Below are 56,853 nucleotides of genomic sequence, written 5' to 3'. Positions count from 1 at the left end.
GGGACGAGAGTTATCGTGGTACCACCCTAATTCGCAGCCATTTCGCAATGGACTGCCTTCAGCGGTCATAAAATGACCGAAAGGATAACGGTTTTCTGCCGATTGCATCTAATGCCGGGAAGTATTCCACAGACCTCGGTGCAATAACTCAGGAGCGCTGAAAGTAGTTACTTCGTCACCGGCTTCCACCCAAGCACCGGTTCTCTGAGGACGAAATCAATACCTTTTCTCCATCATTGTTGTTGTCGCTAATAATTTTTTCATAATGTATCATGGCTTACATGGGCATGTCAATAGGACATGCGACATGTGTGGATAGCCGGCTAGATATATAGCTACAGAATGCAGAAAATTAAGATTTAAGTCTTCTTGAATCCGCCCGACTTTTTGGCTATGATGCTAAAGAAGACTATGCAGAGGACTAACTAACTATGAAAAAGCTTAAAATGAAATGGAAAAGAGCGCAAATTCATGAATTGAACGACCGCTTGCTGCTTTACAATTTGTATCTAACTCAGGGGCTGACCCTGCTGATTGGCGCAATCTGGATATTTTTTCAGAAAAGAAATGTGTTAGAACTATTTGCATTGCCGAACACTCTGCACGTCTTATGGTGGGGATTGGGATTGGCCGCCGCTATGTTACTTGTGGATCTGTTGCTATCCCGGATTATGCCTGAGGATGCTATGGATGACGGTGGTATTAACCAAATGCTGTTTCAAAATCGTCCGGTGTGGCATATTATTTGTATAGCAGCTATCGTCTCTATCTGTGAGGAACTCTTGTTCAGAGGTGCAATTCAGTACAGCTTTGGTCCTTATTGGACAAGCATTTTGTTTGCGGTGATTCATATCCGGTATTTACGGCATTGGATTCCCACTGGCTGGGTTTTTCTTAGCAGTTATGGATTGGGCTACATATATGTGCAGACCGGTAGTCTGTGGGCACCGATCATTTGTCATTTTGTGATTGACCTTATATCTGGCTTAGCGTTACGTTTTCGGAGGTATGAAGAATGAATCAGGAACTTAGCAGAGTGCAGACCTATGGTAGCCGTCGAAATGGTCGCAAAGGCAAGGAGGAGGACAGGTCAAAATCTAAACCAGTTCGCTCCCGTGCTTCACGGCCCGTGCCAGAATTGGCTCACGTTGCCGCTGTACCAGAAGTTGCTGTGACGATGGAGGATGATACTCCTGCCAGTGAGTACCGAACGCGGGCAGAAATGTTTCCGTCCCGCCGTATTCGGGTAAGCAAGTGGTTTTTAAATTTTTTGAGTACTCTTTTTGTGCTGATTACTGCAGCGTTACTGTGGTGGGGCATCAAGGGTGCACCACCCATCAGTGAAATGCTTTGGTAAAGGCGCAAAATGATACGGTAAAAAGGCCTCCGTCTCCGCATGAATAGCGGAGAGTGGAGGCCTTTATTGCATCATCTACAGTTAAGACTGAGTATACGCAAGTCTCTATTTGCTGGCAGGAACTTCAATACTTTGAGGATCAACAAATTGGTACCCCTTTTGCTCAAGGCGTGTCAATAGACTGTCCAGAGCCTCAGCTGTCCATGGCAGTTCATGCATCAAAATATTGCTGCCTGGATGAAGTTGTTCCGTTACGTTTTTGAGAAGTGCCTCCGTTTTATTAGGCTGATTCTTTTTCATTGTCCAGTCCAGAGAACCGACGGACCATGTCATGTATAGGAGACCGTTTTCCTTAGCGACCATGCGACCTACGTCTCCGCCGGCACCATGAGGGGGACGGAAGAATACGGGGGCTTGTCCTGTAATGTCCTTAACAACTTTTTGTACCGATTCAATCTGTTTTTTGACCTCAGGCTCAGATTTATTCTTCAGCACGATGTGATCCCAGCTATGGTTGCCGATGGGCTGTCCACGGTCATGGATAAGCTTAAGCAACTCAGGATGCTCTTTTACACGGTAACCGTTTACGAAGAAAATCGCTTTCGCTTTGTGTTTATCGAGTACATCTATGATTTTGTTAATCATGGCTGCTTCCTTAGGACCATCATCAAAGGTCAGTAACACGACTTTTTTTTCGGTGCCTTGTTGGTTAGGAATTACATTGTAGGCTTTGTTCAAGTGATACATTTTGTTATTGGTAGTTGCAGATGTCGCAGCTCCTGTTTCGTTGCTTTCGCTGGTTTTGTCATTTTGTGCATTGATTTTATCTGCTGAGTTATGATCATCACTGCCTGCTTGCTTACTGCTGCTTTTTGGGGAAGAGACGCTGCTCTGATCTTTGGCGCTGTTACTTGAGTCAGACGCTACCGAATCCTGCTGTTTGCTTGTTGCCGCAGATTCCGGCTTGGTTGCAGTGCAAGCACTAAGCAGCAGACATGCGGTGAACAAAATGGCTGCTGTTTTTGTACCCATTATTTCATCTCACCTTCCTGTATTTTATACCGTATGAGTTTGTCACTACTGACGAACACTATGCTTGATTCTACCACAAAGGGAGGTTCTAATTGTGAAAACATCTTCATTTTTCCTGGGAATCGTCTTGGGCGCTGTCGCAAGCTCCTTGATCTCCCGCAACCGCAACATGTTGGGCTTATCCATGGACATGGGTGGAAAAAAAAGCGGCAATTTAGTGCAGAAAGCCCGTACTAAAATGATGGACGCGGCATTCCCCGGAATGGGCGAGATAACGCTCAATAAAGAAGACACCCATAAGGATCAAGACCATCATTCACAAACAGATAAAAGCGCTCATAACGCCCATACCGCCAAGAACAAAGAAGAGAATATGAAGTTGATTAAAGACTTCATCAGCACAAGTCCCGATGTTAAACGTGAGGTCGAGCAAATTTTGAAAGAAACTCATACAGCCGTACCGGGATTGTAACCCAGAAACCTTTATTCCGAATCATTTTGCGGCTTTTTTGTAAAAGCCGTTCAAATGATTCTTTTTTTTATCTTTTTATTGCGTGCATTTACGATTATAAAATGATAACATGATTACATAGAACCATTTTCATCACAGGCATCATAATTGCATCATAATCTGTTAATAACACTCGGCTGCCAGGAGGAGGGTCCAGTATGAAAATAGAAAGATTAAGTCAGGACAAGATACGGATTTTCCTTACCTTTGACGATTTGAGCGAACGCGGTATTCAAAAAGACGATATGTGGCAAGAAATTCCAAGAGTTCATGAGCTGTTTACCGAAATGATGGATCAGGCATACAGCGAACTGGGCTTCGACGCCACGGGACCGTTAGCTGTCGAAGTCTTTGCGCTTCCTGCTCAAGGAATGGTTGTTATCGTCACCCGGGGAAAATACGACCATCAACAGTATGGTTCGGGTCCCGATGAGGAGCTTCCAGAGGAAGTCTACGAAATGGAAGTCACGCTGGAGCATAGCGATTCCATCGTTTACGCGTTTAGCGATTTCGAAGTACTCATAGAAGCGGCTCATATGCTTCGTAGTAACACTACGGAAGCAGGTAAGCTGTATCATTATAGAGGAAAATGGATTCTGCACTTGGAACCAGAAGAAGTAGAGGAGTCCAAGCTTGCGGCTTTAATTGCGGTTCTTGCTGAATTTGGAGAAGGCTCATCCGTTACACCAGCTATGTTGGAAGAGTACGGCAAGCTGGTCATTCCTGAGCAGGCAGTTGCTGTCATCTGCACTCATTTTGACAGCCGTTCTTGATTCGTTTTATCGAAAGTGATATCGAAGTGAATTTGTCGGCTCTGCGCTAAAAGCAGGGCCGACTCATTTTTATGGAGGGATGATCGGTGCTTCTGTTTTCGGTTTTAGCGGCAGCCACAGCGCCGGGTCTCGCCTTATTGATGTATTTTTACTTGAAGGACAGGTATGATTCGGAGCCACTGCACATGGTTATTAAAGTGTTTTTGCTCGGCTTTTTGGTGGTTCTTCCTGTCATGATTTTTCAACGCGGGCTGCTGCTTTGGCTAGGGGATCACACGTTAATCCAGGTGTTCGGCATTTCAGCGGGAGTGGAAGAGTTTTTTAAATGGTTTCTGTTGTATCACATCATCTATAATCATACCGAGTTCGACGAGCCTTATGACGGTATTTTGTATGCGGCCGCAGTCTCACTCGGATTTGCAACAGTTGAAAATCTGTTATATGCCTGGGCGGGCCATGCTTCGATTAGCATGATGCTGATGAGATCATTGCTACCGGTATCCGGTCATGCGATGTTTGGTGTAATGATGGGCTACTACATGGGGAAGGCTAAGTTTTCAGAGGGCTTGAGGAGCAAATACATGTTGCTGCTGTCATTGGTGCTTCCATGGTTCTGGCACGGAGTATACGATTTGATTTTAACGAAATTTTCGCATGACTGGATCTGGTTTATCATTCCACTTATGGCATTTCTATGGTATGGAGGAATGGCGAAGATCAGTCGAGCTAATAATCGTTCTCCTTTTCGTTTGTTGAAACGGGAAGAAAAGGTTAACATGTAACAAAATGGGGCACACTGATCTGACAAACCTGTTAGAGAAAGAGGTGTCTTTTTTTGCGTATAAAAGTAAGAATTCATTGTAAAAGATGTGGGGAACGTTTTGTGCTGAGAGGACGTATAGAGCAAGGACAGATTCAGACCGGCTTTAAACGCTGCATTTGCGATAATTGTGAGTTTATTGTTGAAGTCATGGAAAACCATGCATAAGAGAGCATTCTTCTTGTCACACTATCGGTAGTGTACTTGAAGAAAGGAGACTCCCAATATGTATAAGCGACTTAGTGCCGTATTGTTCCCGGTGGTTACCCTGATGATGATAGGAGCATTTGTTTGGGGTTATCAGCAAAGCCAGATGAGAAAAGAGGTGTCTCTTCAGGCAAATAGCATGTCGATAAAAGCGGAAAATCAATACCAGCGTGCGTTTCACGATTTGTCGTTTCATATGGATCAGCTGCATTCTCAACTCGGGAACGCGGTTGCTGTCCATAATACTTCACACGCGATGCACCGCAAATGTTTGATGAACGTGTGGAGGATTGCAAGTGAGGCCCAAAATGAGGTTAATCAGTTGCCTCTGAATGTAATGCCTTTTAATCATGCCAAGGATTTACTGTCACATCTATCCGCGTTTTCGTATCAGACCGCTGTCCGTGATCTGGATCACGAGCCTTTAAACGAGAAAGAAATTTCGAACCTGAAAACGTTATATAACAATTCCAAAGAAATTTCGAAAAACATGCAGGAAGTGCAGCAAAAGGTCCTTAGCAAAAATTTGCGATGGATGGATGTAGATATGGCGGCAGGTTCGCAAACTGGTCCGAAGGACAACACCATTATTGATGGCTTTAAAACCGTGGACAAAAAGGTGGAAAACTACAAGGAGCTGGATTGGGGACCGTCTGTAGCCAGCATCTATGATAAACGCTCTGTGAAAAAATTGAGTCTCCCGGCAGTGAATGCAGAACAAATTAAACGAAATGCCGCTGAATTTACAGGAAAACCGGAAAGTCAGATCCGTGTGAACGAAAACGGTAAAGGAACGGAATGGGCATCTTATACAGCTACCCTGCTAAATAAGAAGCAACCCGTGGCCAGTATGGATTTTACGAAAAAAGGCGGCAAGCTTATTTCTTATCATGACATGAGAGCTGTAGGTCCTAAAAAAGCAACACGTAATGAAGCGATTCGCTATGCTAGTGAATACCTTGAACAAAAAGGTTACAAAGGAATGAAGCCAGTTGCGTATGATGAGAGCGGGAATTTAGCTAATATTACATTTGCGAGCCAACAAGGGGACGTGATTATCTATCCAGAAAAAATCACAGTCAGATCAGGCCTTGATAACGGACAAGTGATCGGTTTTCAATCCAGTGATTATGTGTATGAGCATAGTCATCTCCGCCGCATTCCGCAAGCGAAATTGAATTTGAATGCAGCACGAGCAAAATTGAATCCTGAGTTTCGTGAAACTTACCACCGTAAAGCTTTAATTGAAAATGAACTTTCGAATGAAGTTCTGTGTTATGAATTTGGTGGTAAAATCAATGGTTCCGTTTACCGGATATATATTAACGCCAATACGGGGATGGAAGAAACGATTGAAGAGGTTAAAGATTCAGATGAACCTCAGGTTACTGCAAGTAATGCGTAGTTGATTACATGAAAATGAATCAATAGTCACTCTAAACCTCCTTCATGAAGGAGGTTTTTTGTGCTTTAGTCATAGATCGAACAAATATAATGCTTAATATAGGCACAAAGTCGTGGTATTATATACCTTAATTAGAACTTTTAATGGACAAGGATGGTGGATCATTTGTTTCCCAAAATTAATGATGTGTTATACATACAAGTGGCTGGTAGTGACCATAAGGACGAGATTTTTGAATTTAAGTCTCGTATTGCAGAAGAGGAGTCACAGAACTTCCTAATTGAAATTCCTATGTCACAAACAAGTGGGCATTTGAAAAAATTGTTTCTAGGGGAAGAACTGTCTATATTTTTTATGAGCGAGGGTGGGATTAAAAATTATTTTAATACCCACGTTACGGGTTTTAAAGAGGATATCCTCCGGATGGTTCGTATCCACAAACCTGCTCCAGACAGCATCAGCAAAATTCAGCGCCGCAACTTTCTTCGGGTTAAGGCCAACTTGGAAATTGCAGTAAAGCATGGTGCGAACGAGTCCAGATTTGTAGCAGAGACACATGATGTAGGAGGCGGGGGTGTTTCTTTTCACACCCAGGGAACTCATCATCTTGAAGAAGGAGAATCATTGTCTTGCTGGATTTTAGTTCCATATAAAAACGGTACTCAGGAGCATGTTCCGTTCCAATCTGAAATTGTGCGCATTCAGCAGATGGAAAACGGTCGCAAACTCATTATGCTGAAATATGAGGAAATCGCTGATCAGGAGCGCCAAAAACTGATTAAATATTGCTTTGAAAGACAGCTGGAATTCCGGGGGAAATCTTAATCATCCGAAATTTTTCTTTTTTAGTAAACCTGTCGCTTATTTTGCATCGCCTATAAATGTGTGGTATAATTTTCACGTCGCAGGCAATGCCTGCTTTTTTCTTGAGGTTAGGTTAGGAGGAATTCCCTGTTGGCAAGGCAACATGTATCTTCAAGTAACAAAATAAATGTAGCCATTGATGGACCTGCTGGTGCAGGGAAAAGTACAGTGGCCCGCCTGGTGGCGAAAGCACTTTCTTATGTATATGTAGATACCGGAGCCATGTACCGAGCAGCAACGTGGTACATGATGCGTAAGGAAATACCTGCAGAAAATGTACAAAAAGTGCTTCAACATGTACCTGAGCTGGTGATTGAATTAGTACCGGACCCCACAGGCCAAAAGGTTTATTGTAACGGGGAAGATGTAACCACTGTGATCCGTTCGATGGAAGTGACTAGCAACGTGTCACAGTATTCAAGTATTGCTGGTTTACGTACACGTTTGACTGAAAACCAGCGTGAGATGGCTGCACGCAAGGGTGTCGTTATGGATGGTCGTGATATTGGAACAACTGTACTTCCCGATGCGGAAGTCAAGGTGTTCATGACCGCAAGTGTTCAGGAACGTGCCTCTCGCCGTTTTAAAGAACTGAGCGAAACTGATGATATCACTCTGGAACAGCTAGAACGTGACATTGCGGCACGTGACAAGCTTGACGAGGAAAGGGAGGTATCCCCGCTTCGTTGCAGTGAGGACGCCATCGTGCTTGATACGACCCATATGGGCATTCAGGATGTCGTTGATACGATCGTATCTTATTGCTTAACGGAGAAGGATGGAGAGATCAGCCAATGATATATACTGTATGCGCCAGTATTTTGCGTCTCATTTACCGCGTTCTGTTTAGACTTGAGGCGGTAGGCAGGGAAAATGTTCCTGCCGAGGGCGGAGTGCTGTTGTGTTCTAATCATATTAGTAATCTTGACCCTCCTACAGTCGGTATTTTGCTGAAGCGAAAGGTTCACTTTATGGCAAAAGCCGAGCTGTTTAATGTTCCTGTACTGGGTCCACTAATTGGGAAACTGGGAGCTTTTCCAGTCAAACGCGGTGGTGTAAGTAAGGAATCCATTAAGCTGGCATTGAACATTTTGCGTGATGGTAAGGTTATGGGGATCTTTCCCGAAGGCTCCAGAGGAGCTGGGGGAATCGGTAAAAAGGGTGCTGCAAGCTTTGCGCTACGCAGTGGAGCGGCTGCCGTTCCGGTCGCCATTATTGGTGATTACAAGCTTTTCCGTAAAACGAAAGTGTTATACGGTAAACCTGTCAATTTGGACGCTTACCAAAAGGGTGCCGATATCGAAGGAGATCCGCTTGAACTTGCAACAGAAGCAATTATGTCTCGTATTCGCACGATGAAGGAAACGGGTAAGCCTACGAATAACTGAAAGGCTTGCATGAATTGTGTCTAAGCTCGGAAAACTAGAACAAAAGTTTATTTATGTTTTGAACTCTGCCATGCGCAGGTTTAAATAAATGGTTTTTTTTGAATTGAGGAGGGTATTGACATGTCGGAAGAAATTAAAAATCAAGAAGCTGCTGAAGCGGCAAATCAAGACGAGCTCGATCAAATCGTCTCCCTGAAAAAAGGTGACACCGTTAAGGGTACAATCGTGAAATTGGAAGATAACCAAGCGGTAGTAAGCATTGGATATAAATACGATGGAGTTATTCCAATTCGCGAGTTGTCTTCTGGTTTGGATAACGCAGAAGAAGCAGTACAAGTAGGCCAAGAGGTTGAAGCTAGAATTATCAGCATTGACGATGGCAAGGAAAAGCTTGTTCTGTCCAAACGTGCAATCGACAGTGAAAATGCTTGGGAAAAGTTGGAGCAACTGTTCGAAAGCAAAGAAGTATTTGAAGTTGTTGTGAATGATGTCGTTAAAGGCGGCATCGTGGTAGACGTGGGTCTGCGCGGATTCATCCCTGCATCCATGGTAGAACGCCACTTCGTTGAAGATTTCAGTGATTACAAAGGCCGCACATTGCGTGTTGTTGTAAAAGAACTGGATCGTGAAAATAACAAAGTGATCCTTTCTCAAAAAGACGTTCTGGAAGCAGAATTCGAAGCCAACAAGCTTAAAGTAATGGCTGAGCTGAAAGAAGGCCAAGAAATCGTAGGTACGGTTCAACGTCTTACTCAGTTCGGTGCTTTCGTAGATGTTGGCGGCGTGGACGGTCTGGTTCACGTATCTGAAATTGCTTGGACTCATGTCGATAAGCCTTCTGATGCAGTTTCTGAAGGAGATCAAGTGAAAGTGAAAGTCTTGAAAGTAGATCCTGAAAAAGGAAAAATCAGCCTGAGCATGAAAGCTGCACAGCCTGGTCCTTGGGAATCGGCTGCTGGACAATTCAACAACAATGACATCGTAACAGGTGTTGTAAAACGTCTGGTTAACTTCGGTGCATTCGTTGAAATCGCTCCTGGCGTGGAAGGTTTGGTTCATATTTCCCAAATTTCCCACAAACACATTGGAACTCCACAAGAAGTTCTGGAAGAAGGACAAGAAGTGAAAGTTAAAATTCTTGAAATGAATCCTTCTGAAAAACGTGTTAGCCTGAGCATTAAAGAAACTGAGGAAGCTCCTGAAGCTGCTCCTAAAGCAGAAAGAGCACCACGTGCATCTCGTGCACCTCGTGAGGAACTGAATAATCCTAACGTTTCCCTCAATAATTCCGGTCTGAGCATTACGCTCGGCGAGCGTTTTGGCGATAAGCTGAACAAATTTAAATGAGTTTAAATCAATACATTTTATAATAAGCATAACGTACACCATCGGCGGACCCAGAGGGTTCGCCGATTGTTGTTACGTGACCATATCGCTAATAGGTATGTTTTTTGCTATGATATAGCGGAAGAATTGACAGGAGGAGTGAATTTATGGCAAGACCCGTTGTGGCTATCGTTGGTCGTCCGAATGTGGGTAAGTCCACTATTTTTAATCGGATTATCGGGGATCGTTTGTCCATCGTGGAAGATAAACCCGGAATCACTCGTGACCGTATATACGGTATATCGGAGTGGAATGGTAAATCCTTCAGTATTATTGACACCGGCGGCATTGAGATTGATGGTGAGGATGTCATTTTAAAATCCATCCGTATGCAGGCCGAACTTGCAATAGAAGAAGCAGATGTAATTGTATTCATGAGTGATGCGAAAGCAGGAATTACACAGTCAGATGAAGAGGTAGCTCAAATGTTATATCGTTCGGGTAAACCGATCATCGTAGCTGTCAATAAGGTGGACAACCTCAGTCGCGCCGATCTGATTTATGAGTTTTATTCTTATGGATTTGGTGATCCAATTGCTGTTTCTGGTAGTCATGGAACAGGGATAGGCGACCTGCTAGATGCCATTACGTCCAATTTGCCTGAGCTGGAAGAAGATCACTATGATGAAGACGTTATTCGTGTTGCCTTGATCGGCCGCCCGAATGTAGGTAAATCTTCACTGGTTAACGCCATTCTGGGAGAAGAACGGGTTATCGTTAGTGACATTGCGGGCACGACGCGTGATGCAATTGATACACCTTTTGAAAAAGACGGTCAAAAGTATGTGCTGATTGATACGGCAGGTATGCGTAAACGTGGCAAAGTATATGAAACGACCGAAAAATATAGTGTAATGCGTGCCATGCGTGCCATTGAGCGTGCAGATGTTGTACTGGTCGTTATTAACGGCGAGGAAGGCATTATTGAGCAGGATAAGCACATTGCTGGCTATGCTTATGAAGCGGGGAAAGCGTCGCTGTTTGTCGTTAACAAATGGGATGTCGTGGACAAGGACGATAAAACGATGCACCAGTTTGAAACGAAAATTCGCGATCACTTTCTGTTTATGACATATGCTCCGATTGTGTTCTTGTCTGCAAAAACGAAGCAACGTCTGCAAAAGCTGCTTCCTGTTGTACAGCATGTGGCACAGCAGCATGTATTGCGTATTCAGACACATTTGCTGAATGATGTAATTTCCGACGCGGTTGCCATCAATCCTCCACCAACAGACAAGGGACGTCGTCTGCGTATTAACTATGTGACCCAGGTTGCTGTTAAGCCGCCTACGATGGTTGTATTCGTAAACGATCCAGAAATAATGCACTTCTCGTATGAGCGTTATCTGGAGAACAAAATTCGCGCCGCCTTCAATTTTGAAGGAACTCCAATTCGTATCTTTACACGGCGCAAGTCTGACGAAAGTTAGGAGCGAATAGGTTGATTTTACAAATCGTTGCCATCGTACTCAGTTACTTGCTTGGCTCTGTCAGCTTTAGTTTGCTGTATGGAAAATTAAAAGGAATCGACATTCGCCAGCATGGAAGCGGCAATGCCGGTGCGACGAATACGCTGCGTGTGCTTGGAAAAGGCCCAGCTATTCTGGTACTGCTGCTGGACGTACTTAAAGGGGTTATTGCAGTGCTAATAGGGCACTGGTTAGGTGGAGAATCATCCTGGGTATCGGGTTTGTGCGGCATTGCAGCGATTGCGGGCCATAACTGGCCGATATATTTTCACTTCCGTGGAGGAAAAGGTATTGCGACTGCTATTGGTGTATTGGCATCGCTTGCCTTACTGCCCGCACTATATGCCGGAATCATTGCGATACTTGCAATCGTAATGACGCGTTACGTATCCTTGGGATCGCTCATATTTGTCATTTTGACTCCCTGGATATTACTCGTGCTTGGTTATGCATGGCCGTTATTCTGGACGGCTCTAATCATTTGTCTGTTCGCTGTGTGGAGACACCGTACCAACATAGTCAAGCTGGTACGTGGGAATGAGAACAAGCTTGGCTCCAAAGGAGGAGATCGTCTTGTCTGAGAAAATAGCTGTGCTGGTCGCGGGGAGTTGGGGAACAGCCCTGGCTTCCGTTCTTGCGGCCAATAACAACGATGTCTCTGTCTGGACGAGAAACGAGCAGCAAGCAGCTGAAATCAATGAGAAGCATACGAATGAGCATTATTTACCAGGCTCCATTTTGTCTGACCGCATTTCAGCTACAACTGATATGCAGACTGCGGTATCTGGTGCTAAAGCAGTGATTATCGTATCTCCTTCGGCTGCTGCTCGTCAGGTAGCACGTAGTCTGAAAGCTCATTTTAGCAAGGATATGCTGGTAGTGCATGCCATTAAAGGTTTTGAAACTGAAACGCTTAAACGTATGTCCACGGTGATCTCGGAAGAACTGGAAGTCGCTGAGGGTGATATTGCTGTGCTGTCTGGTCCGAGTCATGCGGAAGAAGTGGTGAGGAAATGTCCTACAACGGTCGTTGTAGCTTCCTCCAATGAGAAGGCTGCACAAGCCGCACAGGGGCTGTTCATGAACTCCTATTTCCGCGTCTATACAAACCGTGATTTGCTCGGCGTGGAACTGTCCGGGGCGCTAAAAAACATTATCGCATTGGGTGCGGGAATGTCAGATGGACTTGGTTTCGGTGATAATGCCAAAGCGGCTTTATTGACCCGTGGATTGGCTGAAATTACCCGTGCCGGAGTTGAGATGGGCGCTAACCCACTAACCTTTGCCGGCCTGGCTGGTATTGGTGATCTAGTGGTCACTGCAACGAGTCGTCACAGTCGCAACTGGCGTGCAGGGTCACTGTTGGGACAGGGCCAACAGCTTGATGCTGTGCTAGAATCTATGGGCATGGTCGTAGAAGGTATTCGAACGACAAAAGCGGCATACGCCATCTCTCAAAAATTAGGTGTTCAGATGCCTATTACAGAGGTGCTGTATGGAGTACTGTTTGAAGGACGTGACGTCCGTAAGGCCGTTGAGGCGCTGATGGGTCGCGATCCTAAGACGGAGATGGAAGTCATGCCACTTCAAACTTGGGAGCAATGGCATTCTTAAGGGCTCGGATGAGCTTTAATAATATAAAGGCTGTCTCATGGTAGATTTTTTCTATAATGAGATAGCCTTTTTTAGTTAGGCGTTTGGCATGTCTTATGTACGCTTAATCACCTTTTGTCTCCGCCACTCATAGACTGAGTTGAGCAATGGCGGAGGAGGGGAGATTGTGAATAAAAACTTTCCGAAAGATGCATTGAAGGCCATTAACAAAAAAGGCGGCAAAAACATATCCGAAAATGCAGTGAAAAAGCTGGCAGGCACGGTAAAGGCGGACACGCTTCAAAGCGAAGCGCAACTGCGTCAGCTTATCAAGCAGGTGTCTGCGATGGCCAACATTCCGGTGTCGGAAGATACAGTAAGGGATATTGTTGGTGCCGTCAAAAAGAGCGGAATGAATCCTTCCAATATGGAAGCGTTGATGAAAATGATGATGAAAAAATAGACCGCTGGCCGCACGCCAGTTAGCATTATTCACCGTGAACCGGGAAGGTTCGCGGTTTTTTTTGTATTTTGGAGTAGGTAACCTCTTTTTCAGTACACAAAATATCGAACTGCCCTGTCGAACATGTTATAATGATGCCCATCAGGAAACGGAAGGAAAGACGGAAAAGGAGGCAATAATGTTGAAGGAGGCAATATCATCAGTGTTAGTAGACAGGCTTCCTCACAATCTGGCAGTTGCGCTGAGTAGCTTGGCAGAGAGCTGGTCAACAGTGTCGGTTCCGTGGATGCTGGGCGGGAGCTGTTCACTACTTGTGCAAGAAGTTGAACTGGATCGCCTGCCTCGGGACATTGATATTTATGCGGATATTCATGCCGCGAAGCAGCTTCATTCACACCCCCTGGGTATGAGTATAGATCGACAGCAGGTTGACCGTAGCGGCTCTTACGTTTCATTGCTGAGCCACTATGATCTGGAGGGATTTCCAGTCGAGTTGGTGGGAGGATTTGAGGTATTATGTGGCGGAGCGTTATACCGCTTAGAGATCGAGCGACTACTTTGGTCGACTGGTATTCAGCTTGAGCTGGGGAGTGCTTCACTGCGTCTGATGCCGCTCAGTCATGAACTTTTATTCAATATATTGCGAAATCGACCCGACCGGTACAAAGCGATTGCTGATGTCATGAAGCGCGACCCGCGACGTCATATAATTGTACTGAAGCAGTTACTAGTCAGTAATATTTGGAATGAGGAGCAATTGGACAAGCTTGCAGAACTTCTGCCTTGGCCAGAGTTGCACTCTGTCATCCAGAAGGGCAATGAAGTATAAGCTGTGTTATTAGGAGAAAGACGACTGGAGGACCATTCATGAATGTGCAGATTACGTTCAAGCCGTCAGGCAGGCGCGTACAGGTCGGTCAGGGTACGTCATTGCTTCAGGCTGCTCGTAAAGCGGGTGTATATATTCCCACTCGTTGTGACGGAAAAGCAGCCTGTCTGATGTGTAAGGTACAAATATCACCGGGATGGGCTGAATTCGCAGGTCAACCCAGCGATGCAGAGCAGCGGAAGCTGGGACCTTTACTGGATGAAGGAATACGCTTATCCTGCCAGGCCCATGTCCAAGGCGATATGGAGGTAACCATACCGGAGGATAAGCTCAAGGCGGCTATCAGGCGGCAACTGGAGCGTCAGGCGATGGATGATGAACTGTGGTAATGCCGATTATATCAGGAGAATAAAAAAGGATGGTTTCCGACGACTCTAAACAGTCAGGAGAAACATCCTTTTTTATTTAGTCTAGCGACAAAGTCATGGGAGAGCCTTGCCCCGCATATATTAGGTGAGTGGACCCAAACGTAAAATATCGTTTCTGCAATGATCGCTCTGTCGCAATCTATTTTTCAAAAAACTAAACATATTTTACGGAGGGGATACATATGATGGTATCAGTCCAAATGCATGTACGAGTTTACGCCGTTTCGCCGATTCCATCAGTCTCCTGAATCTCGGCGGCGGACGACTTCCGGGCATTTTAAAGGCTGTTCTGCCGCATCTGGGATCAAGCAGTTGGTTGAACACGAAGCGGATGCTCTTTAAGCATTTTTCCTTCGGAGACTTTTGAGGAGGGGATTTCATTGGAGAAAGTGGACATTTTTAAAGACATTGCCGAACGCACCGGAGGAGACATTTATCTTGGGGTCGTCGGCGCAGTCCGAACAGGAAAATCAACGTTTATCAAGCGGTTTATGGAGACGATTGTTCTGCCAAACATTACAAGTGAGGCGGACCGTGCCCGCGCCGTAGACGAGTTGCCGCAAAGTGCGGCAGGCAAGACGATCATGACGACGGAGCCTAAATTCGTACCGAATAATGCCGTCCAGATCAAAGTAACGGAAGGACTGGATGTGAATGTACGTCTGGTTGACTGTGTAGGATATGCAGTAGAAGGAGCAAAAGGTTACGAGGATGAAAATGGTCCGAGGATGATCTCCACACCATGGTTCGAAGAACCTATTCCTTTTCAGGAAGCGGCAGAAATTGGTACACGCAAGGTTATTCAGGAGCATTCGACGCTCGGTGTGGTAGTCACTACAGACGGCACGATTGCGGAAATCCCGCGCAGCTCTTATGTAGAGTCGGAGGAACGCGTCATTGAGGAGTTGAAGGAAGTTGGCAAACCATTTGTTTTGGTTATCAACTCCACGCATCCGCGCAGTGATGAAACACTACAGCTTCGCAGTGAGCTGGCTGCCAAGTACGATATACCCGTCATGACACTCAGCGCGGCGACTATGACGGAAGATGATGTTACAGGCGTACTTCGTGAAGTATTGTATGAATTTCCGGTGCATGAGGTGAATGTAAACCTGCCGAGCTGGGTCATGGTACTGAACGAAGAGCACTGGCTGCGTAGCAATTATGAAAATTCCGTTCGCGATACGGTTAAAGATATTCGACGCCTGCGTGATGTAGATCGAGTGGTCGGCCAGTTTATGGAATATGAATTCATCGACAGGGCCGGGTTGAGCGGGATGAATATGGGGCAGGGCGTAGCTGAAATTGATCTGTATGCTCCTGATGAGCTGTACGACCAGATTTTGGTCGAAGTCGTCGGGGTAGAGATTCGCGGCAAGGATCATTTGTTACAAATGATGCAGGATTTTGCCCATGCCAAACGGGAGTACGACCGCTTCGCTGAAGCGCTGGAAATGGTCAAGACAACGGGATATGGCATTGCCGCGCCGTCGTTGTCCGAGATGGCACTAGACGATCCGCAGTTGATTCGTCAGGGTACAAGGTTTGGTGTGCGGCTCAAGGCAACAGCACCTTCCATACACATGATTCGTGTCGATGTGGAATCGGAATTTGCTCCGATTATCGGAACAGAGAAGCAAAGTGAGGAGCTTATGCGCTATCTGATGCAGGATTTTGAGAATGACCCAATCAAAATTTGGGAGTCAGACATTTTCGGACGTTCGCTGCATTCTATTGTACGGGAAGGCATTCAGGGTAAAATCGCCATGATGCCGGACAATGCACGCTATAAGCTGCAGGAAACGCTGGGTCGTATCATTAATGAAGGCTCCGGCGGTCTCATTGCTATTATTCTTTAAGGCTAAGCCACACCAAAAAATCTTTAAGAGAACTACCGTGGAGAGCAATTTGCTCTCTACGGTTCGCAGAAAACAAAATATTAGACTGACCTCCAAAACCAGACAGGGGTAGCCATGGACGAGAAAATAAAGTCCTAGACTACCTCTATTTTTATTGAGCCTTCGTTTCTCATTGACTGGCTATTCATTAAACGCGAAGTTCTGACATTCTGCAGGACACCCCAAATATTCAAATACTCTGCGTGCAGGTTCGTCTATTGGTAAGTACACTTCAATTCCAGGATACATGTGGCTGCTTACAGAAAGATGAATTTGCTTGTAACGAATAGGGACAAAATCGGCCATGGTTCCCATTCTGGCCAAAATGATTTTGGATTGCTCAACTTCATTTGCTGAGTCCTTTGGCTGCATATTCCAATATTTATTGAGGTCGTCGTATTTTCGAAATCTGTCAATTAACTTTTTATACCCATGGTCGTATCGGGAAAACATGTTATTCCTTCTAAAAGCTTGTATCCCATAAATAGCATGAGACTCCCATTGTTCGAACGACTCAGTATCGAAGGTGGAACGGGGCCGAATGGAAAAATCGGAGTTAAAATGAAAATCAACTTTATTCAGCTTGCCATTCATAAAAGAATCATAGGGGATATCAAATAACTGGCGAAACGGCTCATTTAACCCCTTAATATCTAAGGTATGAGTGACGATCATTGCCGGAAAAGGCAGATTACTCATGATCTGCTGCGCTTGCTCCAGCGCCAGCTCCAGAGACCGTCCTTCCAATTCGTAATGGATCGGAAGATAATCGGCGGCGAGGAGAAGATCGTTGCGCTCATCTGAAGTGCACTCCAGATACTCAGCAATATGGATCATCGTTTGCCGATCCGGTATTCGACGAGACCGTCCAACCAATAGATTTTTATATGTAGGACAGGCCTCATCATTAAGCTCCTGCTGAGTAAATCGTTTCAATAACGGGTGAGATTGCTCGGTATATTCCCGCTGGCGTTTCATACGAACAGCTTCAATCTCTCCCAATACAATTTTTAATGTTTTGTGCTGGAAGTCCTCATCCTTGGGCATGGTCATCTCTTTTCAATCCTTTTCATAATGAGGTGTAGTTCTACACTTGGTACACATGATTCCCTACAGTATACTACATTGTGAAAAAGGGGAGCGATTTACAAAGGGTTCTCAATGACAAACATGGAGGAGATCATATGGTTCGTGCAATTGTAACAGATCCGTTTGCTTCAGGATATTTTGCGATAAAGGAAGTTGCCGCCCCACAGGCCCAGCCTTGGGAAGCGATCGTTCAAGTACAAGCCTTCTCTCTTAATCGGGGTGAAGTTGTAGATGCAAGAAATAATGGAGGACAAATCAGACCAGGCTGGGATTTTTCTGGGATCGTCGTTGAGCAGGCTAAAGATGGCACGGGTCCGAAACAGGGAAGCCGTGTCGTAGGCCTTCTCTTGATGGGAGCATGGGCCGAACAGGTTGCTGCTCCTACTTCATTACTGGCTGAATTTCCTGATGATATTACCTTTGCCCAGGCGGCTACTTTACCAGTAGCTGGTCTGTCAGCGCTCTATACGCTTAGAAAAGGAGGAATGCTGCTCGGTAAGCGAATGTTGATTACTGGCTCGACTGGCGGAGTTGGAATTTTTGCACATCAGCTAGCCGCGCAATCTGGAGCTTTTACAGTAGGTGTTGCCAGAACAACGGAAAAAGCCTTACTTGTTCAAGAGGCTGGTGCTAATGAGGTTATTGTTGGAGATACCGCGATTCCATCGGTTGATGCATTTGGACCTTATCATCTAATTATAGATTCAGTAGGTGGTGATACGCTAGCTGCCTTACTGCCTCAGCTTGTGCCAGACGGAATATGTGTATCCATGGGACATTCGTCCTCACCTTACGCAACGATTAATATCAGGGGCTTAGGTGGTAGAACCTTGTATAGCTTCTTTTTAGGAGAGGAGATAAATCGCTATTCGCCGGCGGAAGATCTGAAATTATTAGGTGAATTTGTTTCCAAAGGCCAGTTAGTACCAAGGATCGAAGTGGAGACATCCTGGAAGGAAATTGGAACTATTGCCCAACAACTGATAGATCGGAGGTTCTCCGGTAAAGCAGTGCTCCAAATAAATTAGATGTGAGCTTTCTCATATTTAAAATAACAAAACAGGATTGTATCTTCGGACTAGGCTCCGTCCTGATTTCATATTTAAGCAGCAACCGTTTTCCGGTATTCAATCGGGGGGCGGTTGTTTGTTGTGTTTTGGCTTTAAAACCGGAAATTTTTCTATATTTCATAAAACCTATTTACATACTTGGTTTAAAGCGATATATTAAGTATCAAATTTGAATCATTTTGTGGATTGAACGAGGGGGAAATGAAATCATGAATATCCAAAAAGAGCTCCAAAGAAACAAAAAGCTAGGGCTAGGGGCTATCATGCTACTGGTGCTGGTTTTGCTGGTCACTGCATGCGGCGTGCCGAAAACAGAGAGCGGCACTCAAGGGACAAGCACTGCGGGATCGAATACAACAAACGGAAAAACGGACAATTTAAATCTAAAGGGTAAACGGGTTGCGTTGATCATGGAGTTTAACACGGGCACATTTTCGCAACAGTATGTTCAAGGCGTAGAAGAGGAAGTTAAGAAATTTGGCGGTACGCTGACTAAGTTTGTGGCAGATAACGATAAGGCTAAAATGGCTTCTCTGCTTGATAGTGCGATTAACCAGCAGTTTGATGTCATTTTGACTGATCACGGTGATGCATTGCTGGAGACAGGACTGAAAAAAGCAATTTCCCGCAATATTCCGGTTATCGTGTTCGATGCTGCCGTCAATGTTCCGGGTGCGGTAGTGCTCTCACAGGATGACCAAAGCATGGCTGAGTTGACGCTGGAGCAAATGAAAAAGGATATCGGCGGCAAAGGTAACATTGTGAAAGTATGGGTTGCTGGATTTGCACCGATGGAACGTCGTCAGGTTGCTTATGATGCATTTTTGAAATCCAATCCGGATATTAAAGAAATCGCGACTTTTGGTTCGGCTCAGAATCCTGCTTTAGATACGCAAGCCAAAATGGAAGCTGTATTAAAGCAATATCCTAAGGGCGAAATTACAGCCGTCTGGGCGGCTTGGGATGAATTTGCCAAAGGCGCAGCCCGTGCGATCCAACAAGCGGGACGTACGGAAATTAAGGTCTACGGCATTGACATGAGCGACGAGGACTTGCAAATGATCCAGGACCCGAAAAATCCTTGGGTGGCCTCGGCAGCCGTTGATCCAACAGATATCGGGCGCGTACAAGTGCGCTATGCATATCAGAAGCTGCATGGGGATAATCCGGAGGAGAAAGTCGTATTGAAGGCTGTATATGTGCAACGCGAAGCGCTGCCAGATAAGCAAATTTCCACATCCGAGCTGTCCCAATATGTGGAGGGATGGGGCCAAAGTGAGCAGGGCTATAAGGATTGGATGAAGGAATATGAAACGTCCAAATAAAATGTTTGCATCATGCAAAAGGCGCGCTTCGGCGCGCTTTTATCATAAGCAGGCGTGAGGGGGCACCATGAGTTCACAAGTATATACATTGGAGATGAAGAAAATCAGCAAACAGTTTGCTGGTGTAGATGCGTTGCGAGCCGTGGATTTTACGGTGCAGGGTGGCGAAATTCACGCTCTGCTGGGCGCCAACGGAGCAGGGAAAAGCACATTGATGAAGATTTTGTCCGGTGCGTATCGTTCCGATCAGGGAGTTATCGTAGTTGGTGGCAAGGAACTAAACATTAGTTCACCGTGGGAGGCCAAAAGGGCGGGAATCCACTGTGTGTATCAGGAGGTTGATTCAGCGCTTGTGCCTCAGTTAACCGTAGCTGAAAACATTGTAATGGACGATTTGTCTGCACCTGATGGTCGATGGTGGGCTGCGCCGGGGGCTATGCGCAGACGCGCGCATGAGGCATTAGCACGTCTAGAGGTAGATATTGACGTACGACGATATGTGTCTGAACTGACGTTGGCAGAAAAACAACTTGTACTTATCGCACGTATTCTGACACAGCAAGCAAATACGATCATTTTTGATGAGCCTACGGCGCCGCTCAGCGAGGAAGAAACGCGACGTTTGTTCCGTACAATCCATACACTCAAGGATGAGGGGGTTGCATGTATTCTCATCACACACCGATTGCCGGAGGTTATCGAACACAGTGACCGTGTTACGGTGATGCGTGATGGTGAGCGCGTGTTCACGGGGCCTGCTTCTGATTTAAGTGTAGGCGACATCGTTACGCATATGCTTGGGAATACATTTGAAGAGGAATTCCCAAAAACAGAGGTACCGATTGGTGAAACGATATTGGAAGCAAAAGGGCTTCACAAAGGATTACGAGTGCACGGCGTTGATTTACAGGCCCGACGTGGTGAAATTCTCTCTATTGTGGGTTTGGTTGGTGCAGGCAAGACAGAGCTGTCACGACTTCTTACAGGAGCAGACAAGCCGGATAAGGGAGAGCTGACCTTTAAAGGTCGCTCCATTCGATTGAGAGAGCCAGCGGACGCGGTAGCTCAAGGAATTGTGTCCATACCCGAGGAGCGGCGTAAGCAGGGGGTGCTAATTGAGGAGAGTGTAGAAAGAAACCTCAGCCTTCCGCTATTGGGGAAGCTGAGTGTCCTTGGTTTCATCAGTCGGCGTAAAGAACGAAATAACGGTAATGGGATTGTCGCCTCTCTCGGTATTAAGACGCCTTCACTCCGCCAGAATGTTAAATATTTGAGTGGCGGGAATCAGCAAAAAGTTGCGATTGGGAAATGGCTGCATTCCGGAGCGGATGTATTTGTTTTTGACGAGCCAACCAAGGGTGTGGATATAGGGGCAAAAAGTGATATTTTCCGTATCATTGGCCAGTTGGCGGAGCAAGGAAAAGCAATCATCTATCTAACCTGTGAATTTGCTGAAGGGATTGGCATTGGTGATCGGATTGCAGTGATGTATGATGGCAAAATTATAAAGGAATTTGCGCGGGGCGAAGTGGAACAGGAACAGCTTCTGTTGTATGCCAGCGGCGGTGAAGAGGTGCATTCATGAAGGAAAAATGGTTAAACGTCTCATTTCGTTACGGTGCCGTAGTTGTCATTATAGGTGTATTGGCGTTTTTTTCATCTACATTACCTTATTTCTGGACTTATGATAATTTAATGGATATTCTAGGATCGATTGCCATTGTGGCTTTCGTTGCCATTGGTGTGACGTTGTCACTTATCGTGGATGGTTTTGACCTGTCGGTGGGAGCTACAGTATCTTTGACAACGGTCGTTTCAGCTTCTTTGATGGTCTGGTATGAGCAGCCTGTTGCGGTGGTCATTATTGTGTCTCTAATTGTCGGCGCTTTGGTAGGACTGTTAAATTCATTATTGATCATTAAATTGCGTATTCCTGATTTGCTCGCAACCCTTGCAATCATGTATATTGTAAGCGGGATTCACAAAACGTACGCTCAAGGCTATACCATATACAATCATATGCAGTTTCCCGATGGCAGCAAGGCGCCGGGGGAGATATCTCCTGAATTTCTTTTGCTGGGGCAAGGTAAATGGTTGGGTATCCCGATTTCGGTTATTTTACTGTTACTGGCTGTGGCGGCGGTGCATGTTTTCTTGACCTATACAAAGCATGGGCGTCAAATGTATGTAACGGGTGGAAATGAGGAAGCTGCTCGTCTGTCGGGCATACGGGTAAAAAAAGTCCGTACTCTGGCCTATGTTGCTTCAGGCGTATTTGCGGCGATTGCCGGTATTTTGTATGCCTCGCGAGTAGGCTCAGGCCAAATTGACGCAGGTTCCCCTTTGCTCATGGAGGCGGTAGCTGCAGTATTCGTCGGTTTTTCGGTCTTTGGTGCTGGTAAACCCAATGTCATTGGTACATTTATTGGTGCGGTATTGATCGGTGTGTTGGTTAATGGACTAACGATGATGAATGTGCAATATTTTGCCCATGATATTGTCAAAGGAGTAGTGCTGGTACTTGCGCTGGCCGTTACTTTTTACGTGTTAAACCGTCGTCGTACTTGAAATTGTCTGTGGACTGTATTACTATAAACCTTGTTCCACGCAAGAAGGGTGCCATAAAACGCCAGTTTCGGCCTATATTGCGGAGGTTAGGTATATTCTATGTATATTTAACGACGAAACGGAAACAGATGATAACATTATGGAAGGCAGTACGCCGCCCGGGTTATTTTATACAGGCGACCTCATATCGGTCATTAACACCGATAACCTTAATGCTGGACTACACTTGAATTGGGAGGTGAATATTATGAATAAAACGGATTTGATCAATCAGGTTTCTGAAAGCACTGAATTGTCCAAAAAGGACGTAACCAAAGCAATCGATGCAGTATTTGAGGCGATCTCTGGAGCGCTGCAAAGCGGAGATAAGGTGCAACTGGTAGGTTTTGGGAACTTTGAGGTTCGTGAACGTTCCGCACGTAAAGGACGTAACCCGCAAACAGGAGAAGAAATCGAAATCCCTGCGAGCAAAATTCCGGCATTTAAACCGGGTAAAGCGCTCAAAGACGGAATTAAATAAGATTTCTTACATATTCCCAATGCGCTGAAAAGACCGTGAATTTGATTCACGGCCTTTTCTTTTTGCCCTGTTTACTTCGTGGTAGAGGTGCTATGGTCTGAAGAAGAGGAAGCTGTTCTGGCGTTTCGCGAGGCATAAGCGATCAGCACCAGGGGTTCACCCGTTAGCTCAGCAAATTCATGCTCTAGCTGTTGAAGCCGTTCGATTTGGGCAGGGCTGAGATTGGCGGGAAGATAGTTTTTCATCAGATCCGTTCCTTTCTTTAATGGATGGGACTGCACGGATAGTATGGCTCGGGACACGCTAATTGTTGCAGGTAGCTCGGGAAGCATGTAGTTGACAAAACTAGCTTGAATCTCCATCATAAAAAGTATAGCTTCGGCTCTCAGGGAGGAAAAGAACATGGAAGATAACGTGACGGGTAGCAGTGAGTACGTCGTAATTAAAGCGAAAAGTAACGGATGTCAGGTTTTTGGTCTGACCAGAGGTCAGGATACACGCTTGCATCATTCAGAAAAATTGGACAAGGGCGAGGTACTGATCGTCCAATTTACGGATCATACTTCTGCTATTAAAATTCGCGGCAAAGCCGTTGTGATGACCAAGCACGGGGTAGTAGATACGGAGGATTAAAATGCAGGCATAGCCTGCTTTTTTTTGTTGTAGAATGAGAGTGAGGACCTTTACTGTAGCAAGCCCACATTATGAGGTAGAGGTCAGGGGAGGCTCTGATGAAACCTTGGATTGTATTCGGTGGCTCCATTCTCATAACCATCGCAGCAGCTGTGTTGCTACCGTCCTTACAGGTGCTGGACTCAGGAACCGCAGCAGTTCGTGAGACACAGGCGACGATTTCGCCTCAGCAACGGGTGCTGCTGTCGGATGACAATCTGGTGGATACGCTGAACGAGCTGCCGTTGACCACACCGATTGCAAGCGCAAGCTGGGAACATTCAGTCCTGACCCTGGATGTCAAGCTGTCCAAGGAAGAAACTGCCCCACTAGAGATTTATCAAAACATGGCGGAGCTTGCCGCTTTTAGCTTTTACGGAACGACGAATGTACGGCAATTGCTGCTTCGGGTGGTGACGCAGGACGAATGGTCAGGAGAACGTCATTTGCTGCTTGCATCAGATATACGCCGGAACGAGTGGACGAACGAGGCATTGGAACAGCTGAGAAGCCGGGAAGGCGCGGAATTGCCAGAGGATTTGAAATCCCGTTTCCGCATTACAGTAACGCCCATGTGGCAAAACAGGTTTAACGGTGTATATACAGATTAGATGTTTCTGCCGGTGGACCTACAGTACTTTAGTCGCGAATCATTTTAAATTGTGATATAATATAAGGCATTGCAATTATTTGAGTATAGCAGAAAGTCATGTCTCGGAGGCTTAGGATGAAACCGTATCGCGTACCCCAATTAGCAAGGAAATATGTGGAATACGACATGATTCAACAACATACGGAAATGCCGGCTTTTCCTGACAGCCGTACCCGTTTGATGTTTGTGTTTTTGAACCGGAATGCGCAGGAGCTGCATGCCAGTGAGGACGAACTGTACGCATTGGTAACCTCACTTGTGCAGATGGGGCTGGATACGCATGATATGATTGATACTCTATCCGGTATACGGAGCCCGGAGGAGATGCGTTCCAGACAGCTGAAAGTGTTAGCTGGGGACTATTTTAGCAGTCGTTTTTATCAACTGCTTGCACTGGCAGGCCGCATCACGGCCATTTCGAAGCTGAGTGATGCTGTATGTGAAGTGAACGCAGGGAAAATGAGTTTGTACTGGGGAATGAAGCAATTCCGATTGGATGCAACTCAGTATTTAACTCAGATGGTTCGTTTCAAAAAGGAACTTTTTTTATCATTCACTTCACTTGTAGCAGAACAGGATCAGGAAATTTGGAAGCAGCTTCTCAACAAATTTGCCCTCTGTGATACCTTAGTGGAGGAATGGGGCAAGCGGACAGAACCGGACAAGTCCCGTTTCGGATATATGTTCTGGCATATTTATGGTAACGGGGACCGGAACGAGCAGGTATTGCTTTCAGAGAGTGGTACTGACACTGAAGCATGGCGTAAGCTGGTTCTGAAATACAAAGCCGAGGATGCGATACTGGACAAGCTTCGCACGGCAGTTACACACATCCGGCAGATCCTGTCAGATGATCAAAATACGGGGATCGAGGAATTTGAACGCATGCTTGAGCCTTTCCTGAAGCTGCTAAATAGTCCGCACCCAGTTGTGAGGGAAGGTTAGGTGAACGTGATGGGATCAAGCGACACCAAGCCGAAAGAACAATTCGTTCATGGCGTGTTCGAAAGCATAGCAGGTAAATACGATTTGATGAACGATATACTGAGCTTTCGCAGACATAAGGCTTGGCGGAAATTTACGATGAAAAAAATGAACATGCATCGCGGCGATACGGCAATCGATCTTTGCTGTGGCACATGTGACTGGACGCTTGCGATGGCGCGTGCAAGTGAAAGTGGTCACATCGTAGGACTGGATTTTAGTCAGAACATGCTCAATGTTGGCGAGCGTAAGATTACATCAGAATCCCGCGAAAAGCAAATTAAGCTTGTTCAGGGCAACGCGATGGAACTACCTTTTGAAGATAATTCATTTGATTATGCGACGATTGGTTTCGGTCTGCGCAACGTGCCTGACCTGCGCCATGTGTTACAGGAGATGCAACGAGTCGTCAAACCTGGCGGGCAGGTCGTATGTCTGGAATTGTCCAAACCTACTTGGCAGCCGTTCAAGGGGATTTACTACACATATTTTCAACACATCTTGCCCATGCTCGGCAAATTGTTCGCCAAACGTTATGAGCAGTATAAATGGCTCCCTGATTCGTTGGCGCTTTTTCCAGGAAGGGATGAGTTGGCTGGCATCTTCCGTGAAGTCGGATTGAAGGATGTCCAGGCTCATTCTCTCACCGGAGGCATTGCGGCATTGCACATTGGAATCAAGGAGAGTCAGCATGTTTAAGAAAATTGCTATTTTTTTGGAAATGATTAAAATTGAACATACGTTATTTGCGCTCCCATTTGCATTCATGGGGGCTGTATTGGGGTCTGTTGTCGTGACAGGCAACCTTCCTTCCTGGCCGCAGATCGGCTGGATCCTGCTAGCTATGGTAGGCGCACGTAGCGCGGCTTTTGGCTTTAATCGTATGATTGACCGGGTGATTGACGGGAAAAATCCGCGCACAGCAGGACGCGCTATCCCGGCGGGGTTGCTCAAATCGAGCGAAGTGGTGATTTTCATTATCGTCAGTTTGGTGTTGTTATTCTGGGCATCATTCAAGTTAAGTCCGCTGGCGTTCAAGCTGTTTCCGCTGGCCTTTTTTATGCTCGTTTTTTATTCTTACACCAAGCGTTTCACTTGGCTTTGCCATATTGTACTTGGTCTGACCATTGGTTTGGCGCCACTAGGCGCGTGGGTTGCAGTAACGGGACAAATAGATTTGACCGCTATCGTACTATATCTCACGATTGCATTTTGGACGGCGGGATTTGATGTAATTTATGCTTGTCAGGATATAGATTTTGACCAAAACGAAGGAGTTTATTCTATTCCTGCCCGTTTTGGTGTAGCAGGTGCGCTGAACATCGCTCGGGCATTCCACGTCATTACGGCGATCGGATTTATTGTATTGTTCTTTATTGCAGATTTAAGCTGGTGGTATCTGGCGGGCATGATTATTTCGTACATTATTTTATTTTATGAACACTATATCGTATCTCCAAAAGATTTGAGTCGATTGCAGACGGCATTCTTTACTATGAACGGTGTACTTAGCACTGTCGTATTTGCCTTTACACTGATTGATTTGGTGGTGCGTCAATACTAATGAATAATCAGGTGAGCGGACATCAAGGCAAACGAATCGTTATTGGTATTACAGGCGCGAGCGGAAGCATTTATGGTGTGCGACTGGTAGAGACTCTGCTGGACTTGCAATACACAGTTCACCTGATCGTTTCCAATGCTGGCTGGCGGGTGTTGAAAGAGGAGTTGGGCTGGAATGTGACTGACCGGGAAGGGGCTTTGAATGAACAATTCGGAGGCCGTCCCGGTTCTCTTGTATACCATCCGTTCACAGATATTGGAGCTTCGATTGCGAGCGGCTCTTATTTGGTGGATGCGATGATTATCATGCCATGCTCGATGGGGACGTTGTCAGCAGTAGCACACGGTTCGTCCGATAATCTCATGGCGAGGGCAGCGGACGTGATGATGAAGGAAGGTCGTCCGCTGATCCTTGTGCCTCGTGAGACGCCTCTACATGCCATTCATTTGGAAAACATGCTTAAGCTTGCGAGACTCGGCGTCAAAATGATTCCGGCTATGCCGGCTTTTTACTTTCATCCCAAGACGCTGGATGATATTGTGCTGTTCCTCGTAGGCAAAGTATTGGACAGCTTGCGTATAGAACATCAACTGTTTACGAGATGGGGGGATTCCGATGCCAACACCGGACACCAAGACAATCACAATCGGAAAAATTAAATATACAAACGCTTGGCCTATTTTTCATTATTTTAATCCTTCTGAGCTTCTCCATTCGGCGGAGATGGTTTCTAAAGTTCCGGCTGAATTGAATCGAGGTATGCTGACTGGGAGTTTGGATATCAGTGCGATGTCTTCCTTTGCGTATGCATCGGGTGCTGAGGAAATGCTATTGTTGCCAGATTTATCCGTCAGTGCAGATGGTCCTGTGCAATCCATTTTACTATTTTCACGCAAGCCGCTGGACGAAATCAAAAACGGAACCATTGCACTTACGAATACGTCTGCTACATCCGTGAATTTGTTGAAAATTTTGATGCAAAAGGCATGGGAAGGTCAACCTTCCTATTTTGACTGTGAACCGGACCTTGACTTGATGCTGGAACAGGCAGATGCAGGGCTATTGATTGGAGATCACGCGATTAAGGCATCTTGGCGAAGTGAAGATCTGTATGTTACGGACCTCGGAGAAGAGTGGAAGCGCTGGACGGGCTACAGTATGACTTTTGCTGTATGGGCAGTACGACGTGCTGTTGCTGCTCAGAATCCTGCCGCGGTGGCTGAAATTGCGAGTGCGTTCCGCGCAAGCAAGCAGCGTAGTCTGTCGGACCTGACGCCTGTTATTTCTGAAGCATGCGAGGAAATTGGAGGTCTGCGAGATTATTGGGAGCGCTACTTTACTAATCTGTGTTATGATTTTGGAGAGAAGCAACAACAAGGTTTAGAGCTTTATTTTCAGTATGCGCATGAACTGGGGCTGCTTGACCGACGAGTGAAGCCGCTTCTCTGGAGTGACAATACGCTGACACGGGTGAAAGAATGAAACGATTGGATTTGTTTGGTTTATTAAAGAAGGATATGAACTTTATAGAAGAAGAGTTGTACCGCAGTATCGACAGTACGGAGCCGTTGATTAATGATACGTCGCTTCATCTGCTTAAAGCAGGGGGCAAGCGTTTGCGTCCCGTATTTGTATTGCTGGGAGGCAAGTTTGGAGAATATGATCTGGACAAGCTCAAGCGTATAGCGGTACCTCTAGAACTGATTCATTCTGCCTCTCTCGTTCACGACGATGTGATTGACGATGCGGAAATGAGACGCGGTCAACCCACCGTGAAGTCCAAATGGGACAATCGGGTGGCTATGTACACCGGAGACTACATATATGCACGTGCGCTGTCTATTGCTGCTGGACTGCCGAATCCTGACATTCACCGGGTACTGTCTAAAGCGCTGGTGCAGATGTCCATTGGTGAAATGGAACAGATTCGTGATTTTTTTAATGTGGATCAGAGTGTGCGTAATTATTTGCTTCGCATACGGCGCAAAACAGCATTGTTGATTGCGGTTAGCTGCCAGTTGGGAGCTATGGCTGCAGGGGCACGGGCAGGTATCAATTCCCTGCTGTACAGCTATGGCTATAACGTAGGTATGGCTTTTCAAATTCAGGATGATCTGCTCGATCTGTGTGGCACGGAAAAAAAGATTGGCAAGCCGCCGGGCAGCGATATGAGACAGGGGAATATTACGCTTCCAGTGATTTATGCGCTCGAACAGCCTGAGCTGCGTGCAGATCTACTGGCTGAAATCCGCCGCATTCAGGATGGGGATGGGCAAGGAGATGCACGCAAAGCGGTGGATATGATCAAAAAAAGTGAAGGAATCGCTAAAGCTGAAATTCTCGCCGACCGATATATTAATAAAGCGCTAAACGCGCTGGACTTACTACCGGATGTCAAAACAAAAAAGACGCTACGCGATATTGCTCATTTTGTAACACGCCGCTCCTACTAAAGTTGTGTATTGGGTTTGCTGTGACAAAATACTTTAACCGTTTCCAAGCTTTCTGTTACAATACAGTTTAGTACTGTATAAATACATTAGATTGGATTGGGAGTGAGCCGATGGATCGTACTTTTTTGATGGTTAAACCGGATGGTGTACAACGTGGATTGATTGGACGTATCATCAGTCGTCTGGAAGACAAAGGCTTCAAAATGGCGGCTGGCAAGCTTGTGCAAGTATCTAGAGAACAGGCAGAACGGCATTATGCGGAGCATGTGGGCAAGCCTTTTTTTGAAGAGCTTGTAGGCTTTATCACATCAGGCCCTGTGTTTGCTATGGTATGGGAAGGGGATAACATCGTTACGCTCTCCCGCTTGTTGATTGGTAAAACACAAGTAACCGAAGCTCTTCCGGGCACAATTCGTGGAGACTTTGCAGCACATACACCGTTTAACCTCATTCATGGTTCAGATTCACCGGAGAGCGCAGAGCGCGAGATTGCAAATTTTTTCCTGCCGGAAGAATCCGTTCGGTATGAAAAAAGTGTGGCGACCTGGGTATAAGTTTAATTACGTATGAAGAAGGATGGTAGCATGACGGATATGGAACTGGGTCAGACGGACCCCGATTACACAGCGTTTATCCGCAAAATCAAGGACAGCACAGGTATTGATCTTGCACAATACAAAGAAGCACAGATGAAAAGGCGGTTAACTACGCTTCGCAACAAAAACGGGTTTCCCAGTTTTGTTTCTTTTTATGATGCCATGATGAAGGAAAAACCTCTATTCTATGAATTTCTGGATCGGATGACGATCAATGTTTCGGAATTTTGGCGAAATCCCAATCGGTGGGAAGTGCTGCGGGATACAATCTTGCCACAACTGCTTGTAGGAAAGCAGAAGCTTAAGCTGTGGAGTGCGGCCTGCTCGACTGGTGAAGAGCCTTATAGCCTGGCTATGGTTCTCGACGGAAAAGGGATTTTGGGGAATTGCTCCATTACAGCTTCCGACATTGATGATGGTGCATTGGCAAAAGCCAAGGAAGGTAAATATTTGGAGCGTTCGCTCAAGGATGTACCTGAGCAGGTAGCTAGCAAATATTTCAAGCCGGATGGTGCGATGTATCGAATTGATGACCGTTTGAAACAAGCCGTGAAATTTCAAAAGCAAAACTTGCTGCTGGATCGGTTTGAGGATGGCTATGATCTCATTATCTGTCGAAATGTAATGATTTATTTTACAGAAGAGGCCAAACATACGTTGTATCAAAAGTTTGCAGCCAGTCTTCGTCCCGGCGGTGTGTTATTTGTCGGTAGCACAGAGCAAATCTTTTCTCCTAACCAATATGGTCTGGAATCGACGGAAACCTTTTTTTATCGCAAAAAAGCATAAGCCTGCGTATATCATCCAAAGTTTTGTAGGAACTTATTTATATCTTTGAGTAATTGATGGTTGGCTTATCAGCAAAGCACGTCCTTTAGCCCCTTTGGCTAAGAGGCGTGTTTTTGTTTATCTGCATACACGTGGCTTTTCTTGTCAAAGAAAGGTGCGTATACTATAATGAAGCACAGTTAAAGATTTTAGCGATGCACAGTTTAACAGTTTAAAGGGGGAACGCGTCATGAGTTTACGTTATTTAACCGCGGGGGAAACGCATGGTCCCCAGCTAACTGCCATTGTAGAGGGTATGCCGAGCAATTTAAAATTGGATTTTGAGGAATTGAATTTTCAGCTGCACCGTCGTCAGAAAGGATATGGACGGGGTCGGCGTATGCAGATTGAAAAAGATACGGCGAAAATTGCCGGAGGCGTACGTCACGGCTACACCACGGGTGCACCGATTGCGCTGGTTGTGGAAAATAACGATTGGAAGCACTGGCAGAACATTATGAATATTGAGCCTATTGAAGGCAGTGATGAAGAAAAACGTCGGGTTCACCGTCCACGTCCGGGTCATGCGGATTTGAATGGCGGAATGAAATACAACCTGAAGGATCTTCGTAACGTGCTGGAGCGCTCCAGTGCACGCGAAACAGCAATTCGTGTGGCATGCGGCGGTTTGGCCCGTCAATTGCTGGCTGAGTTCGGAATCAAGGTGGCAGGTCAGGTCATCCGTATTGGGGAAATCGAAGCTCCTTACCGTGATCTGCCGATTGATGAGCTGATTGCCGTGACAGAAGCCTCCTCGGTGAGAGTAACCGATCCAGAAACCGAAAAGAAAATGGAAGCATATATTGATCTGATCAAGCAAGAAGGTGATTCAGTCGGTGGGGTAGTGGAATGTATTGTAGAAGGTGTTCCGATTGGTCTGGGCAGTCATGTACAGTATGATCGGAAGCTGGATGCACGTATCGCACAAGGCGTCATGTCGATTAATGCATTTAAAGGCGTGGAAATCGGCATTGGCTTTGAAGCAGGAGAATTGCGCGGTTCACAGGTGCATGACGAGATCCTATATGATGAGGAACGTGGATATCACCGTCGTACCAATCGTTTGGGCGGTTTTGAGGGTGGCATGACGAATGGAATGCCAGTTGTGGTTCGTGGCGTAATGAAGCCGATTCCCACACTTTACAAACCTCTGCAAAGCGTCGACATTGATACAAAGGAAGCGTTCACTGCGCAGGTTGAGCGTTCGGATGCATGTGCAGTACCCGCGGCAAGCGTAGTTATGGAGCATGTGGTAGCTTGGGAGATTGCAAAAGCTTTACTAGAAAAATTCGGCGGGGATTCGATTGAAGAGATTCGCGCGAATATTGCATCCTACGAAGAACAACTGGAGCGGTACTAAGATGAGTACGCTGACGGTACAGCTTGGCGAACGTTCTTATCCTATTCATATCGGACGAGGGCTGTTGCATCGAGCCGGAGAGTTGTTGAAGGAACGAGGAATTGCGCAAAAAAGCCCGTTGTTGATTGTTTCTGACGAAAATGTAGCAGGATTCTACTTGGCCACATTGGAAAGCAATCTTCAGGCATCTGGCTACAAGACAGTGTCCTTTGTCGTTAAGCCAGGTGAAACCTCCAAGTCGCTGGCTGTATTTGAGCAGGTCATAACAGCAGCCATTGAGGGCGGCCTGGATCGCAATTCAGCCGTTATTGCACTTGGTGGTGGTGTGGTGGGCGATTTGGCTGGATTTGTGGCGGCTTCTTATATGAGAGGTGTCAAGTTTGTACAGATCCCCACTACGATCCTTGCCCATGACAGTAGCGTGGGCGGTAAGGTTGGTATCAATCATCCATTGGCGAAAAATATGATAGGAGCCTTCCACCAACCGGAACTTGTATTGTATGACGTAGATACGTTGTCAACATTACCTCCTCGTGAGGTATCTGCGGGGCTTGCTGAAATGATCAAGCATGGCTTGATCTGGGATGCTGATTTCGCCCAGTGGTGCCGTGACCATGCGACTGATTTACTTGCGCTGGATGCGACAGCTCTGGAGTACGGTCTGGAAAAGGGATGTTCCGTAAAAGCCGAAGTGGTGTCGCGCGATGAACGAGAAAATGATTTGCGCGCTATTCTAAACCTAGGTCATACGATTGGTCATGCGATTGAAGCCATTGCGGGATATGGTGAGTTTTTACACGGGGAAGCCATTTCTATTGGTATGGTCGGCTCCGCACTTTTGGGCGTGAAGCTGGGGGCAGATCCTTCTTTGGTAGATGAAACGAAGGATATGTTGTCTTCGCTACGGCTACCGACCTCCCTTCCGTCACATCTCGATACAGATCGGCTGCTGGACGCGATGATGCATGACAAAAAGTTCAAAGAAGGCAGCATTACTTTTGTCGTCCCACGTAGCATCGGGCACGTGGAGGTTGTGAAGGATATTTCCGTCTCTTACATCCGACAAGTTATTGAACAGTTAAAAGAGGGGGCGTAACGATGTACAATCGGGGAATTCGTGGCGCGACGACCGTAGTGAATAATGAAGAAAACGAAATTTTGGAAGCAACATGCGAACTACTGGAGGAAATTGTATCCTACAATGAAATTCAGCCGGAGGATATTAGTAACGTATGGATTACGGTGACCCATGACCTGGATACTGCCTTTCCAGCCAAGGCCATTCGTCAGCTTGATGGCTGGGATATGGTTCCGCTCATGTGTGCATTAGAAATTCCTGTGGCAGGCAGTTTACCCAAGTGCATTCGTTTGATGGTACAGGTAAACACCAATAAATCCCAGCGTGAAATTAAACATGTATATTTGAACGGAGCGCAGGCGTTAAGACCGGATCTGGCTTCCCAAGGGAAATAAGCGCCCGTTTTTAAAGTTGATGGTTGCCAAAGTAACATCCCATGAGATATAGTGTGTGTAGCAGAGTTAAGTAGAGTAGAGTTAGCCAGAGACAGAGTTGAGATGAGAAGAGTGCAGCCTTAGTCAATTCCATATGAGATTACAGAGACCGGCGGTAGCAGGTAAGCTTTTGTCTATGAAGAGATATTCTTCTACAGAGAAGCTTATTTGAGGCAACCTGCGCGGTTAGACAAAAGGGATGAGTGTATACTTATCTATTTGCTGTAGTCATTTACATATGGAGCATTCTTATAATTTCAATAACTGACAGCCTCTACCTTACCGGTAGAGGCTTTTTTATATTCTCTCCTTTGGTTCTGCGCCAATTTGGAAAGGAAGTGATCTCATGTTAACGCCGCATGTGGAGCAAGTGATAACGATGGCGAATGAATTTAACCTGATTCCTGTGTACAAAAAAGTGCTGGCTGATATGGAGACGCCGATTCGGATTTTCCGTCGGTATGCCGAGCGGGACCGTGCCTTTCTGCTAGAGAGTGTAGAGGGAGGCGAACAGTGGGCGCGACATTCATTCATCGGTACAGACCCGTTTCTAATGGTCTCGGGTAAAAAAGGACGTTTAATATTGGAACAACACGGTAAACGGCAAATATTAAACGACAAGCCGATTGAAGCGCTCAAAGCATTGCTTCGTAAATACCGTAGTCCGAAACTGAAAGAAATGCCTCCATTTACAGGCGGGGCTATCGGATTTTTTGGATATGACCTGCTTCAATATTATGAAAAGCTACCAGAGCATTCGGTAGATGATTTGAATATGGATGATATTCGTTTTATGTTCTGCGATCAAGTCATTGTTTTTGATCATGTGAAGCAGCAAATTTTGCTGGTCGGCAATGTTCATGTAGGCGAAGGGTTCCGCGATGAGGACATTCGTGCTGCTTATGCTGACGTGGAACGCAAGTTGGAGGAAACGGCACAGTATTTGCGCAAGCAGTCTCAGCCTGAGCGATTAGGATCAGCCTCCATTCCTGATGATGTGGAACTGGGTGAGATCCAATCCAATGTGACGAAGGAACAGTTTATATCAAATGTAGAGCAGGCGAAGGAGTATATCCGCTCCGGTGATATTTTTCAGGTTGTACTATCCCAGCGTTTTCACATTGATACAGAGGCTTCACCTTTACAGGTATACCGCGTGCTGCGCACGATGAACCCGTCGCCATATATGTATTATTTGAAAATGGATGACGAGATCATCGTAGGCACTTCGCCTGAGGCACTCGTCAAGGTGGAAAACGGCCGGGTAGAAACCCGTCCTATTGCAGGAACGAGACCGCGTGGGGTAACGGAGACAGAAGATGTGGCACTTGCTGAAGAACTGTTAAACGATGAAAAAGAACGTGCAGAACATCTGATGCTGGTTGATTTGGGAAGAAATGATTTGGGCCGTGTATCACAGTTTGGCACAGTCAAATGCGATACGTTCATGGAGATTGAACGCTATTCCCATGTCATGCACATTGTATCCAATGTGTCAGGTGAGCTACGGGAGGACAAAGATTTCTTCGATGCTTTCCTGTCTTGTCTGCCAGCCGGCACCGTATCGGGGGCTCCGAAGCTACGAGCCATGGAGATTATTGCTGAGTTGGAGCGGGAAGCACGCGGACCCTATGCAGGGGCGATTGGATATTTAGGCTTCTCAGGTAATATGGACGCTTGCATTACGATTCGCACGATTGTGTTTAAAAAGAACCGGGCCTATGTCCAGGCAGGCGCTGGAATTGTGTGGGACTCGGTTCCGGAAAGCGAGTATCAGGAGACGGTGAACAAAGCGAAGGCATTGCTGAAGGCAATCCGTACGGCAGAAGTGATGTTCCCGGCAACGACACAGCCCTATAACAGCGTCATCAACCAGGATTATTTGTACACTCCGTAACACACAAAAATCTGATTTTGAGGAGGAGACGACAATGGAACGACATGACATGATGCAAGTGGGGTTAAGCCGGATCATTGAGGGACAGCACCTTTCGCGTACGGAGGCCCGTAGCGTAATGGAACAGATTATGAGTGGAAGTGCTACACAGGCGCAAATTGGCGGGCTGCTGACGGCTCTTCGCCTCAAAGGGGAAACGGTAGATGAAATCACTGGTTTTGCCGAGGCTATGCGTAGCTACGCTAGTCCAGTGCAAGCTGAAGAAGGCAGCGGTCGTCTGCTGGACACATGTGGAACCGGAGGTTCAGGGATTCACAAGTTTAATATTTCCACGATATCCGCGATCATCGCAGCTTCGGTGTCTGTACGGGTAGCAAAGCATGGCAATCGTTCTGCAAGTGGCCGTGCCGGGAGTGCTGATGTCCTGGAGGCATTGGGAGTCAACATTCATTTGACGAGTGATCAGGCTAGGTCATGCCTGGACCGAATCGGCATCTGCTTTTTATTCGCACAGCTGTATCATCCGTCTATGAAGCATGCCGCCGCGCCGCGCCGCGAGCTGGGTGTGCGGACGGTATTCAATATGCTAGGTCCTTTGACGAATCCGGCTGGTGCGGATCGGCAGCTGTTGGGCATTTATGACGCCAACAAAACGGAAGTCATTGCCGAGGTATTGAACCAGCTCGGCTCCAAACGGGCCATGGTTGTCAGTAGTCTGGATGGGCTGGATGAAATTAGTATTTCAGCTGCGACACGAGTATCCGAACTGAAGGACGGCAAGGTTCACACGTTCGAGCTTCATCCGTCGGATCTGGGCTTGCAGACGCATTCTCTTGATCAGGTGCTGGGCGGCGACGTACAGGTTAACGCAGATATCATACGACGAATTTTAAACGGAGAGCATGGAGCTTATCGGGATGTTGTGTTAGCGAATGCAGGAGCGTGCATTTATGTATCAGGTGCAACGGCTACCTTGACGGCCGGAGTAGCACGAGCGGCAGAAGCCATTGACTCGGGACTGGCACTTTCTAAGCTGGATCAATTAATACAGGCAACGGGGGAATATCAATATGTATCTTGACAAAATTGTGGTGACGAAGCGACAAGAAGTGGAGCAGCTTAAGGAGCATTTTCAAATAAGTAAAGCTGAACGATTAATTGCTGATTTACCTGCGACGAGAGGATTCGAAAATGCGATCGCGAGCAGACGCAATCGTCCGCTCGGACTGATTGCTGAGGTGAAGAAGGCTTCCCCATCCAAAGGGCTGATTCGACCGGATTTCCATCCGGTGGACATTGCACGTGCATATGAGGGAGCAGGAGCGGATTGCATTTCTGTACTGACAGATGTGACGTATTTTCAGGGGAGCCCTGAATATTTACAGCAAATTCGCGATCAGGTGAAGATTCCGCTGCTGCGAAAGGATTTTATCATTGATGAACGGCAAATATATGAAGCTCGTCTGCTGGGAGCGGATGCGGTGCTATTGATTGCCGCTATCCTGGAACCCCGTGTATTAGGGTCTTTTTTACAGATTGCCAAGGACCTTGGGCTGGACGCGTTGGTAGAGGTGCATGACAGTGAGGAGCTTAAAGCGGTGCTGGAGCTGGGGACAGCAACCTTAATTGGCGTAAATAACCGAAATCTGCGGACATTCGAGACTCGTCTCCAGACGACAGAGGAGCTGATCTCACTAATTCCTAAAGGGGTTACGTTCATCAGTGAGAGCGGAATTGCGGGACCGGAAGATGTTAATTATCTGCATTCGGTAGGTGCACACGGTATCTTGGTTGGGGAGCATCTGATGCGCAAGGAAGATGTAGGACAGGCTGTAGCCGAATTAATGGACGGGGTTAAAGCATGAACAAAACGGGCGTAAAAATTTGTGGACTTCAAAGCGTTGAAGTGCTAAAATCTATGGTAAACTTACCGGTCGATTATATAGGTTTTGTGTTTGCTGACAGCAAGCGCCGGATTGACGGCGTACAGGCTGGAAAGCTGCTTCGCGTATTAGATGAATGGACCTCAGGCAGCAGACCGCGCAGCGTGGGTGTATTTGTGAACCCTGGTGATGCACTGTTAAATGATGTGATGGAGAAAGCACCCTTGGATGTCATACAGCTGCATGGACAGGAGAGTCCGCAGCGCTGTCGGGAGATTAGGGAGCATTTTGGTATACAGGTATTCAAGGCATGGTCTGTGGACAGTCAAGGACAAACAGAACGCTCGGCGGACGAATTGGATGCCTATGTCGGGACAATTGACGCTTTATTGCTGGATACATACGATCCCCTGTATGGCGGCGGCTCCGGAAAAACGTTTGCGTGGGATCGAATTCCTGCCTATCAGGCTTGGACCCATCAACATGGAATTCCTTTGTTTGTAGCCGGCGGGTTGACTGCCGATAATGCGGAAAAGCTGGTTCATGAGTATCATCCCCATGGGCTGGATGTATCCAGCGGTGTAGAGACGAACGGAGTCAAGGACATTGCAAAAATCACAGCATTTGTGGAAAGGGTGAAGCAGGCATGACACAATTACCTGATAACAACGGACGTTTTGGAACATTTGGAGGACGTTTTGTACCGGAAACGTTGATGAACGCACTGATTGAATTGGAGGAATCCTACCGTAAGTACGCGGATGATCCCGAGTTTAAAGCAGAGTTGAACGGGCTCCTTAAGGACTATTCTGGTCGGGAAACGCCGCTTTATTATGCGGAGCGTCTGAGTCAGCATTTGGGCGGAGCTAAAATTTACTTGAAGCGCGAAGATTTAAATCATACCGGTGCCCACAAAATCAATAATGCATTAGCTCAGGGATTGCTGGCGAAGCGTATGGGGAAACAGAAGGTCATTGCTGAAACAGGCGCAGGACAGCATGGTGTCGCGACAGCGACTGTGGCTGCGTTGCTCGGATTGGAATGCAAGGTGTTTATGGGCGAAGAGGATACTGTGCGCCAGCAGCTGAACGTCTTTCGGATGCAGCTTTTGGGTGCAGAGGTCATTCCGGTGACATCAGGTACACGTACACTTAAGGATGCCGGGAATGAAGCTTTGCGTTACTGGGTCAGCCATGTCCATGATACGTTCTATATTTTGGGTTCAGCTGTCGGCCCGCACCCGTATCCGATGATGGTGCGGGACTTCCAACGTGTGATTGGTGATGAAACACGTCGCCAGATCCTAGAGAAGGAAGGCAGACTTCCGGATGTCATCGTGGCAGCGATCGGTGGCGGAAGCAATGCCATCGGCATGTTTTATCCTTTTATTGAGGATCAGGGTGTCGCATTGATTGGCGTGGAGGCCGCTGGAAAAGGTGTCGAAACGGAATTCCATGCAGCTACGATGACCAAGGGAACACAAGGGGTCTTCCAAGGCTCTATGAGTTATCTGCTTCAGGATGAGTACGGACAAGTGCAACCTGCGCATTCCATCTCGGCTGGATTAGATTATCCAGGTGTTGGACCGGAGCATTCATACCTGAAAGATATTGAGCGGGCCAAATATGTTCCGATCACGGATCAGGAAGCGCTGGATGCGCTTCAGCTCCTCTGCCGTACCGAAGGAATACTTCCTGCATTAGAGTCGGCACATGCAGTTGCGCAGGTCGTCAAGCTGGCACCTACGTTGACGGCAGATGATATTATCGTTATTTGTTTGTCTGGACGCGGGGATAAAGATGTGGACTCCATTATCAAGTATTTGGGAGGAAATCCGTCATGAATTTAATTGATCAGGCGTTTGGTCGCCTTAAAAATGAAGGCAAAACGGCATTAATTCCTTTTCTGACGGTAGGCGACCCGGATGTGGATACTACAATAGAGATCATTCGGCAGTTAGAGTCGGCCGGAGCTGACATATTGGAACTGGGTGTACCCTATTCCGACCCGCTGGCTGACGGTCCTGTAATTCAGCGCGCGTCTGAGCGTGCACTGAAACGGCAAATTTCCATTCGCACGTGCATGGAGACAGCTTCTCTGGCCAGGGCGGCAGGTTCAAGTCTGCCTTTTATTCTGTTCACGTATTATAACCCTGTATTACAGATGGGCATGGATGCTTTCTTTGCAGGCTTGCAGGAACACGGTATCAGCGGTCTGATTATTCCGGACCTTCCGCTTGAGGAAGCGGAGGAGCTGGGAGGACGGGCCGCAGAGGTGGGTGTGCATCTGATTCCTCTGGTGGCTCCAACATCTGAACAGCGGATCGAACGAATTGTCCGTCAGGCCCGTGGATTTGTATACTGTGTATCTTCGCTGGGTGTAACTGGGGAAAGAGCTTCCTTTTTTGAAGGTATAGAGGGCTTTATCGCGCAGGTCAAACGGCATACGGATATTCCGGTAGCGGTTGGCTTCGGGATCTCTACTCAAGAGCAGGTAGTCCGGTTTTCAAACATTTGCGATGGAGTTGTGGTCGGCAGTGCAATTGTACGTCAGGTGGAGGAGGCCATTCCATTGCTGAATGATTCTGCGCGCAGGCAAGAAGGTCTTTTGCAAATTCATAATTTTGTGGCACAATTAAAGCAGTAACTGTCAAAATAGAAAGTAATAAATATGTTCTGATTGGATAGAGGAGGTAGGGGCATGCAACCTAAACCGCATATTGTACATTTGCCAGTATATCAGCCCGGTAAACCGATTGAAGACGTAAAACGTGAGCTGGGACTCGATGAAGTCATCAAGCTCGCCTCGAACGAGAATCCGTATGGTAGCTCTCCCAAAGTGTTGCAGGCCATTCAGCAGGAGTTTGCCAACATTAGTGTATATCCTGACGGAAGTGCCGTAGCTTTGACACAGGCACTAGCTAAACGGACGGGTTTAAAAGAGGAACAGTTTATCTATGGCTGCGGATCTGACGAAATTATTGCGTTGATTACGCGTGCTTTCCTCCTTCCCGGGGAAGAAAGCATTATGGCCGATCAGACATTTTCCGTATACAAAAGTAATGTGGAAATTGAGGGAGCGGTTGCAGTTGAGGTGCCTTTGCGTGACGGTGTACATGATTTGGATGCTATGCTGTCTCACATCAATGACCGTACAAAAATTATTTGGATCTGTAATCCAAATAACCCGACGGGCACGATTGTACCTGAAGCAGAGCTGATTGCGTTTTTGGACCAAGTACCAAAGCACATCATGGTTGTTCTGGATGAAGCCTACGCCGAGTTTGTGACGGATCGTTCGTATCCCGACGGCATTCGTTTGTTGCCAGCGTATGAAAACCTGGTTGTACTACGCACCTTCTCCAAAATCTATGGGCTTGCTTCGCTGCGCATTGGTTATGGTATGGGAGCCGAGTCAATCATTCGCTTGATAAATCAGGTTCGTGAGCCGTTTAATACATCACGGGTAGCGCAGGCTGCGGCCATTGCTGCCTTGGAAGATCAGGAATTTGTTCAAGAATGCCGGGATCGTAATGCAGAGGGCAGAGCTTATTTGCAAAATGAGCTCAAGCGTCTGGGGCTGGAGTCTTTCCCGGCACATGGTAATTTTATTATGCTGGATGTACGTCGTCCATCCGGTGAGGTATTTCAGGAGTTGCTTCGTAAAGGTGTGATTATTCGCGCAGGTCATCATAAATATCCGACATATATTAGGGTGTCGGTTGGATCACAGCCGCAAAATGAGTTGTTTATTCGTGTGCTGGAACAGGTCCTGGGGGCGGAAGCGGCGAAAGTACGCCTATAATTTCCGCAGATGGGATTTGATAATTGATGAAGATTGCCATTTTCGGCGTGGGACTGATTGGTGGGTCCCTCGCACTTTGTTTTAAAGGGAAGCCGGATATTACTGTTGTCGGCCATGCCCATCTCCCTGAACTGATGGAACCGATGTTAAGCCGTGGTGTCGTGGACACCGCGACTCTTTCGGTTGAAGAAGCGGCAGAGGATGCCGATTTTATTTTTTTATGCGTACCTGTGGGCTTATTGGAACATTATCTCGAACTGTTAAGCAAGCTACCGCTTAAAACGGGTTGTATTATTACTGATGTAGGCAGCACGAAATCGGCAATTGCCAAAAAAGCATCAGAAATTTCTTTGCGCAACGCTTACTTTATCGGTGGTCATCCGATGGCCGGTTCGGAGCGCTCCGGTGTAAAGGCTGCTTCCGCATTGTTATTTGAAAACGCATATTATGTGCTTTCCCCGGCAGAGGGTGTGCCTGAGGAAGCGTACAGTTCACTGGAACGTTTATTAAAATATACTAGTGCTCATGTTGTGCGTGTCCAACCTGATATGCATGATGATATTGTCGGTGCGATTAGCCATCTTCCGCACATTATTGCAGCGGCACTGGTGAATCAGGTGCGAAAGCACAATGATGAAAATCCGTTGTACCGTACATTGGCTGCGGGCGGGTTCCGTGATATTACACGGATAGCCTCTAGTGATCCGGTTGTGTGGCGGGACATCTTACTGAGCAATCGTGAAGTTTTACTAGGCCTGTTGGAAGAATGGAACGGACAGATTGAGCGTTTTACCCATTTACTGAGAATACAAGACGGTGAGGGAATCGCTGACGAGTTTTTGACAGCTGGGCACTTTCGCAGTGAACTGCCAGAGCGTCGTAAAGGAGTCATCGTCTCCACGTTCGATCTGTATATTGATGTACCGGATACCCCAGGGATTATCGGGCGAATTGCTATGGAACTGGGGAATCACAGCATTAATCTGAGCAATATGCAAATCATTGAAAGCCGGGAGGATGTCCCAGGCATCATGCGGCTTTCCTTCCGTCAAGAGCAGGATTGGGAGCGTGCCAAGACTCTGCTGGATTCGATGGGGTATAAAGTGGTGGTGTGAAGGGTGGAGAAAGTATGAGTGTTCGTTAAGGAGGTACACCGCTCCGCGATCCATTTGATCTTACGATCGCTGTTGCAGGGGGATTCTCTGGACTTTTTAAATTATCTAAAGGTAAGAATCCCCCTGCAAAGGCGAACGCTACGCTTCTCTAGATTCAAATGGATCGCTGCGCTACGGATCGCCTTAAAAGTACTATGCTTTCTGGGAGTGAAATAATAGGAAAAGTTTTAAAGCGGGTGAAGAAACTTTCGCCCGCTTTTTTGTTATTTGAAGAACAAATGAGACAATCCTTCTCACTAATTATTATTAAAGAAAACAAAAAAAGACCACCCGGGTAAAGCCCCGGGTGGTAGCTACTTTTAGTGAAGTAGCTGAGTAGGATAGGAGTGGAGAGAAACCATACTGTACTTTTATTATATGTATACGTTTTCATTTTGTCAATATTTTTTTTGAAGCGTTTTCTTTTTGCGTATTTATCCTTATTGGTGCATTTGAATAGAATACTTTCAATGGGTTTGTCATTTAATCTTGAAAAAATTTAAAATCCCCTGAAAAGCTGTATAAATGAATCAGGTACCAGCGTTAGGGAGGCATTGATAGAAATCGTGGGGATTTTGGACTTTTTTACTGACGGACATTTTGTGGTACAATGGGTAAGTCCATTTTGGATGTTGAATATTGTTGGGGATAGCACCGTTAATGTTGGCACTACATAGGGTAAGAAAATAACAAATGTTCCATGATGCTGTTTCATCCATTTGCGCAGAGGGCGCAACTTTTTTTGACCTGTTCGGTATATATAGACAGAATCGAACGGGAAAACAGCACATGTATGGGCGAGGAGGGTCTCACTCGGATGATGACAGATTCCCAGATGATTCAGGAAATCAAACAAGGTAATGTTGAGGTTTATTCAGAATTAATGAGGCGGCACCAACGTAAAATTTTAGCTTTTGTTTATCATATGCTGAAAAGTTCGAACCTGGAAATGATTGCTGAGGACTTGTGCTCAGAAACGTTTTATAAAGCGTATCGGAGCCTGCACTCTTTTCGCGAGGTAGACGCATCGTTTTCCACTTGGTTATATACGATTGCACGCAATACGGTGCTAAGTGAGCTTCGCAAGCACCGTAGCGGTCAGGTTCCATTGGAGGAGAGCGGTTATGTACCGGTAGCTCCATCGGATGTAATTCCGGAGCAGGCCGTCCTTCGCGGTGAGAAGGTAGAGATGGTTCGTGAAGCGATCAATAGATTGCCTGAGAAGCAGCGATCTGCGCTGATTTTGCGTGAATATGAGCAATTGGATTATCAGGAGATTGCGACTATTTTAGGACAGACGGTCAGTGCAGTGAAGTCATTGCTTTTCCGGGCAAGATCCAGTGTGAAGACGCAGTTGGAGCCTTATTTTTTTGAGCCTCTCTATGAGGAAAACGAAGGGATGAGCAGCCAATGAAATCCAGGGACACTGAGGATTTGTTCGCTACAGGCAAAAATGTATCGAAACAAGACTCGGAGCGCAGACGGGCCAAAAGCTCGTCTGCTGGGTGGGAGCATGGTTCGGAAGAAAAAGAGTGGAATTTGTCAAAAGAAAATCGGTCCGATATTCGTGATATTTCCTTTGAAATAACAGATGAAAAGCTAGAGGCAATGAATCGCAGAGTCATGGATCGAATTTATGAAGAATCACCGTGGCTTGTTCCGGGCGAGCATCGACGTGCGCGTGTGAACCCAGCAGCCCGTAAGTATATGTCTGTATGGATCGCCGGCTTCTTGGCCGTATTTTTATGTAGCTTCTTGTTTTTGAACTGGAACGGAAGCTCCTCTCAGGAAAATCCCCCTCAAGCAGCTCCTGTCATGGATACAGGTATTTTACCGACAGGCCTGTTGAAAACTACAAGTACATCTCCACAATATCAATACCACATTAAAGATGTGAATAGTGGCATTATGGACCCGCTGGTTGCTAGCATTGTTCCTACTTATCCGCAATACTGGATGTTGTTGTCTGTATTGGCACTTGCGCTTGCTTTATTTTCTCTGGGCTGGATCCATCGGGCGAGAAGGGTCAGAAATTAGCAGGACAGCTGGGCTCCAATATGAATTCATAACAATGCCTGAATAACAAAACAGCGGAGGAAACGACACGATGCTTATTGGCTTGATCAGACATGGATTGACGGATTGGAATGCGGTAGGGAAAATCCAGGGTCACAGTGATATTCCCTTGAATGAGGAAGGGCGTCGGCAGGCACGCTTGCTGGCAGAACGATTAAAGGAAGAACCTTATCATTGGGACGGGCTTATTACAAGTAGTCTCTCCAGAGCGAAAGAGACTGGGGAGATTATTGCTTCTGCTCTGCATCTCCCGTTGTTAGAGCCTGATGATCGGCTAAGAGAACGTGCTTATGGTCAGGTCGAGGGCATGACCCAGGCCGAGCGTGAAGAGAAGTGGGGAGTCGACTGGCATCTGCTGGATCTAGGGCAGGAAAGCGATGCGGATCTTCAGCTTCGCGGGCTAGCTTTTATGGAAGCCATTTGGACGGAAAATCGGGACAAGAATCTGCTGGTCGTTTCCCACGGCGGTTTTTTGGCTAATTTGTATAAGGCTCTGTATCAGGAAAAATTCACGGAACGAATCGGCAATTTGTCACTTAGTGTACTCCAGCGTGAGGATATGGATTGGGCACCACTTTTGTATAATTGCACGAAGCATTTGCAAGAGAAAAGTGACTGTAACTCAAAAAGTTAGTAAAAGACCAAGGCTTCTACTTATCGTAGGAGTCGTGGTCTTTTTTGTTTTTTAATTATACCTTTGCAAAAAAAGAGGTTTAGAGTCTGAACAATCCGTCAAAGCTGTGGGTACAACAGGTAAGAATCAATTCCGGATGACAGTCCAGTGACGAGGCGATGGAACAATGAATCTGGCGGATATGCTGACATTTGCGGATATTGTGCATTTGAACAGAATCGCGGTGTATTACGATTGTGACTGTAAACCTAATTCCAAACATGAGTTGATCCAGGGGATTTTGACGAAGCTCGGCAGCAGTAGTTTTTTTGAGACGCAGGTCAAGGAGCTGAGGTTGTCAGAGGTAAGGTTTTTGAACGCGTTGCTGTTCGATGACCGACCGTATTTCAGCATGGAGGAATTGATTGCAATAGCCAAACAGTCTGTTGAGGAGGACGAGAATCCTGGTGAGCGGCCAAGGGATATTGTGACCCGTCTGCGTTCTAGTGGCTGGTTGTTCAACGGTTCGACGCACAATACCAGGTATTTGTTTCAAATTCCGTTGGATATGAAGGAGCGCTTTCGACGTGTTATGGTACATGACTTCCAAAACGGAATGACCCGGGTAAGCGAACCGTCGTCGTACCGGGATGAAGGGCATCTGCTGGCAGAGGATTTACGGCTTTTCCTTCAATACATGGGGCAGCATGAGGTTCCGCTAAATCCCGAGGGAGCTTGGTACCGTCGCAATCAGCAGCAGCTGATGGAACATTTGCACATTGCGGAGCCGCTTTTGGGTAAGGGAGGATGGCGTTTCGGGTATGGCTCCTCTTTTAAGTTTTATCCAGACCGAATGGCACTACTTTATGATTATGCCCGTCACTCCAAGTACATTGAGGAGAAAGGGGACCAAGTTGTGCTGACGGCAAAGGGAGAAGCGCATCAGGAGCATACAATTGAGGAAGAAATGATACAGCTATTCAGGTTTTGGTTAAGATTGTATAAAGGAGCCGTTCCTAATTTGCTGTCTCTAGTCTACTGGATTGGAGAATGTGCCAGGCCCTGGACGTCCTCAGAGTCGCTTTTTGTACATATCGGCCCACTGATTCGACCGTTTTACTATGATACGCCCCGTTCGGTCTTTGATCAGAGGATTATACGAATGATGCTTCACTTGGGTATGCTTCGTCAGGGTGAACATTCGACGGGACCATCTGTACAGATGACGGCCTGGGGGCTGAAGTTGGCGGGAGAGTGCCGCATTGGGCGGAACGACTCGGGTATACGGCTCCATTGACAAGCAGCACACATATTGATAGAATTTCACCCAAAATGAGAGGGTGAAGTTGTTGCTGATTCACTATAACGGAAACATGCCACAGCTCCATTCATCTGTCTATATGGCAGAAGGAGCAAAAATTGTCGGAAAAGTAACGATCGGTCAAGATTCCTCTGTATGGTTTAATGCCGTACTGCGCGGAGATATGGCGCCTATCATCATCGGTGAACGCTGCAATATTCAGGACGGTGTCGTGGGACATGTGAACACGGATCAGCCCCTGTTGCTGGCGGATGATATTTCGGTAGGTCATGCTGCAATAATCCACGGTTGTACGGTAGGCAAAGGCACTTTAATCGGTATGGGGGCCATTGTACTCAACGGAGCGGAGCTTGGTGAATATGCTTTAATAGGAGCAGGGTCGGTCGTTACGGAAAATACCAAAATACCACCCTATACTCTTTCTCTCGGTACACCTGCCAAAGTGGTGCGCGAATTGACAGATGCAGATTTGCAGCGGATGTCACGAACGGCACTCAGCTATGTGGCGAAAGGAAAAGAATATAGGATCTCTTAAACTCATGTTGGAGGTGCATCCTATGGATAAAATGAAGGTTACTTATGAAGTAATGTTGGGCCTGTCTGCTGAAATGGTTTTGGACGAGGCATTACGTAAACACCGGAGTGAAAAACTCTACAAGGATATTGATGAGGCGCTAGCCTCCGGAGATGAAGTAGCTTTTCGTCATCTTACGGATGAGCTGAAAGCAATGAGTTAGAACAATCTTAGGAATCCTGAGTTGGATTTCAGACGAATCTTTAGTTCAAGATTATAATCATCAAACCTGACTGTAGCGGCGGTCAGGTTTTTTTGATACGCTTGGATATGATATAGTCTTTGTAGGATGGGACCTGTACAAGGCAACTGTCGTATGAACGGAGGATGAAGGACGTGTCGTTATCTTATTTGTGGAGCCGGTCGTTCTTGACGAGCCGGCCTTTTTTGTGGCTGCTGTTCTGGTGTAATCTGGTTGGAACGGTGTATGGGTACATATGGTATGGGGGGCAGTTGGAATATACACTAAATTATCACCCAATGTGGCAGATTGTATTTGTGCCTGATAGTCCGACGGCGAGTCTGTTTTTTACGATCTCTATAGCATTTTTGCTCTATTCTCCGCGTCTCAAGAGCTTGAAGGTCATTCGCCAGATCATCGAGGCATTGGCTGTTGTCACGAGTGTAAAATATGGCATCTGGGCTTCAGCTATTATTTTTTGGGGAGTTGCGCAGGGGGGACATATGATATGGCAGGATTGGATGCTGGTGGCATCTCACACGGCAATGGCGGTCGAAGCACTGCTGTTCGTGCGTTTTTTCACCTGCAAATGGACTGCTTTATGCCTAGCCGCACTCTGGACATTGTTAAATGATACGATGGATTATACATTTGGTATATATCCGTATCTTCCAAAGACGCTAACGGATGATGTACCACAAGTGCGTGCTTTTACCTATATGCTGACCCTTGTCAGTATTATAGCGGCATGGCTTGCCATGTTTGCGCGCAATCGAGTGGGAGTGGAAGTGGAGAAATAGAGATGAACATTGTTATAAACCAAAAAGAATATATATTTAAAAAAGGAACCGTGATGATCATAAAATAAGAAAGAACTTTAATCATTTAGCCAAACAAAGTTTTGGTTTTGATTTTGAAGCTTGGTATCAATTGGGCTTTTGGAATGATAAATATATCCCTTACGTACGGCAGGGCAACTGTGATGCTACGTATTTGTTCGCAATGATAGTGTGAAGAATTTTTACACTAAATTCGGATTTGTTTCAGCACAAGAATATCAATTGAACCGGAAAGTAATCATAAACCACTTGGACATTAAAGTTGAGAAATTGAACCTGGAAGAGCAGTCGGATTTAAAGTTACTGAAAAATAAAAGTGCTAGATTAAATCCGTATTCACTTTTTGCTGCGGAAAATAGTGAATGGCTGGTCTTATTCTATGGCATCTCGTTTTTTAAAGATAAATTTATGTATATACCTCAATATGACACGATTGTGGTTGCAGATTTTGAGGGGGATACCATTTGTCCTAAAGCAAGTTCTAGTCCCGGTAACCTTGCCATACAGTAAGGTGAGGAGGGATGTCCCATGAATAGGGGTCAGGCGTTTCAAATTATGATACGTATTGTTTCGAGTGTTGTTTTATCTATGGTCCTGCTGCTGTCCGTCTGCGTCCCTCCAGGTGGGGCAGAAGCGCGTGATCAGTCAAAACCCGTAGGAAATACAAAAGAGATTGAGGAACTGGATCATGCAGCTGCGATACTGTACCGAGATGTGATGGACGGGAACATTGAAAAAGCGCGCGCGGATGTAGCCGAAGTGAGTCGATGGTTTGGCACTGGACAGGTGCAGGCAGCGTTATCTGTAGAGGCCATTCATGCTTTGTCCGGCAGCATCCTTGAGGTGCAGCAAGCTACACAGTCCGTCCAAGCATCACCGGATGAATGGGTGAAGGCTGCGGCCAATTTACGACTTGCGACAGATGCGCTTGCACATCCGCGTCAGCCCTTATGGCAGCAGTATTATAAGATTTTAAAAGAAGATGTTAGTGGCTTGAACAGCCAGTTTGCTAAAGGCAACATGAAGGGTTTCAAAGCTGGAGCCGCAGTGCTGGAGGACCACTATGAGACGATCCGTACAGCAGCATTGATTCATGGCAGAACAAGCGAGGTCGTGCGGGCTGATTCATGGATTTCCTACGTCAAAGGATTGGGGGATCAGCAAAATGCAGATGCCTCAGCGATTAGAGGGGCGTTGGATCAGGGAAATCCGACGTTTAATGCCTTGTTTGGACGTGAAAAAGACGCCACTGCCCTGGCGCCATTTATCCCGCGTGAAAGTGAGCGCCGGGCAGAATTGGCAATCGGCATGATTGTTCTGCTGGCGCTGGCCTATGCAGGTTATCGTAAATATCGAGCTGGTTTCTCTGGATAACGATGCAAAATTCGAATATTCGCGTCGTTGGCTGCTGAGCCATCCATATAGGTTAGCCCATCGCCCGGATTTCCGGGCTATTCCTCTTTGAACCCCTCCCCATGTACATCATGCACATCCTGTATGATAATAAACGCCCGTGGATCAACCGATTTAACAATTTGGTGCAAACGTCGTATTTCCTGACGAGGCACGACACAATAGGCAACATGCTTGGCCTGCTTGGAAAATGCACCTACAGCCGGAATAATAGTAACTCCGCGATCCATGTCCCTAATAATAATATCCGCAATGTCCATCGTGTGGTCGCTGATAATCATAAAGGCTTTGGCAGAATAGGCCCCTTCTTGTATAAAATCAATAATTTTGGACGCGATGAACACGGCGACTAATGTATATAGAATTTTTTCTTTTGGTATGTAAAGTAGTGAAGCACCGATAATGACGATATCAATGACCAGCAGAATCCTTCCCATACTCCAGCCAAACTTCCGGTTTAGAATACGAGCAATTATATCCGAGCCGCCCGTGGTGCCGCCAAAGCGGAACACAATACCTAATCCGGCCCCAAGCGTAACCCCCGCATATAATGAAGAAAGTATAAAATCGTGTTCAGTTTGAAATGTTCCCATCCATCCGAAATGAATCATTTTTTCATACAACCACAGAAAAAAAGTGAGCGACCCGATACCTACTCCTGTATATAGAATTTGCTTGCCCCCAAGCATTTTCCACCCAATTAAAAATAAAGGAATGTTCAGCAGCAATGTGGAGAGAGAGGGTGAAATCGAAAAAGCATAATTGAGCAGCAGGGTGATCCCTGTAATACCACCTTCCATCAGTTTACTGGGTATTATAAAATAAAGCAGACCGAATGCATAGATGGCGGTCCCGAGCACAATGGGTAAAAACAGTTTAAGCTGTTCCATGGACTTGGATATCTTCATATGATCCCTCGCAGTAGCAGTTTAAGGAAGAACGATTTCATGCTGATTTTGCTAAATCGCAGTTCCTTATATGTAGTATACCTTTTTACGGTAGCTTTAAAAGACTGATGACTGTAAGTTGGGATCATAAGTACACAATTAAAAAAAATTTGTTTTAAAATGTGCTTTACGATAACATATGAATAAACCTGCACATGGGGGGATTGCGTGTTTCATGGAAAAATCATTAGATGAAATTCAACGTGAGGTAGACCAGTATATATCTCAATTTAAGGAAGGGTATTTTAGCCCTTTGGCGATGTTGGCCCGGATGTCTGAGGAAGTCGGGGAACTGGCGAGGGAAGTCAATCACTCCTTTGGCGAGAAACCGAAAAAAATGGACGAGGCGGACAATTCGATTGAGCTGGAGCTGGGGGACATTTTGTTCATCACAGTTTGCTTTGCGAACTCGCTAGGTATAAATTTGACCGAGGCTCATGATAAGGTCATGCAAAAATTTAACACGCGTGACGCGAATCGCTGGACCAAAAAGGACACCGATTAGGCGTTTTGTACATATGCTGTACCAAACCGGTTACCCGGAGGTGCAGTGTCATGAAGGCGGAGGAATACGTTCAGAAAGCTTATCAGTGCATTTTGCAGAACGATTTTGAGCAGGCCGTGGAATGGTTTGAAAAAGCAATTTCAGCCCAGCCTGATCATGCGGAGCATTATTTCCGGTGCTCGGTTACCTATGCTCGTAGTGGTCGTTTGGAGCAGGCTCTCGCATATGCAGAGCATGCGGTTCGTCTCGCTCCACAGCAGGATGAATATGTTCTCCATCTGCATGCGCAGGAAGCCAGGCAGCATACGGAGAAGGCCAGAAAAATGCTGGATGTCGACAGAGCTACGCCACAGTTGCGTCAGGATGCGATTTTGCTATTGGAACGAGCAATAGCCCTCGATCCGTTATGTGGGGATGCTTTTTTGCTGCTCGCATTGATTTATGATGAATTGAATGAGTATAAGCTAGCTGTGCAGGCTGCTCGCGAGGCGGCTGCACTGTTTCCTCACAATGTGCAGCTTGCCAACCTCATGAAGAAGTTATGCCAGCAGATGAATAAACAGATCTAACACAAATGGATGCATAAGGAGTTGTAGGGATATGTCAGAACCAATAAAAGTGGCTGTTGTAGGAGCAGCAGGGCGTATGGGCCGTGAAGTTGTCAAATTGGTTCTTCAGGATGAGGAACTACAGCTTGTGGCCGCAGTGAACAGAACACATGCCGGCAGTGATGCCGGCCTTCTCGTCGGATTACCGGAAGCGGGGATCGCTATTGTGGAGGACGTGGAGCAGGCTTTACTGGATAGTCGAGCGGATGTCATGGTCGATTTTACGGGGCCGCGTTTTGCATACGCACATACAGCGCTTGCTATCAAGTATGGAGTACGTCCGGTTATCGGAACGACAGGGTTTACCCCCGAACAGATTAATGAACTGGACAAGCAGTGTCGTGAGCAGCAAATTGGTGGTCTGATCGCGCCGAACTTTTCGATTGGAGTCATTTTGATGATGCGGTTTGCGGCTCAGGCAGCGAAATACTTCCCACATCTGGAAATCATCGAGTATCATGGTGACCAAAAATTGGACGCGCCATCGGGCACAGCCATTAAGACCGCAGAGCTGATCGCCGAACAGCGTGAAGAGCTACGACAGGGTAACCCGGAAGAGGAAGAAACGTTAGAAGGATCACGGGGGGGGTACTATCAAGGGTTCCGTGTTCACAGTGTCCGTCTTCCCGGTGTGTTCGCACAGCAAGAAGTAATCTTCGGAGGGTTTGGACAATCTCTGAAAATTCGTCAGGATTCTTATGAACGAGCGGGCTATATGCCGGGTGTTAAAATCGGTATTCAGAAGGTCATGGAGCAGCCAGGGCTTGTGTATGGATTTGAGCATTACATCGATTAAGAATACGCGAATGATTTGACGAACGAAATTATAGAATGAGGCAGGAGGAACTTTGAATGTTAAAGATTGCATTTATAGCGCATGACCGAAAAAAGGATGAAATGGTAAATTTCATAACGGCCTATGAGCATGTTTTTACAGATCACCAGTTATTTTCAACAGGTACAACAGGTCTGCGCATTATGGAGCAAACCAAGCTTCAAATTCACCGTTTCATGTCCGGGCCGCTTGGAGGAGATCAGCAAATCGGGGCTATGGTTGCACAAAATGACATGGACTTGATTATATTCTTGCGTGATCCGCTTATGGCCCAGCCGCATGAGCCGGATATTAGCGCCCTGTTACGTCTGTGTGATGTACAAGGGATTCCTCTGGCAACCAACGTTGCAACTGCTGAAATACTGGTTAAGGCGCTAGACCGTGGCGATTTTGCTTGGCGTGAGCTGGTACATAAATATAAACCGGGGATTGACCAGCAAGGTGATATAAAATGACACTGGACATCTTGATTTTCGGAGCCCATGCCGACGATGCAGAAATAGGAATGGGAGGCACGATTGCCAAGCATACAGCCGCTGGTTTAAAGGTGGGCGTTTGCGATTTGACGCGGGCTGAAATGTCATCTAATGGTGATGTGGATACTCGTATGGCAGAGGCAGAACACGCTGCAAAAGTACTCGGACTTGCCGTGCGCACGAATCTAGGTCTGCCGGATCGTGGATTATATGTAACTCCAGAACATGTAGCTGCAGTTACAGCAGAAATACGGCGCCATGCACCGAAAGTCGTATTTGCTCCTTATTGGGAGGATCGGCATCCAGACCATGTCATGTGCAGTAAGTTAGTGGAGGAAGCGGTATTTAACGCCAAGTTGCGACGTTTTATGCCAGAAAATCCTGCGGTACAGGTAGAGCAATTATATTTTTATTTTATTAATGATATTGGCAGAACGGATTTGATTGTGGATATCACCGAGCATTATGAAGCCAAAGAACGGTCTTTGTTGAGTTATGCTTCGCAATTTCAGGCAGCACCTGGAAAGGATACAGTATCCACACCCTTAAATCAGGGATATGTGGAACGCGTAAAAGCTCGCGACTCGTTGTTGGGTCAACGCAAACTGATTTCGTATGCAGAAGGCTTTGCGTCCAAAACGCCATATCTGGTTAAGCTATTCACATAAGAATTCTATACTTGAGCATTTTGCAGAATGTTAAAATAAATCGGCAGGAAAGTTATCACTGATGAGCGGAAGGAGGCAGCTTAGCTTGAATGACAAATTGAAAATTGGAATTACCTGTTATCCGTCGTTGGGTGGCTCCGGCGTAGTGGCTACTGAGTTGGGTAAGTTGCTGGCAGAAAAAGGGCATGAGGTCCATTTCATTGCCAATAGCATTCCGTTCAGATTAGGCGGGGCGTTTCAGAAAAATATTTTTTATCATGAGGTTGAAGTTAACGATTATTACGTGTTTAGATATCCACCCTATGATTTGTCACTGGCGACCAAAATGGCCCAAGTCGCACAAATGAAGAATTTGGACGTACTCCATGTTCATTATGCGGTACCCCATGCAGTATGCGCTTACTTGGCGAAGGAAATGGTGGGTGATCATCTGAAGGTGGTAACCACCTTGCACGGTACGGACATTACAGTGTTGGCACAGGATGAGTCGTTGAAGGACCTGATTCGGCTGGCTATTAACAAAAGTGACGCTGTGACAGCGGTTTCCAAGGATTTGATTCGGGAGACGATAGATGCGTTGGAAATTACACGACCTATTGATTTAACCTACAATTTTGTAGATAAACGGGTATATTATCCACGAGATGCCGCGGCGCTTAGAAGAGATTTTGCCCAACCGCATGAAAAAATAATGATGCATATTTCCAATTTCCGTCCTGTCAAAAGGGTGGGAGATGTGCTGGATATATTTGAAAAAGTGCAACGTAAAGTACCTGCGAAGCTGCTGTTGGTGGGAGAAGGACCGGATCTTCCAAAAATCCGTTGCAAAATCGAGAATTTAGGTCTGCAAGATAAGGTCTTCTTTTTAGGTAAGCAGGATCAGATCGCAGAAGTGATTTCTATGGCGGATGTGCTGCTGCTTCCCTCGGAAAAAGAAAGTTTTGGTCTGGTTGCACTGGAAGCAATGGCCTGTGGAGTGCCGACCATCGGTTCTCAGGCAGGGGGAGTACCTGAACTCGTTGTGCATGGAAGTACGGGGTATCTTGCTGAAATCGGTAATACTGAGGCAATGGCTGATTATGCAGTAGAGCTGTTGTCCGATGAAGCGATGGCGGAACGTTTCCGTGAAGCGTGTCTGACCCGCGCCCGTACCGTTTTTTGTGATGAGCTGATTACCCGTCAATATGAAGAGATATATTACCGTGTGTTGGGACGCGAGGTGCCGGATCTTAAACCGATCAGCGTTTAAGAGGGCGGACTCGCGTCCGTTTTTTATATTGAATACTTGCAAAGGGGGAAACCCTATGAATACAAATACTTGGCAATATGCTGACCAAGAGATGGCATTTCATGGCAGAGAGGTCATACATGTACTAACCGCAGCAGGCTACGAAGCCTACTGGGTCGGTGGCTGTGTGCGGGATGAGCTATTAGGAAGAGCCATTCATGATATGGATTTGACTACTTCGGCTGAGCCTGAACAGGTCATAGCGCTATTCCCTCACGTCATTCCGACAGGAATTCAGCATGGGACGGTTACGGTCATGCAGGGTGGCCATGCGTTCGAGGTAACCACTTTTCGTACGGAAAGTGGTTATGCCGATCACCGCCGTCCAACGGAAGTTGCCTTCGTAAAGGATATCTGTGAGGATCTGATGCGACGGGATTTTACTATGAATGCGATTGCGATGGCAGAACACGGAGAGCGGGTGGACCCATTTGGAGGAGAAGCCGATTTACGAGCCGCTCTCGTTCGTTGTGTAGGCCGAGCCGAGGAACGTTTTGAAGAGGACGGGTTACGAATGCTGCGATGCATCCGTTTTGCCTCTGTGTTTCGGTTCCGTGTTGCTTACAACACCTGGAAAGGCATGATTCGGCGCAAAGAGGGACTTCGTTACATAGCCATGGAACGTGTGCGGGTCGAGCTGGAAAAGATGCTAGCGGGCCCTGACCCTTTACGTGGGTTGGAGATGCTGAGCCGTAGCGGATTGCTCGGTTGTACGAAGGTTCCGGTTCCTTGGGAACAATGTGAAGCATGGGCGCTTAAGGGGATCGTTCAACTGCAAGAAGAACTGCGGTGGGGCCTGCTCTTAATGTCTTGTAGACTTACCTCAGAGGCAGCGGACGAGCTACTAAGAGCTTGGACCTTTTCCAACGCGGTACGACTTCGGCTGGTTCATCTGCTGGAATGGGAGACCGAATTAATCTACAGTGCTGGTGCCATAGCTATAGCTGGCGATTCCGATCCGGGGGAGTCTGGCATTGTCAACGATGAGGCGCTGCGTCGTAGCTGGATTCGTCTGCTAATTAGACTGGGAAAAGATACAGCTTCAGACTGGCTTGATCTTTACAAGACACTGCCTGCTTCATTCCGCGGATTACCGCCGTGGGTAGAAAAGCATGTGGCGAAAACAGCCGAACTGGCAAGCTCGTGGACAAAGCAGGCTGTAGTCGTTCGTATCAAAGATTTAAATATTACAGGAAATGAACTGGTTCAGGCGATGAATCGACCAGGCGGCCCTTGGCTGGGTCAGATGATGGAACAGCTTTTACAAGCTGTTGCCTGCGGAGATATTCCGAATGAAACAGAAACATTGCTTCAGGAAGCGAAACGGGTGATGAGTAGTGAATAATCATGAAAGATTGTTAGGCATACTGGAGGAAGGTACATCCGATTACGTATCAGGGGAGGAAATCAGCCGACGCCTCTCGGTTAGCCGAACAGCAGTATGGAAGCAGATCAACAAACTGCGTGAGTTGGGCTACAACATTGATGCCTCCTCGCGTCGGGGTTATCAATTGATATCCCGACCGGATCGGCTGGAAGTCTCCAAATTGGCCAATATGTTAAATACTCAATCGTTTGGCCAGCGTATCGTTGTACTGGATTCGACGGTTTCCACTCAGCAAGATGCCATGCGTTTGGCAGAAGAGGGCGCGCCAGAGGGGACAGTAGTGCTTGCAGAGGAACAAACGGCAGGTCGGGGACGTTTGGGACGGAAGTGGTATTCCCCTCGTGGCAAAGGAGTCTGGATGAGCATTGTGTTGCGTCCTACCCAGCCCTTGGCTTTTACCCCCCAGCTAACGCTACTTACAGGTGTAGCAGTGTGTAGGGCCATTCGTCGGCTGACGGGTGTGGAGGCTGGTATCAAATGGCCAAACGACGTGCTGATTCATGGTCGCAAAGTATCCGGTATTCTGCTGGAATCTGCAACAGAGGATCAACGGGTTCGATACTGTATTGCAGGGATTGGCATTGATGTGAATTTAAATAAAGAAGATTACCCGGAAGAGTTATCGCAGGTGGGAACGTCCTTGAAAATAGAAGCAGGGCGTGAAATTGACCGTACTGTGCTGATCGCCTCAGTGCTGGAAGAGATGGAACAGCTAAGTAAGTTGTATGCCGAGCAGGGGTTTCAGCCTATAGCCATGCTGTGGGAGGC

At 46.6% G+C, this 56,853-nt stretch carries 64 protein-coding genes and 1 other annotated feature (2 of these 65 only partly in view); of the genes, 60 read left to right on the top strand and 4 right to left on the bottom strand.

Annotated features, from left to right (window positions below; all coding sequences use genetic code 11):
* Positions 1–246, bottom strand: a binding site (T-box leader) (it extends 4 nt beyond the left edge of the window).
* Positions 247–431: 185 nt separating this feature from the next.
* The gene (locus ACYCSE_RS24880) at positions 432–1,019 is read left to right on the top strand and encodes a type II CAAX endopeptidase family protein (RefSeq protein ID WP_039271027.1); all 588 of its coding nucleotides are present in this window, start codon (positions 432–434) and stop codon (positions 1,017–1,019) included.
* Positions 1,016–1,357, top strand: a complete 342-nt coding sequence (locus tag ACYCSE_RS24875) for a hypothetical protein (protein WP_039271029.1) — start codon at positions 1,016–1,018, stop codon at positions 1,355–1,357. Before ACYCSE_RS24880 ends, ACYCSE_RS24875 begins: the two co-directional genes overlap by 4 nt.
* Before the next feature lie 105 nt (positions 1,358–1,462).
* On the opposite strand, the gene ACYCSE_RS24870 is transcribed toward ACYCSE_RS24875, so the two are convergent.
* Positions 1,463–2,389 (bottom strand): polysaccharide deacetylase family protein, encoded by a 927-nt coding sequence (locus tag ACYCSE_RS24870; RefSeq protein WP_459700453.1) that lies wholly within the window; start codon positions 2,387–2,389, stop codon positions 1,463–1,465.
* A 94-nt stretch (positions 2,390–2,483) separates the two neighbouring features.
* Here ACYCSE_RS24870 and ACYCSE_RS24865 point away from each other — a divergent pair, with 94 nt between their 5' ends.
* The 15 genes from ACYCSE_RS24865 (at position 2,484) to spoIVA (ending at position 16,384) form a co-directional block, all read left to right on the top strand.
* The gene (locus tag ACYCSE_RS24865; RefSeq protein ID WP_452567063.1) at positions 2,484–2,861 is read left to right on the top strand and encodes a hypothetical protein; all 378 of its coding nucleotides are present in this window, start codon (positions 2,484–2,486) and stop codon (positions 2,859–2,861) included.
* Positions 2,862–3,058: 197 nt separating this feature from the next.
* On the top strand, positions 3,059–3,673 hold the full coding sequence (locus ACYCSE_RS24860) for a genetic competence negative regulator (protein WP_013310751.1): 615 nt from the start codon (positions 3,059–3,061) through the stop codon (positions 3,671–3,673).
* Between the two features lie 86 nt (positions 3,674–3,759).
* Positions 3,760–4,455, top strand: coding sequence for a glutamic-type intramembrane protease PrsW (gene prsW, locus ACYCSE_RS24855; RefSeq protein ID WP_039271035.1), 696 nt, complete (start codon positions 3,760–3,762; stop codon positions 4,453–4,455).
* 264 nt (positions 4,456–4,719) lie between these two features.
* Entirely contained in the window at positions 4,720–6,105 is a 1,386-nt protein-coding gene (gene ypeB, locus ACYCSE_RS24850; RefSeq protein WP_061829227.1) for a germination protein YpeB, read from the top strand.
* A 165-nt stretch (positions 6,106–6,270) separates the two neighbouring features.
* Entirely contained in the window at positions 6,271–6,930 is a 660-nt protein-coding gene (locus ACYCSE_RS24845) for a flagellar brake protein (protein ID WP_254351449.1), read from the top strand.
* Between the two features lie 129 nt (positions 6,931–7,059).
* On the top strand, positions 7,060–7,767 hold the full coding sequence (gene cmk, locus ACYCSE_RS24840) for a (d)CMP kinase (RefSeq protein ID WP_103048725.1): 708 nt from the start codon (positions 7,060–7,062) through the stop codon (positions 7,765–7,767).
* Positions 7,764–8,357: a lysophospholipid acyltransferase family protein gene (locus ACYCSE_RS24835; RefSeq protein ID WP_013310746.1), complete on the top strand. Its 594-nt coding sequence runs from the start codon at positions 7,764–7,766 to the stop codon at positions 8,355–8,357. The genes cmk and ACYCSE_RS24835 overlap by 4 nt, the downstream gene beginning before the upstream one ends.
* A gap of 120 nt (positions 8,358–8,477) precedes the next feature.
* Positions 8,478–9,704, top strand: a complete 1,227-nt coding sequence (gene rpsA / locus ACYCSE_RS24830) for a 30S ribosomal protein S1 (protein WP_013371699.1) — start codon at positions 8,478–8,480, stop codon at positions 9,702–9,704.
* Between the two features lie 146 nt (positions 9,705–9,850).
* Positions 9,851–11,173 carry a ribosome biogenesis GTPase Der gene (gene der / locus ACYCSE_RS24825; protein ID WP_013310744.1) on the top strand — a complete coding sequence of 441 codons (1,323 nt, stop codon included), beginning with the start codon at positions 9,851–9,853 and terminating at the stop codon, positions 11,171–11,173.
* Positions 11,174–11,184: 11 nt separating this feature from the next.
* The gene (gene plsY, locus ACYCSE_RS24820) at positions 11,185–11,793 is read left to right on the top strand and encodes a glycerol-3-phosphate 1-O-acyltransferase PlsY (RefSeq protein ID WP_039271041.1); all 609 of its coding nucleotides are present in this window, start codon (positions 11,185–11,187) and stop codon (positions 11,791–11,793) included.
* A complete protein-coding gene (locus tag ACYCSE_RS24815) occupies positions 11,786–12,826 on the top strand; it encodes an NAD(P)H-dependent glycerol-3-phosphate dehydrogenase (RefSeq protein WP_039271042.1) in 1,041 nt (346 codons plus the stop codon). Before plsY ends, ACYCSE_RS24815 begins: the two co-directional genes overlap by 8 nt.
* A gap of 166 nt (positions 12,827–12,992) precedes the next feature.
* Complete coding sequence (locus ACYCSE_RS24810) at positions 12,993–13,268, top strand: stage VI sporulation protein F (protein ID WP_013310741.1); 276 nt, start codon at positions 12,993–12,995, stop codon at positions 13,266–13,268.
* 178 nt (positions 13,269–13,446) lie between these two features.
* A complete protein-coding gene (locus tag ACYCSE_RS24805) occupies positions 13,447–14,097 on the top strand; it encodes a hypothetical protein (protein WP_446674693.1) in 651 nt (216 codons plus the stop codon).
* Positions 14,098–14,135: 38 nt separating this feature from the next.
* The gene (locus tag ACYCSE_RS24800; protein ID WP_459700445.1) at positions 14,136–14,486 is read left to right on the top strand and encodes a 2Fe-2S iron-sulfur cluster-binding protein; all 351 of its coding nucleotides are present in this window, start codon (positions 14,136–14,138) and stop codon (positions 14,484–14,486) included.
* A gap of 419 nt (positions 14,487–14,905) precedes the next feature.
* Positions 14,906–16,384: a stage IV sporulation protein A gene (gene spoIVA, locus ACYCSE_RS24795; protein ID WP_023989182.1), complete on the top strand. Its 1,479-nt coding sequence runs from the start codon at positions 14,906–14,908 to the stop codon at positions 16,382–16,384.
* 180 nt (positions 16,385–16,564) lie between these two features.
* On the opposite strand, the gene ACYCSE_RS24790 is transcribed toward spoIVA, so the two are convergent.
* Positions 16,565–17,476 (bottom strand): MmyB family transcriptional regulator, encoded by a 912-nt coding sequence (locus tag ACYCSE_RS24790; protein WP_459700443.1) that lies wholly within the window; start codon positions 17,474–17,476, stop codon positions 16,565–16,567.
* Positions 17,477–17,607: 131 nt separating this feature from the next.
* Between ACYCSE_RS24790 and ACYCSE_RS24785 the strand changes: the two genes are divergently transcribed.
* The 5 genes from ACYCSE_RS24785 (at position 17,608) to ACYCSE_RS24765 (ending at position 22,995) form a co-directional block, all read left to right on the top strand.
* Positions 17,608–18,540, top strand: coding sequence for a zinc-binding dehydrogenase (locus tag ACYCSE_RS24785; protein ID WP_061829222.1), 933 nt, complete (start codon positions 17,608–17,610; stop codon positions 18,538–18,540).
* A gap of 251 nt (positions 18,541–18,791) precedes the next feature.
* Positions 18,792–19,907 carry a sugar ABC transporter substrate-binding protein gene (locus ACYCSE_RS24780; protein WP_250268708.1) on the top strand — a complete coding sequence of 372 codons (1,116 nt, stop codon included), beginning with the start codon at positions 18,792–18,794 and terminating at the stop codon, positions 19,905–19,907.
* A 67-nt stretch (positions 19,908–19,974) separates the two neighbouring features.
* Positions 19,975–21,492 (top strand): sugar ABC transporter ATP-binding protein, encoded by a 1,518-nt coding sequence (locus ACYCSE_RS24775; RefSeq protein ID WP_459700440.1) that lies wholly within the window; start codon positions 19,975–19,977, stop codon positions 21,490–21,492.
* On the top strand, positions 21,489–22,475 hold the full coding sequence (locus tag ACYCSE_RS24770) for an ABC transporter permease (RefSeq protein WP_459700439.1): 987 nt from the start codon (positions 21,489–21,491) through the stop codon (positions 22,473–22,475). Before ACYCSE_RS24775 ends, ACYCSE_RS24770 begins: the two co-directional genes overlap by 4 nt.
* A gap of 247 nt (positions 22,476–22,722) precedes the next feature.
* On the top strand, positions 22,723–22,995 hold the full coding sequence (locus ACYCSE_RS24765) for an HU family DNA-binding protein (RefSeq protein WP_013310732.1): 273 nt from the start codon (positions 22,723–22,725) through the stop codon (positions 22,993–22,995).
* Between the two features lie 71 nt (positions 22,996–23,066).
* Here the strand turns inward: ACYCSE_RS24765 and ACYCSE_RS24760 are convergent, their stop codons facing one another.
* Positions 23,067–23,360 carry a hypothetical protein gene (locus tag ACYCSE_RS24760; protein WP_250261099.1) on the bottom strand — a complete coding sequence of 98 codons (294 nt, stop codon included), beginning with the start codon at positions 23,358–23,360 and terminating at the stop codon, positions 23,067–23,069.
* 37 nt (positions 23,361–23,397) lie between these two features.
* Between ACYCSE_RS24760 and mtrB the strand changes: the two genes are divergently transcribed.
* From mtrB to ACYCSE_RS24610, 30 genes are all read left to right on the top strand, one after another.
* Positions 23,398–23,628: a trp RNA-binding attenuation protein MtrB gene (mtrB, locus tag ACYCSE_RS24755; protein WP_013310730.1), complete on the top strand. Its 231-nt coding sequence runs from the start codon at positions 23,398–23,400 to the stop codon at positions 23,626–23,628.
* Between the two features lie 98 nt (positions 23,629–23,726).
* Positions 23,727–24,278, top strand: a complete 552-nt coding sequence (locus ACYCSE_RS24750) for a hypothetical protein (RefSeq protein ID WP_023989175.1) — start codon at positions 23,727–23,729, stop codon at positions 24,276–24,278.
* Positions 24,279–24,394: 116 nt separating this feature from the next.
* On the top strand, positions 24,395–25,264 hold the full coding sequence (locus ACYCSE_RS24745) for a heptaprenyl diphosphate synthase component 1 (RefSeq protein ID WP_250261100.1): 870 nt from the start codon (positions 24,395–24,397) through the stop codon (positions 25,262–25,264).
* A gap of 9 nt (positions 25,265–25,273) precedes the next feature.
* Positions 25,274–26,002 carry a demethylmenaquinone methyltransferase gene (locus ACYCSE_RS24740; protein ID WP_023989173.1) on the top strand — a complete coding sequence of 243 codons (729 nt, stop codon included), beginning with the start codon at positions 25,274–25,276 and terminating at the stop codon, positions 26,000–26,002.
* Positions 25,995–26,867 carry a UbiA-like polyprenyltransferase gene (locus ACYCSE_RS24735; RefSeq protein WP_061829215.1) on the top strand — a complete coding sequence of 291 codons (873 nt, stop codon included), beginning with the start codon at positions 25,995–25,997 and terminating at the stop codon, positions 26,865–26,867. The genes ACYCSE_RS24740 and ACYCSE_RS24735 overlap by 8 nt, the downstream gene beginning before the upstream one ends.
* Positions 26,867–27,526: a UbiX family flavin prenyltransferase gene (locus tag ACYCSE_RS24730; protein WP_459700436.1), complete on the top strand. Its 660-nt coding sequence runs from the start codon at positions 26,867–26,869 to the stop codon at positions 27,524–27,526. The genes ACYCSE_RS24735 and ACYCSE_RS24730 overlap by 1 nt, the downstream gene beginning before the upstream one ends.
* The gene (locus ACYCSE_RS24725; RefSeq protein ID WP_459700435.1) at positions 27,483–28,349 is read left to right on the top strand and encodes a menaquinone biosynthetic enzyme MqnA/MqnD family protein; all 867 of its coding nucleotides are present in this window, start codon (positions 27,483–27,485) and stop codon (positions 28,347–28,349) included. The genes ACYCSE_RS24730 and ACYCSE_RS24725 overlap by 44 nt, the downstream gene beginning before the upstream one ends.
* Positions 28,346–29,320 (top strand): polyprenyl synthetase family protein, encoded by a 975-nt coding sequence (locus tag ACYCSE_RS24720; protein ID WP_459700433.1) that lies wholly within the window; start codon positions 28,346–28,348, stop codon positions 29,318–29,320. The genes ACYCSE_RS24725 and ACYCSE_RS24720 overlap by 4 nt, the downstream gene beginning before the upstream one ends.
* 110 nt (positions 29,321–29,430) lie before the next feature.
* A complete protein-coding gene (ndk, locus tag ACYCSE_RS24715) occupies positions 29,431–29,874 on the top strand; it encodes a nucleoside-diphosphate kinase (RefSeq protein WP_061829211.1) in 444 nt (147 codons plus the stop codon).
* A gap of 30 nt (positions 29,875–29,904) precedes the next feature.
* Positions 29,905–30,705, top strand: a complete 801-nt coding sequence (locus tag ACYCSE_RS24710) for a CheR family methyltransferase (protein ID WP_023989169.1) — start codon at positions 29,905–29,907, stop codon at positions 30,703–30,705.
* Between the two features lie 229 nt (positions 30,706–30,934).
* A complete protein-coding gene (gene aroC, locus ACYCSE_RS24705) occupies positions 30,935–32,104 on the top strand; it encodes a chorismate synthase (RefSeq protein WP_452567054.1) in 1,170 nt (389 codons plus the stop codon).
* 1 nt (position 32,105) lies between these two features.
* On the top strand, positions 32,106–33,200 hold the full coding sequence (gene aroB / locus ACYCSE_RS24700; RefSeq protein ID WP_235309590.1) for a 3-dehydroquinate synthase: 1,095 nt from the start codon (positions 32,106–32,108) through the stop codon (positions 33,198–33,200).
* A 2-nt stretch (positions 33,201–33,202) separates the two neighbouring features.
* The gene (gene aroH / locus ACYCSE_RS24695) at positions 33,203–33,577 is read left to right on the top strand and encodes a chorismate mutase (protein ID WP_459700432.1); all 375 of its coding nucleotides are present in this window, start codon (positions 33,203–33,205) and stop codon (positions 33,575–33,577) included.
* A gap of 385 nt (positions 33,578–33,962) precedes the next feature.
* Positions 33,963–35,513 carry an anthranilate synthase component I gene (gene trpE, locus ACYCSE_RS24690; RefSeq protein WP_235309591.1) on the top strand — a complete coding sequence of 517 codons (1,551 nt, stop codon included), beginning with the start codon at positions 33,963–33,965 and terminating at the stop codon, positions 35,511–35,513.
* A gap of 34 nt (positions 35,514–35,547) precedes the next feature.
* Positions 35,548–36,594, top strand: a complete 1,047-nt coding sequence (gene trpD / locus ACYCSE_RS24685; RefSeq protein WP_459700429.1) for an anthranilate phosphoribosyltransferase — start codon at positions 35,548–35,550, stop codon at positions 36,592–36,594.
* Positions 36,584–37,378: an indole-3-glycerol phosphate synthase TrpC gene (gene trpC, locus ACYCSE_RS24680; protein ID WP_069289827.1), complete on the top strand. Its 795-nt coding sequence runs from the start codon at positions 36,584–36,586 to the stop codon at positions 37,376–37,378. Before trpD ends, trpC begins: the two co-directional genes overlap by 11 nt.
* On the top strand, positions 37,375–38,046 hold the full coding sequence (locus tag ACYCSE_RS24675; RefSeq protein ID WP_459700427.1) for a phosphoribosylanthranilate isomerase: 672 nt from the start codon (positions 37,375–37,377) through the stop codon (positions 38,044–38,046). Before trpC ends, ACYCSE_RS24675 begins: the two co-directional genes overlap by 4 nt.
* Positions 38,043–39,239: a tryptophan synthase subunit beta gene (gene trpB / locus ACYCSE_RS24670; RefSeq protein WP_069289825.1), complete on the top strand. Its 1,197-nt coding sequence runs from the start codon at positions 38,043–38,045 to the stop codon at positions 39,237–39,239. Before ACYCSE_RS24675 ends, trpB begins: the two co-directional genes overlap by 4 nt.
* Positions 39,236–40,042, top strand: a complete 807-nt coding sequence (trpA, locus tag ACYCSE_RS24665; RefSeq protein WP_442435879.1) for a tryptophan synthase subunit alpha — start codon at positions 39,236–39,238, stop codon at positions 40,040–40,042. The genes trpB and trpA overlap by 4 nt, the downstream gene beginning before the upstream one ends.
* Positions 40,043–40,096: 54 nt before the next feature.
* A complete protein-coding gene (hisC, locus tag ACYCSE_RS24660; protein WP_069289823.1) occupies positions 40,097–41,200 on the top strand; it encodes a histidinol-phosphate transaminase in 1,104 nt (367 codons plus the stop codon).
* A gap of 26 nt (positions 41,201–41,226) precedes the next feature.
* On the top strand, positions 41,227–42,315 hold the full coding sequence (locus tag ACYCSE_RS24655) for a prephenate dehydrogenase (RefSeq protein WP_069289822.1): 1,089 nt from the start codon (positions 41,227–41,229) through the stop codon (positions 42,313–42,315).
* Between the two features lie 856 nt (positions 42,316–43,171).
* A complete protein-coding gene (locus ACYCSE_RS24650; protein WP_172828252.1) occupies positions 43,172–43,768 on the top strand; it encodes an RNA polymerase sigma factor in 597 nt (198 codons plus the stop codon).
* The gene (locus tag ACYCSE_RS24645) at positions 43,765–44,391 is read left to right on the top strand and encodes a hypothetical protein (RefSeq protein WP_061829202.1); all 627 of its coding nucleotides are present in this window, start codon (positions 43,765–43,767) and stop codon (positions 44,389–44,391) included. The genes ACYCSE_RS24650 and ACYCSE_RS24645 overlap by 4 nt, the downstream gene beginning before the upstream one ends.
* Before the next feature lie 70 nt (positions 44,392–44,461).
* On the top strand, positions 44,462–45,064 hold the full coding sequence (locus ACYCSE_RS24640; RefSeq protein ID WP_068941607.1) for a histidine phosphatase family protein: 603 nt from the start codon (positions 44,462–44,464) through the stop codon (positions 45,062–45,064).
* A 166-nt stretch (positions 45,065–45,230) separates the two neighbouring features.
* On the top strand, positions 45,231–46,340 hold the full coding sequence (locus ACYCSE_RS24635; RefSeq protein WP_061829200.1) for a hypothetical protein: 1,110 nt from the start codon (positions 45,231–45,233) through the stop codon (positions 46,338–46,340).
* A 52-nt stretch (positions 46,341–46,392) separates the two neighbouring features.
* On the top strand, positions 46,393–46,899 hold the full coding sequence (locus ACYCSE_RS24630) for a gamma carbonic anhydrase family protein (RefSeq protein ID WP_023989153.1): 507 nt from the start codon (positions 46,393–46,395) through the stop codon (positions 46,897–46,899).
* A gap of 22 nt (positions 46,900–46,921) precedes the next feature.
* Positions 46,922–47,101, top strand: coding sequence for an IDEAL domain-containing protein (locus ACYCSE_RS24625; RefSeq protein WP_013371655.1), 180 nt, complete (start codon positions 46,922–46,924; stop codon positions 47,099–47,101).
* 173 nt (positions 47,102–47,274) lie between these two features.
* Positions 47,275–47,919 carry a DUF1405 domain-containing protein gene (locus ACYCSE_RS24620; protein WP_322159794.1) on the top strand — a complete coding sequence of 215 codons (645 nt, stop codon included), beginning with the start codon at positions 47,275–47,277 and terminating at the stop codon, positions 47,917–47,919.
* A 288-nt stretch (positions 47,920–48,207) separates the two neighbouring features.
* The gene (locus tag ACYCSE_RS24615; RefSeq protein WP_459700423.1) at positions 48,208–48,468 is read left to right on the top strand and encodes a hypothetical protein; all 261 of its coding nucleotides are present in this window, start codon (positions 48,208–48,210) and stop codon (positions 48,466–48,468) included.
* A gap of 18 nt (positions 48,469–48,486) precedes the next feature.
* The gene (locus ACYCSE_RS24610; protein WP_459700421.1) at positions 48,487–49,332 is read left to right on the top strand and encodes a sporulation protein YpjB; all 846 of its coding nucleotides are present in this window, start codon (positions 48,487–48,489) and stop codon (positions 49,330–49,332) included.
* 77 nt (positions 49,333–49,409) lie between these two features.
* On the opposite strand, the gene ACYCSE_RS24605 is transcribed toward ACYCSE_RS24610, so the two are convergent.
* Positions 49,410–50,279 carry a YitT family protein gene (locus tag ACYCSE_RS24605; RefSeq protein ID WP_459700419.1) on the bottom strand — a complete coding sequence of 290 codons (870 nt, stop codon included), beginning with the start codon at positions 50,277–50,279 and terminating at the stop codon, positions 49,410–49,412.
* 214 nt (positions 50,280–50,493) lie between these two features.
* Between ACYCSE_RS24605 and ACYCSE_RS24600 the strand changes: the two genes are divergently transcribed.
* From ACYCSE_RS24600 to ACYCSE_RS24565, 8 genes are all read left to right on the top strand, one after another.
* Positions 50,494–50,823, top strand: a complete 330-nt coding sequence (locus ACYCSE_RS24600; protein ID WP_013310697.1) for a nucleotide pyrophosphohydrolase — start codon at positions 50,494–50,496, stop codon at positions 50,821–50,823.
* 50 nt (positions 50,824–50,873) lie between these two features.
* Positions 50,874–51,392: a tetratricopeptide repeat protein gene (locus tag ACYCSE_RS24595; protein WP_459700416.1), complete on the top strand. Its 519-nt coding sequence runs from the start codon at positions 50,874–50,876 to the stop codon at positions 51,390–51,392.
* A 31-nt stretch (positions 51,393–51,423) separates the two neighbouring features.
* Positions 51,424–52,227: a 4-hydroxy-tetrahydrodipicolinate reductase gene (dapB, locus tag ACYCSE_RS24590; protein ID WP_069289816.1), complete on the top strand. Its 804-nt coding sequence runs from the start codon at positions 51,424–51,426 to the stop codon at positions 52,225–52,227.
* A 56-nt stretch (positions 52,228–52,283) separates the two neighbouring features.
* Positions 52,284–52,721 carry a methylglyoxal synthase gene (mgsA, locus tag ACYCSE_RS24585; protein WP_013310694.1) on the top strand — a complete coding sequence of 146 codons (438 nt, stop codon included), beginning with the start codon at positions 52,284–52,286 and terminating at the stop codon, positions 52,719–52,721.
* Positions 52,718–53,410: a bacillithiol biosynthesis deacetylase BshB1 gene (gene bshB1 / locus ACYCSE_RS24580; RefSeq protein ID WP_061829194.1), complete on the top strand. Its 693-nt coding sequence runs from the start codon at positions 52,718–52,720 to the stop codon at positions 53,408–53,410. Before mgsA ends, bshB1 begins: the two co-directional genes overlap by 4 nt.
* 85 nt (positions 53,411–53,495) lie before the next feature.
* Positions 53,496–54,659 (top strand): N-acetyl-alpha-D-glucosaminyl L-malate synthase BshA, encoded by a 1,164-nt coding sequence (gene bshA, locus ACYCSE_RS24575; RefSeq protein ID WP_061829193.1) that lies wholly within the window; start codon positions 53,496–53,498, stop codon positions 54,657–54,659.
* 55 nt (positions 54,660–54,714) lie between these two features.
* Complete coding sequence (locus ACYCSE_RS24570) at positions 54,715–56,043, top strand: CCA tRNA nucleotidyltransferase (RefSeq protein WP_459700412.1); 1,329 nt, start codon at positions 54,715–54,717, stop codon at positions 56,041–56,043.
* Positions 56,036–56,853, top strand: the 5' portion of a protein-coding gene (locus tag ACYCSE_RS24565) for a biotin--[acetyl-CoA-carboxylase] ligase (RefSeq protein WP_459700410.1). It continues 157 nt past the right edge of the window; the window shows 818 of its 975 coding nt (coding positions 1–818); it begins with the start codon at positions 56,036–56,038; its stop codon lies off the right edge, out of view. The genes ACYCSE_RS24570 and ACYCSE_RS24565 overlap by 8 nt, the downstream gene beginning before the upstream one ends.

This window comes from Paenibacillus sp. SEL1, from assembly GCF_054602535.1.
This window is presented reverse-complemented; position numbering and strand designations above follow the sequence as displayed.

Bases quoted from the DNA above. Each gene is read 5' to 3' on its own strand.
- ACYCSE_RS24880 (WP_039271027.1), top strand. From the start codon at position 432: ATGAAAAAGCTTAAAATGAAATGGAAAAGAGCGCAAATTCATGAATTG.
- ACYCSE_RS24875 (WP_039271029.1), top strand. From the start codon at position 1,016: ATGAATCAGGAACTTAGCAGAGTGCAGACCTATGGTAGCCGTCGAAAT.
- ACYCSE_RS24870 (WP_459700453.1), bottom strand. From the start codon at position 2,389: ATGGGTACAAAAACAGCAGCCATTTTGTTCACCGCATGTCTGCTGCTT.
- ACYCSE_RS24860 (WP_013310751.1), top strand. From the start codon at position 3,059: ATGAAAATAGAAAGATTAAGTCAGGACAAGATACGGATTTTCCTTACC.
- ypeB (WP_061829227.1), top strand. From the start codon at position 4,720: ATGTATAAGCGACTTAGTGCCGTATTGTTCCCGGTGGTTACCCTGATG.
- ACYCSE_RS24835 (WP_013310746.1), top strand. From the start codon at position 7,764: ATGATATATACTGTATGCGCCAGTATTTTGCGTCTCATTTACCGCGTT.
- rpsA (WP_013371699.1), top strand. From the start codon at position 8,478: ATGTCGGAAGAAATTAAAAATCAAGAAGCTGCTGAAGCGGCAAATCAA.
- der (WP_013310744.1), top strand. From the start codon at position 9,851: ATGGCAAGACCCGTTGTGGCTATCGTTGGTCGTCCGAATGTGGGTAAG.
- ACYCSE_RS24805 (WP_446674693.1), top strand. From the start codon at position 13,447: ATGTTGAAGGAGGCAATATCATCAGTGTTAGTAGACAGGCTTCCTCAC.
- ACYCSE_RS24800 (WP_459700445.1), top strand. From the start codon at position 14,136: ATGAATGTGCAGATTACGTTCAAGCCGTCAGGCAGGCGCGTACAGGTC.
- ACYCSE_RS24790 (WP_459700443.1), bottom strand. From the start codon at position 17,476: ATGACCATGCCCAAGGATGAGGACTTCCAGCACAAAACATTAAAAATT.
- ACYCSE_RS24785 (WP_061829222.1), top strand. From the start codon at position 17,608: ATGGTTCGTGCAATTGTAACAGATCCGTTTGCTTCAGGATATTTTGCG.
- ACYCSE_RS24780 (WP_250268708.1), top strand. From the start codon at position 18,792: ATGAATATCCAAAAAGAGCTCCAAAGAAACAAAAAGCTAGGGCTAGGG.
- ACYCSE_RS24775 (WP_459700440.1), top strand. From the start codon at position 19,975: ATGAGTTCACAAGTATATACATTGGAGATGAAGAAAATCAGCAAACAG.
- ACYCSE_RS24770 (WP_459700439.1), top strand. From the start codon at position 21,489: ATGAAGGAAAAATGGTTAAACGTCTCATTTCGTTACGGTGCCGTAGTT.
- ACYCSE_RS24765 (WP_013310732.1), top strand. From the start codon at position 22,723: ATGAATAAAACGGATTTGATCAATCAGGTTTCTGAAAGCACTGAATTG.
- ACYCSE_RS24760 (WP_250261099.1), bottom strand. From the start codon at position 23,360: ATGATGGAGATTCAAGCTAGTTTTGTCAACTACATGCTTCCCGAGCTA.
- mtrB (WP_013310730.1), top strand. From the start codon at position 23,398: ATGGAAGATAACGTGACGGGTAGCAGTGAGTACGTCGTAATTAAAGCG.
- ACYCSE_RS24750 (WP_023989175.1), top strand. From the start codon at position 23,727: ATGAAACCTTGGATTGTATTCGGTGGCTCCATTCTCATAACCATCGCA.
- ACYCSE_RS24745 (WP_250261100.1), top strand. From the start codon at position 24,395: ATGAAACCGTATCGCGTACCCCAATTAGCAAGGAAATATGTGGAATAC.
- ACYCSE_RS24740 (WP_023989173.1), top strand. From the start codon at position 25,274: ATGGGATCAAGCGACACCAAGCCGAAAGAACAATTCGTTCATGGCGTG.
- ACYCSE_RS24735 (WP_061829215.1), top strand. From the start codon at position 25,995: ATGTTTAAGAAAATTGCTATTTTTTTGGAAATGATTAAAATTGAACAT.
- ACYCSE_RS24730 (WP_459700436.1), top strand. From the start codon at position 26,867: ATGAATAATCAGGTGAGCGGACATCAAGGCAAACGAATCGTTATTGGT.
- ACYCSE_RS24725 (WP_459700435.1), top strand. From the start codon at position 27,483: ATGCCAACACCGGACACCAAGACAATCACAATCGGAAAAATTAAATAT.
- ACYCSE_RS24720 (WP_459700433.1), top strand. From the start codon at position 28,346: ATGAAACGATTGGATTTGTTTGGTTTATTAAAGAAGGATATGAACTTT.
- ndk (WP_061829211.1), top strand. From the start codon at position 29,431: ATGGATCGTACTTTTTTGATGGTTAAACCGGATGGTGTACAACGTGGA.
- ACYCSE_RS24710 (WP_023989169.1), top strand. From the start codon at position 29,905: ATGACGGATATGGAACTGGGTCAGACGGACCCCGATTACACAGCGTTT.
- aroC (WP_452567054.1), top strand. From the start codon at position 30,935: ATGAGTTTACGTTATTTAACCGCGGGGGAAACGCATGGTCCCCAGCTA.
- aroB (WP_235309590.1), top strand. From the start codon at position 32,106: ATGAGTACGCTGACGGTACAGCTTGGCGAACGTTCTTATCCTATTCAT.
- aroH (WP_459700432.1), top strand. From the start codon at position 33,203: ATGTACAATCGGGGAATTCGTGGCGCGACGACCGTAGTGAATAATGAA.
- trpE (WP_235309591.1), top strand. From the start codon at position 33,963: ATGTTAACGCCGCATGTGGAGCAAGTGATAACGATGGCGAATGAATTT.
- trpD (WP_459700429.1), top strand. From the start codon at position 35,548: ATGGAACGACATGACATGATGCAAGTGGGGTTAAGCCGGATCATTGAG.
- trpC (WP_069289827.1), top strand. From the start codon at position 36,584: ATGTATCTTGACAAAATTGTGGTGACGAAGCGACAAGAAGTGGAGCAG.
- ACYCSE_RS24675 (WP_459700427.1), top strand. From the start codon at position 37,375: ATGAACAAAACGGGCGTAAAAATTTGTGGACTTCAAAGCGTTGAAGTG.
- trpB (WP_069289825.1), top strand. From the start codon at position 38,043: ATGACACAATTACCTGATAACAACGGACGTTTTGGAACATTTGGAGGA.
- trpA (WP_442435879.1), top strand. From the start codon at position 39,236: ATGAATTTAATTGATCAGGCGTTTGGTCGCCTTAAAAATGAAGGCAAA.
- hisC (WP_069289823.1), top strand. From the start codon at position 40,097: ATGCAACCTAAACCGCATATTGTACATTTGCCAGTATATCAGCCCGGT.
- ACYCSE_RS24655 (WP_069289822.1), top strand. From the start codon at position 41,227: ATGAAGATTGCCATTTTCGGCGTGGGACTGATTGGTGGGTCCCTCGCA.
- ACYCSE_RS24650 (WP_172828252.1), top strand. From the start codon at position 43,172: ATGATGACAGATTCCCAGATGATTCAGGAAATCAAACAAGGTAATGTT.
- ACYCSE_RS24645 (WP_061829202.1), top strand. From the start codon at position 43,765: ATGAAATCCAGGGACACTGAGGATTTGTTCGCTACAGGCAAAAATGTA.
- ACYCSE_RS24640 (WP_068941607.1), top strand. From the start codon at position 44,462: ATGCTTATTGGCTTGATCAGACATGGATTGACGGATTGGAATGCGGTA.
- ACYCSE_RS24635 (WP_061829200.1), top strand. From the start codon at position 45,231: ATGAATCTGGCGGATATGCTGACATTTGCGGATATTGTGCATTTGAAC.
- ACYCSE_RS24625 (WP_013371655.1), top strand. From the start codon at position 46,922: ATGGATAAAATGAAGGTTACTTATGAAGTAATGTTGGGCCTGTCTGCT.
- ACYCSE_RS24610 (WP_459700421.1), top strand. From the start codon at position 48,487: ATGAATAGGGGTCAGGCGTTTCAAATTATGATACGTATTGTTTCGAGT.
- ACYCSE_RS24605 (WP_459700419.1), bottom strand. From the start codon at position 50,279: ATGAAGATATCCAAGTCCATGGAACAGCTTAAACTGTTTTTACCCATT.
- ACYCSE_RS24600 (WP_013310697.1), top strand. From the start codon at position 50,494: ATGGAAAAATCATTAGATGAAATTCAACGTGAGGTAGACCAGTATATA.
- ACYCSE_RS24595 (WP_459700416.1), top strand. From the start codon at position 50,874: ATGAAGGCGGAGGAATACGTTCAGAAAGCTTATCAGTGCATTTTGCAG.
- dapB (WP_069289816.1), top strand. From the start codon at position 51,424: ATGTCAGAACCAATAAAAGTGGCTGTTGTAGGAGCAGCAGGGCGTATG.
- mgsA (WP_013310694.1), top strand. From the start codon at position 52,284: ATGTTAAAGATTGCATTTATAGCGCATGACCGAAAAAAGGATGAAATG.
- bshB1 (WP_061829194.1), top strand. From the start codon at position 52,718: ATGACACTGGACATCTTGATTTTCGGAGCCCATGCCGACGATGCAGAA.
- ACYCSE_RS24570 (WP_459700412.1), top strand. From the start codon at position 54,715: ATGAATACAAATACTTGGCAATATGCTGACCAAGAGATGGCATTTCAT.